Consider the following 56,163-nt stretch of genomic DNA (forward strand, 5'->3'; position numbering starts at 1 on the left):
GGGGATCGTGGGCAACGCCGCCGTTCGGGCGGCTATCGCTGCGTTCTTCGTTTTCGTCTTGCTCGTCGGCATACATGCTCCTCATTGACATGCTATGCCTCACACACAAAATTTCGGACAGGCTCCGATCACGAGGGCGTCGGCACCCTGGAGCGCGGCGTCGGCACTGTCGGCGTAGCGCAGCCGGGCGAGCCATTGCGGCCGGCCGGCCAGATCGCGCGCGAATGCATGGCGGGCTTCGTCGAGCGCCACCGGATCCCAGGCGGCCACGGTGGCCCCGCGGCGCAGCAGCTCCCGCACGATCTCGCGGCTGGGCGCGTCGCGCATGTCGTCGGTGTTGGGCTTGAACGCCAGGCCCCACAGCGCGAAGCGCAGGCCCGACAGGTCCTCCCCCAGGCGCTGGACGATCTTGCGCGTGAGCACCGTCTTCTGCCGTGCGTTGGCTTCCTCCACTGCAGCGATCACGCCGAGCGTCACGCCGTGGCGGCGGCCGGTCTCGCACAGTGCCCGGATGTCCTTCGGAAAGCAGGAGCCGCCGTAGCCGGTGCCGGCATAGAGAAAGTCGTAGCCGATGCGGCTGTCCGAGCCGATGCCCTGGCGCACCGATTCGATGTCGGCACCGACCGCGTCCGCGAGATTGGCCAGCTCGTTCATGAAGCTGATGCGCGTGGCCAGCATGGCATTGGCCGCATACTTGGTCAGTTCTGCAGAGCGCACGTCCATGTAGAGCGTGCGGTGGTGATTGCGGGTGAGCGGGGCGTAGAGGTCGTCGAGCAGTGCGCGGGCACGCACGCCGTCCTCGCCCGGCGGCAGGCCCAGCACCACGCGGTCCGGCCGCATGAAGTCGCCGATGGCCGCACCTTCCTTGAGGAATTCGGGGTTGGAGACGACCGCGAAGCCGTGGTCCGCACCGCGCGCCGCGAGTTCCCCGCGCAGCGCCTCGGCCACGCGGTCGGCCGTGCCCACGGGCACGGTGCTCTTGTCGACCACGACGGTGAAGCCGTCGATCGCGCGGCCGATGGCGCGCGCGGCGTCGAGCACGTGGCCGAGGTCGGCCGAACCGTCCTCGGCCGAGGGCGTTCCCACGGCGATGAAGACGATGCTGCGCCCGGCCACCGCGCTGTCCAGGTCGGTGGTGAAGGCCAGTCGTTCGTTGGCCACCGCCTGCTCGATCAGGCTGTCGAGGCCGGGTTCGTAGATCGGCACTTCGCCGGCGCGCAGGCGCCGCACCTTGTCCTCGTCGTGGTCCACGCAGACGACGTCCACGCCGAGGTCCGCGAAACAGGCGCCAGTCACGAGGCCCACGTAGCCCGAGCCGATCACTGCGATCTTCATGCCTTCTCCTCAGGAGTCCAACCAAAGTGTGAGCAGGTCCAACAAAGCCTCTCGCAATGCAAGGGCCTTGATACACTGCGCCGCAGTTTAGATGCTGACGCTTACTTCGGCCCCATGACATTCCGTTCTGCCGCGCGGCATGCCGCAGCGGCGGTTGCCGTCCTCCTCGTTTTCCTGGCGTGCCTGCTCGCCATGCCGGCTGCGCGCGCCCAGGTGCCCACCGACCCGGCGCGCACCGGCGCGTTGCTGCCGGCGGCGCTCGGCGTCCTTTCCACCCAGGCGCTGCCAAGTTCGACCGTCACCGATGCGCGTATCGGCCCCGGCGATGTGCTGCGCATTACCGTTCTCGGCCAGCCCGACCTGTCGGCCGAGGTCGGCGTGAACGACCGCGGCAGCGTCGCCGTGGCGCTGGTCGGCAGCGTGCCGGTGGCCGGCCTGACTCCTGCCGAGGCGGCGGCGCGCAGCGCCGAGCTGCTGCGCAGCGGCGGCTACCTCGTGCGGCCCGAGGTGTCGGTCGACACGGTCCAGGTGCGAAGCCAGCTCGTTTCGGTGCTCGGCGAGGTGCGCCAGCCCGGGCGCTATCCGATCCCGGGCCGGCTCACGGTGCTGGAGCTGCTGGCCACGGCCGGCGGCCTGACCGAGCAGGCCGACACGGTCGTCACGCTGCTGCGCCGGCCCGACGGCGGCACCAGCCCTGATCCCGCCCCGGCGGCCGCCGGCGGCGCGCGCATTCCGGGCCGTCTCGGCGACGGCAGCGGCGAGCCCAGCCGCGCGCCGCTGGACGTGGAGCTGCGCAGCGGCGACGTGGTCTATGTGGAGCGCAAGAAGCTCTTCTACATCCACGGTGAGGTCAACCGGCCCGGCGCCTACCCCATGGAGCCCGGCATGAACGTCATGCGCGCCATCGCCCTCGGCGGCGGCATGAACCTGCGCGCATCGTCGCGCCGCATCGACATCAACCGCACGGTGCAGGGGGTGCCGCAGAAGATCCGCTCCGACCTGAATGCGCCGGTGCTGCCCGGAGACACCGTCTTCGTCAACGAAAGCATCTTCTAGACATAAACGCCGTTGTTCCGGCGGCTGCCCCCGAAGGCGGCATCTCCTCGGCCCAGATTGCGGCCATGCTGCTGGCGCGGCGCCGGCTCGTGGTCGCCGTGGCCGCGGCCACCGTGCTGCTGACGGCCGCGGTGCTGGCCGTGGTGCCGCGCACCTGGACGGCCTCCTCGGACATCTACGTGGACTACAAGAACACCGATCCGATCGCCGGGCGGCTGTTCTCCTCGGGGCAGGACGAGAGCTATCTGCAGACGCAGATCGACATCATCACGAGCCAGGCCGTGGCCGAGCGCGTGGTCGACAACCTGGGCCTGCGCCGCACGGCCGCCTACCAGGAATCGGTCGCCAAGGTGGGCGAGGACCGGGCGTATGCGCAGCTGATCCGCGCCATCGGCGAGAACACCCGGGCCGCCAACCGCCGCAACAGCCGCGTGATCGAGGTCGCCTTCGACGCCGGCTCGCCAGCCGACGCGCGCGACTATGCCAACGAGATCGTTCGTTCCTACATGGCGCTGTCGGCGCAGATCGCCTCGAGCGCGGCGCGCTCGCGCAGCGAGCAGTACAACGCCCAGCTCGAGAAGCTGCGCGCCGAGGCCGACCGCATCCAGAACGAACTCACCCGCTACCAGCGCGAGGCCGGGATCGTCAACATCAACGAGCGCGAGGATGTGCTGACCAGCGAGATATCGAGCCTGACCGCCGCGCTCGTGGCGGTGCAGAACCAGCGCCAGGAGGCGCTGGGCCGCCAGCGGGCGACCGATGCGCTGCTGCGCAGCACGCGGCCCGAGGAACTGCCCGAGGTGTCGGGCCAGCCTGCGATCAACGACCTGAAGTCCAAGCTCAGCGACGCCGACCGCCGCCTGTCCGAGGTGACCGGCGTGCTCGGGCCGAACCATCCGCGCGTGCGCTCGCTCGTGGCCGAGCGCGACGCGCTGCGTGCGCGCATCGCCGGCGAGGCGGGTGCCGCGGTGGCCGCGCAGCGGCTCGATCCGGGCCGCCTCGCCGCGCAGGAAGCCGAGCTGCGCCGCGAGATCGGCGAGCGCCAGCGCAGGCTGCTCGCACAGAAGGAGCAGCGCGACCGCATCGCCGCCTACCAGCGCGAGCTCGAGGGCGCCGAGCGGGTCTACAACGCGGCCACGCAGAAGTACGACGAACTGCTGATGGCCGGCAACATCAGCGCGGTCAACCTCACGGTGCTGCGGGCCGCCGAGACGCCGACCGCCGCGACCAAGCCGAAGGTATTGCCGAGCCTCGCGGCCAGCGTCGTGGTCGGCACCGCGCTGGGACTGGTGCTGGCGCTGCTGCTCGAATTCGGCCGGCGGCGCCTGCGCAGCCGCGACGACCTGATGCGCGGCTTCCCGCTGCCGGTGCTGGGGCAGATCGGATGACCGCCAATACCATCCCGGCCGCGGCAGCGGACAAGATCGGCGACCGCTTCGTGCAGGCCGGCCTGCTCACGCCCGCGCAGGTCGAGCGCGTCGTGGAGCGCCAGCTGGCCGACGGTATCCGCTTCGGCGAGGCTGCGGTGCGCCTGGGCCTGCTCGGCGACGCCGATGTGCAGTCGGTGCTGGCCCAGCAGTTCCGCTACGCGGCCGGCCCGGTGGCCGGCGCGGGGCTGGACCGATCGCTCGCGATCGCGCTCGAGCCGTTCGGCCCGGAGGCCGAGGCAGTGCGCCGCATCCGCGCCGAATTGTCGATCCGCCTGGCCGACCTGCCCAAGCTCGCGGTGGCCGTGGTGAGCCCGTCCGAAGGCGAGGGCAAGAGCGACCTGGCCGCGAGCCTCGCCATCGCCTACGCGCAGCTCGGGCGGCGCACGCTGCTCATCAATGCCAACCTGCGCGCCTCGGGCCAGATCGACCTGTTCGGCCTGGGCGTGCGCGGCGACGGCCTGTCGAGCCAGCTCGCCGGCCGCGCCGCGCCGCAGCCGGGCGTGCCGGTGCCGGGGTTCCCGCTGCTGCGCGTGCTCGGACCGGGGCCGCAGCCGCCCAATCCGCTGGAGATCCTGCTGGAGCCGGCGCTCGAACGGCTCATGGCAGCCTTCGCCGAGGAGGTGGATGTGTTCATCGTCGACACGCCGGCGGCGTCGGCGTCGTCGGATGCGCAGGTCATCGCGCGCCAGGTCGGCCAGTGCGTGCTGGTCGGCCGCCAGCACCACACGCTGCTGCAGGACCTGGAGCGCACCCAGGCGCAGATGGCCACGGCCGGCGTGCAGACGGTGGGCATCGTCTACAACACCTTCGATGCCGACGCGCGCCGGGGCGCAGGCGCGGCGGCCGGCCGCCTGCGGCGGCTGTGGCCATGGCCGCGGAGCCGCTGAACCCGGCTGCGTCCGGCCGGCGCCGGCTGCTGGCCGACTCGGTCGCCGCGCTGGCCGACCAGGCGCTGCTGAGCGCGCTCAACCTGGCGCTCGGCCTGCTGCTGATCCGTCTCACGACCAAGGAGAGCTACGGCCTCTATGCCCAGCTCGTGGTGGGCGGGTTGTTCGCCGCGACCGTGCTCGAATCGCTCGTGACCGGGCCGCTGACCAACGTGGCGGCCGGCCTCGATGCGCAACGGCGCGGCGTGGTCGTGGCCCATCTGGCGCGCCACCAGGGGCGGCTGGCGCTCGGGCTGGCGCTGCTCGGCGGTGTGGCCGTGGCGCTTGCCGTGGCCTGGACGGGCACCGACCCCTGGCCAGTATGGCTCGGCACCGCTTTTTCCGTCTACGTCTACACGGGGAGCCTGCGGGAGTATGTGCGCAGCACCGGCTTTCTCGACGGCCGCGCGCGCGATGTGCTGCGGATGGATGCGCTCTATGCCCTGGCCACCGCGGCCGCCGTCGGCCTGCTCGCGGCGGCGGGCAGGCTGGAGTTGCCGGCCGTGGTGCTGGCGCTCGGGCTCGCGAACCTCGCCGCGCTGGCCGTGCGGCGCCTGCCGGCGGCCGACCGCAGCGACCGCAGCGACCGCGCCGGCCATGCCGCGGCCGTGGCGGCCGTCTGGCAGCGCGGGCGCTGGGCGCTGCCCGGCGCCCTCGTGGCCTGGGCGACCAACTACAGCTATCTTTTCCTGGCCGCGCTGTGGCTCGGCGCCGCGGCGTCGGCCGACCTGAACGCCTCGCGGCTGCTGCTGATGCCGATCTCGCTGTGCGTCGTCGCCTGGGCGCGCATCGCACGGCCGCATGCGGCGCGGCTGCTGGCCGAACGGCAGCCGGCGCGGCTCGAGCGCTATGCGCTGGCCTCGGTCGCGGCGCTGGAGCTGCTGACGCTGGCCTACGTGGCCGTGCTCTGGCTCGCGCTGCCGTGGCTGGAAGCGCGGGTGCTCGGCCCCAAGTACGCGGGGCTCGGTACGCTGGTGCTGGCCTGGGGCGCGTATTTCGCGGTCTACACCGTGCGCTGGATCGGCTCGGCGCTGCTGAGCAGCGGCGACCGCTACCGCATGCTGCTCGCCAGCGGCATGTTCTGCCTCGTCGCCATGCTCGCCGCCGCGGCGTGGGCGATCCCGCGCTGGGGCGTATGGGGCGCGGTGGCGGCGCTCGCGCTGGTCGAGGGGCTCGACCTGCTGCTGATCTGGGGCGTGCTGCTGCCGCGCGTCCGGCGGGCCCATGCGGAGACGGCGCGATGACGGTGGAGGTGAGCGTGTGCATCTGCACCTTCCGCCGCCCGGCGCTACTCGATGCGCTGCTCGGCGTGCTGGCCGCACAGCGGCAGGAGGATGCGGCGGTGGAGTTCGTCGTGGTCGACAACGATCCCGCCGGCTCGGCCCGGGCCGTGCTCGACGCCTGGGCGCAGCGACTGCCGCTGCGCAGGGTGCACCTGCCGCGACCGAACATCGCCGCGGCGCGCAACGCGGCCGTGGCGGCGGCGCGCGGCATGTGGATCGCCTTCATCGACGACGACGAGCAGCCCGATCCCGGCTGGCTGGCCGCGCTGCGCCGCTGCCAGCAGGTGCATGCGGCCGATGCGGTGTTCGGGCCGGTGGTGCCGCGCCATGTGCCGGGCACGCCGGCATGGCTGGTCCGCGGCGGCTTCTTCGACAGGCCGCGCCATCCGACCGGCACGCCGATCGGCACCGGCGAGGCCCGCACCGGCAACGTGCTGCTGCGCCGTGCCGACCTGCAGTCGGTGGCGGCCGCGGCCGGCCGGGAGGGGCCATTCGACGAGGCCTTCGGCCGCACCGGCGCCGAGGACACGGTGCTGTTCCATGCGCTCCATGCACGCGGCGCGCGCTTTGTCTGGTGCGACGAAGCCAGCGTGCAGGAGGAGGTGCCGGCCGCACGCGCGAACGTCGGCTGGCTGCTGCGCCGCTCCTACCGGCTTGGCCAGACCTATGTGCTTTCCGAGCTGGTGCGCCGCCGCGGCGCGGCCCGGCTCGCCCGCGGCGCCTGGCTGGCGATGCGCGCGCTGGCCCAGGCCGGCGTGGCGCTGCTGCTGGCGATCGCCTGGCTGCCGCTGTCGCGCATCCGCGCCATGCGCTGGCTGCGTGCGCTTGCTGCGCAGGCCGGCAAGCTCAGCGCGCTGTCGGGCCACCGCTACCATGAGTATGGTGACTGAACCGAAAGCACCCGACGCCGCCCGCCGCTGGGATCTGCGGGTGATGGTTGTCCTCGTGGCCTGCAGCTTCGCGTTTGCGCTGCTGCCGCCCGGTTTCGACTGGAGCCAGATCGAGGCGCAGGGCAGCTATGCCGGCGGCTCGCTGGCGATGCAGCTCGAATTCGGCAGTCTGTTCCTCGCCGGTGCATGGCTGGCATTGCGCAACCTGGAATCGACCCTGGCCAACCTGCGCCGCTCCAATCCCTTCCTGCTCGCCTTCGTGGCCTGGTGTCTGCTGTCGGTGCTGTGGTCGCCGTATCCGGTCGTCACGCTCAAGCGCGTGGTGCAGCTCGCGGGCTTCACGCTGGTTGGCATCGCGGTCGCCGCGCCGCTGGGCGGGCCGCGGCTGCTGCTGCGTGTGCTGCTGGCCGCGCTGACCGCGCTGCTCGTCGCGTCGATGGTCGTGACCATCACCCATCCGCTGCAGGGCGTGGACTACGAACTCGGCGGCGCCTGGCGCGGCATCATGGGGCAGAAGAACACGCTCGGTGCGGCCTCCGGCATCTGCGCGCTGCTGTGGCTGCGCGAACTGCTCGGCGAGCGCCAGCTGCCCTGGCCGATCGCCGCCGGCGGCCTGCTGTTCGCGCTGGCGATGATGGTGCTGGCCAAGAGCAGCACGGCGCTGCTCGTCACCGGCCTGGGCATGGCGGCCTATCTCTCGCTGCGCTGGCGCGGCGTGGCGCTGCGCCGTCCGGCCTGGGTGATGGCGCTCGGCGCGGCGGCCGTGCTGGCCGCCGCTGCCCACTTCTTCTACGTGGTCGCGGGCCGGCTGCCGGCCTGGTCGGACCTGGCGGGCCTCGTGAGCGCGGCCTTCAACAAGAATGCCGACCTGACCGGCCGCACCGACATCTGGGAGCTGGTGCTGATGGAGGTGCAGCGCCATCCGCTGCAGGGCATCGGCTATGGCGCGTTCTGGCTCGGCGAAGGGAGCCGTTCGCAGTACGTGATCGACATGCTCGGCTGGATCCCGCTGCAGTCCCACAACGGCTACCTCGACATCCTCAACGAGGTCGGCGTGGTCGGGCTCGTGCTCGCGGCCGGCGCGCTGGTCTGGCATGCGGTGGCCGTGGCGCGGCTGCTGCGCGCCGAGCGGGAACTCGGCGCCCTCTATGCGGCGCTGCTGCTGATGATGCTGGTGAGCAACACGACGGAAAGCGAGATGTTCCGCGGCGTGCTGTTCTACAACGTGCTGCTCTTTCTTTTGGCCGCCGGCGTCGCGGCCTCGCTGCGCCTGCACGGCGGGGCCGGCGAGCGGCGGAGGGCCGTCGCGTGAGAGGGGCCCGACTGTACCGCGCCGTGCTGGCCGCGGCACTGCTGCCGCTCGGCGCGGCGGCCCAGGCGCCGTCCGAGTTCGTCGCCGACGGCGCGGGCGTCGCCTTCTACCGCTTCGCCGTGGCCGAGGATGCGCTCGCCGGCGCACCCGACCGTTCGGCGCTCACCGCGCGTGCGTTCGGACCCGCGGACCGCATCGCCGCGCGCGGGAGCCACTTCTGGCGCGTGGGCGCCGACGGCCAGGCCGGCACGGCCGACGACGAGCGGGTGCGGCTCTATGGCGTCAACCTGAGTTTCGCGGCCAATTTCCCGAAGCCGGCCGATGCGCCGCGGCTGGCCCGGCGGCTGCGGCGCCTGGGCTTCAACGCGGTGCGCCTGCACCATATGGACACGTCGCCCGACACGCGCAGCGACCCACCGCGCAGCCTGCTCACGCCGGGGCGGTATCCGAGCTTCAACCCGGCCGCGGTGGAGCGCCTGCGCGGGCTGATCGCCGCGCTGGCCCGCGAAGGCATCTACGTGGACCTCAACCTGCGCGTGGGCTACCGCTTCCGCCCGGCGGTCGACGGCGTGCCGCCGCTCGATGGCGGGGCTGCGGCTGCGCCCTTGACCTCCCCGGTGTATATCTATACACCGCGCATGCAGGATGCGCTTGAGAGCTATACCCGCCAGACTATTCGCGCGCTGGGCCTGCGTGGCAGCCCGTCGCTGGCGCTCGTGGAGATCAGCAACGAGGCCTCGCTGCTGGCGGCCTGGCAGCGCCGCGAATGGCAGGCCGCCGTGCCCGCGGCCTATGCGCCCGAGCTGCGCCGCCAGTGGCAGGAATGGGCCGTGCAGCGCCACGGCAGCGCGGCCGCGGCCTGCCGCGCCTGGGGCACCTGTGCCACCGCCGACGGTCCGATCGACCTGCTCGCGCCGCGCGACGCCGACGCCTCGGCCACGCCGCTGGACCAACTGCGCCAGCGCATCGAGAACCGGCTGCGCGCCGCATCGCGCAACCTGTTCGGCGAGCCGGCGATCGACGCGGCCGAGCCGGTGCGGGGCGCCGCGCTGCGCACCGCCGACTTCCTGCGCTTCCTCGCCGAGACCGACCGCCGCTTCTTCGAGCGCCTGCGCCGTGTGGTGCACGAGGAAACCGACCCGCTCGTGCCGGTCACCGGCACCCAGATGGGCTATGGCGGCGTGCTCAACTACGACTCGCATGTCCAGCAGGACTACATCGACGAGCACTTCTACGTCGACCATCCGGACTTCCCCGGCAGCGACTGGGACCGCAACGACTGGCGCATCCGCGATCTGTCGCTGGCCGGCAGCGAACTCGACAGGCTGCTCGGCCTGGCGCTGCTGCGCGACGGCCGGCGCCCCTTCGTCGTGAGCGAATACAGCCAGCCGTTTCCGAACCGCCAGGGCGCCGAGATGGCGCCGCTGCTGGCCGCGCTGGGCGCGCAGCAGGACTGGGACGGCCTGTTCCTCTTCGACTACCACGACGGCGACACCTGGAACGATGCGCCCACCAGCTTCACGCTCGCGGGCGACTGGGGCAAGTACGCGCTCGTCGGCGCGGCGGCGCGGATCTTCCGCAGCCCGCTCGTCGCGCCGCTGTCCAAGGCCGTCACCGTGCCGCTGCCGCCGGCGGCGCGCCTGGCCGTCGCGGCCACCGGCGATCCGCGCGCGCTGCAGACCTGGCTGCAGGCGCGCTGGGGCGTGGCCGCGCCGCTGGCGCTGCAGCGGCGCATCGGCCTGGACCTCGCCGACGGCGCGCCGGCCCTGGCCGCCCGGCAGGATGCGCCCGCGCCGGTCGACGGCGGCGGCGCGCTGTCGGCCGACCGCGGGCGGGGCACGGTGGTGCTGCGGACGCCGCAGGCGGCCGGCTTCTTCGGCGCGGCCGGCACCCGCGTGCGGCTCGGCGACGACGCTGCCGCGCTGGAGCGGGCCCCGGAGTCGCGCGGCTATGCCAGCGTGCTCGCCGAAAGCCTCGACGGCCGGCCGCTGGCCGCATCGGGCCGGCTGCTGGTATCGGTCGGCAGCGCGGTGCGCGGCACCCAGCCGGGCTCGCGCCCGCCGCGGCCGACCGACCTGGTGCGCTACCGCGGCGCGCGCGACTGGTGGACCTTCGAGCCCGACCCCCAGGCGCCGGACAAGCCATCGGGTGCGCGCGACACCGCCGCGCCGGTCTGGATCGAGCGCGTGCCGGCCACGCTGCGCCTGGCCACGCGCGGCCGCACCGCGGCCGCCTGGCCGCTCGATGGCGCGGGCCGGCGGCTCGCGCCGCTGCCGGCGTCGCGGGTGCAGGTCGATCGCGGCATGCTCTTCCTGCAGCTCCAGGCCACGCCGGCCGAATCCAGCCCCTGGTACGAGGTGGTGGTGGAATGAGGCGGCCGCGGCCCTGGCGCTGCGCGGCGGGCCCGGCCTGCGTCCTGGCCGTGCTCGTGCTTGTGGCGCCGGCAGCGGCCGCCGCGCCCGAATACGCGCTGGAAATCGGACAGAGCATCTACCGCATTGACAACCCGTTCCTCTTCCCCGCCGCGAGCGCCGATCCGCTGCACCGCAGCGACACGGCGCGCAGCACCGACCTCGGCGCTGCGCTGCGCCTGCCGCTGCCCTCGGACCGCAGCTTCCTCCTGCTCGCGGGCACCGCCTCGCGCTTCGACTACGACGCGCTCGGCCTGCTCGACCACACGCAGGGGCAGTGGCTCGCGCGCTACCAGTGGGAAACGCACCTGCTGCGCGGCCGCCTTCAGCACCGCTACGACCAGCGGCTCTACAACTACTACGGCGGCCAGCTCGCCCAGCGCGAGGTGCCGCGAAACACCGAGGACCTGGCCGAGGTCGCGCTGCGCATCACGCCTGCGCTGGAGCTGCCGGTGACCGCCAGCCGCAAGACGCTGCGCTACGAAGACGCCACGCTGGCGCAGCGCTACGACCTCGACGACCGCACGCTCGAACTCCGCTTCAGCTACATGGCCGGCACCAAGTCCACCGCGGCCGTCGGTGTGCGCGAGACGCAGGTGGACTTCCTGCGCCGCACGCCCGAGCAGATCGCCGCGATCGACAGCCGCTACACCGACCGCGAGCTGTTCGCCGACGTGGCCTGGCGGGCCACCGAGGACACCATCCTGCTGGCCCGCGTGGGCACGCTGCAGCGGCGCTTCGAGCACCTGCCGGCGCGCAATACGCAGCTCGTGTCGACCCAGCTCGGCATGGACTGGCACTACTCGCCCAAGACGACTGTCTTGCTGCGCGCCTGGAACCAGCCCCAGCCCAACGACGAGGCCGACACCCGGCTCTATGGCATCACGCGCGGTGCCCAGGCGCGGGTAGTGTGGGATGCGACCGCCAAGATCCGCATCGCGCTGGCCGGTTCGGTCGAGCGGCAGAAGTACCAGAGCATCGACGACGCCAGCGGTGCGGGCGCCATCGGCCACGACCGCGTGGTGCGCTGGTCGGTGCGTGCGGACTACGCAGCCACGCCGCGGCTCGTGTTCACCGCCGAAGGCCTGCGCGAGCGCTACACGCCCGATGCCGCGCTGTCCAGCGGCTCGCTGTACGAGCGCAGCATGCTGCGCCTGGGCATCAGCTATTCGTTCGAGAACATGACCGGCGCCAACCGCGCCCGCCGGCAGCTCGACGACCTGCGCTTCGAAAGGATCCGATGACCGCTGCCCCTTCCTCCCGCGAACCGGCAGCGCCCGGCGGCCTGGGCCTGCGCGCGAGCCGCTGGCTCGCCCGCCGTGCGGTGCGCCGGCGCCTGCCGCTGCGCGGCGGCGTGGGCGTGGTCAGCTTCACCTTCGACGATGCGCTGCTGTCGGCCTGCACCGAAGGCGCCGCCGTGCTCGAGCGCCGCGGCGTGCGCGGTACCTACTATGTGGCCGGCGGCCTGACCGGCGCGCAGGAACTCGGCCGCGCCTGCCACACGGCGGCCGCGCTGCGCGACCTGCTGGCCGCCGGCCACGAACTCGGCGGCCACAGCTTCGCGCACGTGCGCTGCGACCGGCTGCCGGCGGCGCGGCTGCGCGAGGAGTTCGACCGCAGCGACGACTTCCTGCGCGGCCTCGGGCTGCCGCCCGGCCCGTTGGACTTCGCCTATCCGTTCGGCGCCTATGCCTGGCAGGTCAAGCGGCTGTGCGGCGAGCGCTTCCGCTCCAGCCGGGCCACCGGCGGCGGCACCCAGGTGGGCTGGGCCGATCTGGACGCGCTGCGGACCCACCGCCTCTACCTGGCCGAGCCCGACGGGGTGGGCTATGCGCAGCGCGTGCGCGAGGCCGCGCGCGCCGGCGGCTGGCTCGTGGTGAACACGCACGAGGTCGAGGACGGCGCCGGCCCCTACGGCTGCACGCCGGCCGCGCTCGACGCCGCCGTGGCGCTGGCACAGGACCTGGGCTGCCGCGTGCTGCCGGTGGCGGCCGCGCTGGAGCATTGGACACGCCAGGCCTGACATGGCGGCAGCAGAATCAGCAGCAGCGGGCGACGGCGCGACGGCCTACAAACCCTACCTCGACGGCGTGCGGGCGCTGTCGATCCTGGTCGTGGCCGTGGCCCACGGCGGGCTCGGCGACCGCGTGCCCGGCGGGCTCGGCGTCACGGTCTTCTTTTTCGTGAGCGGCTACCTCATCACCGGGCTGCTGCTGCGCGAACGGCAGCGGCATGGCCGCATCGACCTGCCGGCGTTCTACTGGCGGCGCTTCTGGCGGCTGGTGCCGGCGCTTGCGGTCTATATCGCCGCCGCCGTGGCGGCCACCTGGGCGCTCGGCGCGCCGGTGCGCCCGGCCGAGCCCCTGTCGGCGCTGTTCTATCTCACCAACTACTTCGGCCAGTTCGTAGGCTACGGCGATGCCGGCACCGGCCATTCGCCCTACAGCGTGCTCTGGAGCCTGGCGGTGGAAGAGCATTTCTACCTGCTGTTCGCGCCGCTGCTCGCGCTGCTGCCCGGGCGCACGGCGTCGCGCGCGGCGATCGGTGCGCTGCTGGTGCTGCCGCTGCTGGTGCGCGCCGCGGTGACCCACTGGGCGGAGCCGGCCTTCGCGGCCGACTACACCTACCACTGCACCGACACGCGCATCGATTCCATCGCCTGGGGCTGCCTGCTCGCGGCCTGGCGGCCGCTGGCGCCCGGTGCTGCGCGTGCGCGGGCGGCCTTCGCCGCGGGGCTGGCAGGGCTGCTGCTGTCGCTGCTGCTGCGCGACGCGTACTTCCGCCAGGTGCTGCGCTACAGCCTGCAGGGTGCCAGCCTCTACCGCGTGTTCCTCGGGCTGATCCACGGGGCCGGGCTCGACGGCGTGCGCCGGCTGCTGTCGGCGCGGCCGGCGGTGTTCGTCGGGCGGATCAGCTATTCGCTCTATCTCTACCACTGGCTCGCCATCGTGCTGCTGATGAACCTGGCCGGGCCGATCGCGCTGCAGCCGCTGTGGCAGGCCGCCTACTGGACGCTGGCATTCGCCGGCGCCTGCGCCTCCTACTTCCTCGTGGAGCGGCCGACGCTGCGGCTGCGCGTGCGCCACGGATCGGTGGCGCGCTAGCCGCCGCGCCCCAGCAGCCCCCGCAGGCGCCTCACCGCCGCGCGCAGCGCCGGCACCTCGCGCGCCTGCGTGCGCAGGCCGGCTGCGGCCAGCGCCAGCCGGCCCGCGGGCCTCGGCCAGCGCGTGCAGCGGCAGATGTTCGTCGGCCCAGTCGCGCTTGTAGGCTTCGTCGCCGACGGTCAGGTCGAACACTGCGAGCCCGTCGTCGATGGCCTGGCGCAGCACGGCCTCCATGAGCAGGCGGCCCGGCGAGAAGCGGGCCCAGGCGGCGTCGTAGGTGGGCAGTATCCAGTAGTAGCGGCTGGCGCTGCGCAGGCCCCAGTGGGTGGCGATCGGCCGCTCGCCGAGCCAGAGCGCCGAGACCATGGCCTCGATGCCGCCCTGCAGTCGGCCCCGGGCCGCCAGCCGTTCGTAGAACGCGAGGTAGCCGGGCCGCGCGAACAGGTCAATGCTGCCGGTGTCGCGCCAGCGGTGCGATTTCTGCGCGGCCAGCGCGGCCATCACGGCCGGCAGTTCGGCTGCAGGCACGCGCAGCGCGGTGCGCACCGGGCCCTGCTCGGCCAGCCGGCGCCACTGCCGCCGGGTGTCGGCGAAGAGCCGCGCAGGCCGGGCGGCGCAGAAGTCGGCGAAGGTGGCCGGCAGCCGGGCCGCGTGGGCCTGCTCGGCCGCGCGGGCGCCGGGCAGCAGCGCGAACGGGTTGGCGATGCCGGCGAGCGCGGCCGGCATGCGCCGCAGCCGCACCAGATCCACGGCCGGCAGCACCGGGCGCAGCGACTGCCACAGCCGCAGCGCGGCCGCCGCATCGAGCGTGGCGGCGAAATCCGCATCGACCAGCGGCGCGCGGTAGTCGGTCAGCTCGCCGCCGAGGAAGGAGAGCACGCGCAGGCCGCGTTCGCGCCGCCAGCCCAGCGGTGCGACCAGCTGGACGCGGCCGCCGGCCTCGCGCAGCTCGGCCACGCAGGCCCGCCAGCCTTCGCGCGCGCCGACCGCATCGAACCAGGCGGCGAACCAGTCCCACGACTGGAAGGCGTCGCCGGCAGCGCGCGGCCACAGGTCCTCCCAGGCGGCGCGCGCGGCGGCCAGGTCGGCATGGATGCGCCAGTCGGGGCTTTGGGGCATGGGGTATGTGGCTGTAGCGCTTGTTCTATAAGCGCTCTGGAATAGTAGGGTAGGGGGTATTCAATACGCGTTCTTGTCACGCACCACGAGCAGGATGGTCATGAGGATGATCCGGAAGTCCAGCATCAGCGACCAGTTGCGGATGTAGTACAGGTCGTACTCCACGCGCTTTTTCATGCGGTCGAGCGTGGCCGTCTCGCCGCGCAGGCCGTTGACCTGCGCCCAGCCGGTGATGCCGGGCTTGACCTGGTGGCGCAGCATGTAGCCGCGCACGCGGCGGCGGTAGAACTCGTTGTGCTGCACCGCGTGCGGGCGCGGCCCCACGATGCTCATCGAGCCGCCGAGCACGTTGAGGAACTGCGGCAGCTCGTCGATCGAGGTGCGCCGCAGGAAGCGGCCGAACGGCGTGACCCGCGGATCGTCCTGGGTGGCCTGGCGCACGGTGCCGTCGGGCGGCGGCGGCTCCACGCGCATCGAGCGGAATTTGTAGACCGAGATCTCGGTGCCGCCGGCGCCGTAGCGCTTCTGCTTGAACAGGATCGGCCCTGGCGAACTCAGCCGCACGCCGACGGCCGCCACGAGCATGAGCGGGCTGGCGAGCAGCAGCAGCACCGAGGCCATGACCAGGTCGCTCGCGCGCTTGGCCACGCGCGCGAGGCCGAGGAAGGGCGTGTCGTAGGCCACGAGCAGCGGCGTGCCGGCGATCTCGGCGGGCTGCAGGTTGCGCACGCCGAACAGGGCGAAGTCGGGCAGGAAGTAGACCGAGGCCACCGAGTCGAGCAGCGCCTCCACCAGCGGCGCCATGCCGTCGGTGTGGCTCCAGCGCACGCCGATGAAGACCATGTCCACCGGATGCGCCGCGATCCACGCCTGCGCCTCGGCCACGCTGCCCAGCCGCGGCAGCACTGTGTCCTGGCCGGGGCGCGGCGCGAGCCGGTTGTCGACATAGCCCACGGCCCTGACCCCGAGCACCGGCGCGCGCTGGAAGTTCTCGGCGAGATGGCGGCCTTCGTCGGTGAGAAAGACGAACACCGCGCGGCGGCGGCGCTGCGGCGCGCTGTAGAGCCGCACCGCGAAACGGCGGCCAAGCACCAGCGCGGCGGCCAGCAGCGGCGGCGTGAGCAGAAGCCAGGCGACCATCACGAGGCGCGAGACTTCCCGGCCGTACTGGCCCAGATAGATCGCGAACACGGTCAGGAAGAACACGATGCCCCAGCGCTGCACGACCAGCCACAGCAGCCGCAGCCAGTGCACGCGCACGCCGAGGAGGAAGCGGCCGATGTCGCCGAAGGCCACGGCGCTCGCGCCCATGCCGAGCAGCAGGATCAGGTCGAAGGTGGCGAACTCCGCATGGCGGTAGGCCGCCACGCACAGCAGCAGCGACAGGCCGACGGCGGCCGCGCAGCCGAGGCTCACGGCCGTATGGAACAGCGCGGCATGGCGGCTCGGCGGGGCGGACGAAAAGCGCTCGGGCACCGGCCGGATCCTTCAGCGGCGGCGCGCGGCGCGCTGGGCCGCACGCTCGCGCCACACCAGGGGCACGAAGCGCAGCCCTTGCACCAGATAGCGGCGCCACAGGCGCCGCGGCTCGCTGGCGAGGCGCCATGCCCATTCGAGCCCTGCATTGCGCATCCAGTGCGGCGCGCGCCGCTTGATGCCGAGCGCGAATTCCATCGCCGCGCCCACGCAGAGGATGGCGGCCGCGTCGATGCGCTCGCGGTGGCCGAGCGCCCAGCGTTCCTGCTTCGGACTGCCGAGGCAGGTGAACACGAAGGCCGGCCGGGCCGCGTTGACGCGGCGCACGGCTTCCTCGGCCTCGGCGCCGAGCGGGTCGAACTGCATCGACGGCGCATGGATGTCCACGCGCAGGCCGGGATAGACGCGGGCGAACGACGCGGCCAGCGCGGCTTCCTGGCCGGGCTGCCCGCCGAGCACGAAGATGCCGAGCCCTTGCGCAGCCGCACCGCGGGCCAGTTCGACGAACAGGTCGGCGCCCGTCACGCGCCCCGGCAGCGGCTGGCCGAGAAGCCGGCTGGCCCAGACCACGGGCATGCCGTCGGCGAAGACCAGGTCGGCCTGCGCATAGGCTTGGCGGAAGGCCGGGTCGGCATCGAGCCGCACCAGATGGTCGACGTTCGGCGTCACCACCACCCAGGCCGGCCGCTGGCGGCGCGCGCCGGCTTCGAGCAGCCAGGCCGTGGTTTCGGACAGGGTGACGGCGCGCAGGGTGAGGCCGAAAAGCCGGCGTGCGGGCAGCGGGTCGGAAGAAGGGTGCGTGTCCCTGGCCGGGTCCGGGGGCGGTCGGGAATCCATGGGCGGATCGTAGCCCAAAGGACGTGACAATCGGAAACGTTGGCCTCATCGGTTTTTACACAATTTGGCAACCCGCCGCTTATGTCTGCCCGACCGCTCACCTCCGAAGACCTCGCTCCCGTGGTATCGCCGCCCGCGGAGCATCCGCGCATCGTGCCGCTGGTCATCATCTCGCCCGTGCGCGACGAGGCGAAGTACCTGCGCCTCACGCTCGATGCGATCGTGGCGCAGACGGTGCGCCCGGTCGAATGGATCGTCGTGGACGACGGCTCGCGCGACGAGACGCCCGGGATCGTGCGCGAATACGCGGCCCGCCATCCGTTCATCCGGCTCGTGCCGCGCGGCGACCGGGGCTTCCGCAAGCTCGGCGGCGGCGTCATCGCGGCCTTCGATTTCGGCCGGGAGAACATCGTCCACACGGACTGGCAGTGGATCGCCAAGCTCGACGGCGACATGTCGTGCGGCCCGCGCTACATCGAGCGCATGCTCGAGAAGTTCGAAGAGAACCCGCGGCTCGCCGCCGTCTCGGGCAAGGTCTACCGCTCCGAGGGCGGGCGATTCGTCGAGGAGCACACGGTGCGCGAGCAGGTCGCTGGCCAGTTCAAGCGCTACCGGCGCGCCGCCTTCGAGGACATCGGCGGCTTCGTCCAGCACCTGGCCTGGGACGGCATCGACGTGCACACCGCCGCCATGAAGGGCTGGCAGACGCTGAGCTTCTACGACCGCGAGGCCTGGCTCTGGCACCACCGCATCATGGGCTCGTCCGACCGCAGCATCTACACCGGCCGGCTGCGCTGGGGCCGCGGCAACTGGTACCTGGGCTACCACCCGCTCTATGCGATCGCCGCGGGCGTGCGCCGCATGCGCGAGAGGCCTTATGTGATCGGCGGGCTGCTGATGATCGCCGGCTACTTCGGCGCGGCGCTGCGCCGGCTGCCGCGCTACGACAATCCCGAATTCCGCCGCTACCTGCGCGGCTGGCAGAACCGCCGCCTCAAGGACGCGCTGCTGCTGCGCGGCGAGCGGGACGCGCCGTGATCGTCGATGCGGCCACGCTGCCGGCGGGCACGCTGCTGGAGGCCGACCTCTGCATCGCCGGCGCCGGCGCCGCAGGCATCGCGCTGGCCCTGGCGCTGGCCGACAGCGGCCTGGACGTGATCCTGCTCGAAGCCGGCGGCGAGCACGAGAGCGCCGCCGCGCAGGACTTCTATGCCGGCACCGTCGCCGACGAGCGCCTGCACAGCCCGACGCACCGCTACCGCCAGCGGCGCTTCGGCGGCAGCACCACGATCTGGGGCGGGCGCTGCATGCCGCTCGATCCGATCGACTTCGCCCGGCGCGACTGGATACCCGACAGCGGCTGGCCGATCGGCCCGCGGGACCTCGCCGCCTGGTACCCGCCGGCCAACCGGCTCTGCGAGGCCGGCGACTTCGCCTACACCATCGACGAGGCTTTCGGCGAGGGGGCCCCGCTGCGCCGCCCGCTCGTCGAAGGCTTCGCGAGCGACGCCTTCCGCACCGACACGCTCGAGCGTTTCAGCGTGCCGACCGACTTCGCGCGGCGCTGGCGCCGGCCGCTCGCGCGCGCCGAGCGGCTGCGCGTCGTGCTCGGCGCGAGCGCCGCCGGCCTCGGGCTCGGCGGCAGCGGCCGCCGGCTTGAGACGCTCGACGTGCGCGGGCCCGGCGGCCGTGCGTTCGCGGTGCGCGCGCGCCGCTACGTGCTGGCCGCCGGCGGCCTGGAGACGCCGCGGCTGCTGCTGGCCAGCCCCGGCGCCAGCGGCCGCGGCGTCGGCAATGCCCACGACGTCGTGGGCCGCTACTACATGTGCCACCTGGCCGGCACGATCGGCACCATCGAGATCGCACCCGGCCACCGGGCGTGGCACGGCTACGACGTGGCCGACGACGGCGTCTACTGCCGCCGCCGCTTCGCGCTCACGGCCGAGGCGCAGCGGCGGCTCGGCACCGTCAACTTCATCGCGCGGCTGCACCATCCGCGCATCACCGACCCGCGCCACCGCACCGGCATCCTGTCGCTGCTCTACCTGGCCAAGTCGGTCATCCCCTACGAATACGGCAAGCGGCTGCACGGCGACGAGCGCGCCGGCCCCGCCGGCTGGCTGGCCCACGTGCGCAATGTCGTGGCCGATGCGCCGGGCACCGCGCGCTTTCTCGCGCATTGGGTTCGCCACCGCACGCTGGCCGAGCGCAAGTTCCCCTCGGTCATCGTGCATCCGCGCAGCCCGCGCTACAGCCTGGATTTCCATGCCGAGCAGGTGCCGCTGCGCGACAGCCGCGTCACGCTCGGCAGCGGCCGCGATGCCCACGGCATGCCGCGGCTGCATGTGGACTGGCGCTATGCGCGCCAGGATGTGGAGACGGTGCAGCGCGCCCTCGGCCGGCTCGCAGCCGACCTGGCGGCCAGCGGCGCCGGCCGCTTCGACTATGACCCGCAGACCGTGGAGCACGAGATGACCCGCTACGGCGCCTACGGCGGCCACCACATCGGCACCGCGCGCATGGGCACCGACCCGCGCACCAGCGTCGTCGATGCGGACTGCCGGCTGCACGAGGTGGACAACCTCTACCTGGCCGGCGCGGCCGTGTTCCCGACCTCCAGCCAGGCCAATCCCACGCTCACGATCGTGGCGCTCGCGCTGCGGCTGGCCGACCACCTGCGGCGCACGCCGGAGGATGTCCGATGAGCGCCGCCCGGCCGCCCGAAGGCGCGCGCGCCGCAGTGCGCAGCACGAAGGACAGTCCGGTGGGCGCCGAGCGGCAACGGCTCCTGGTGCTGGGCGCCGGCGGCTTCATCGGCCGCCATGTGGTCGCCGCGCTGCAGGCGAGCGACTGGGCGCGGCCGGTGGCCGCGAGCCGGTCGGGCCGACTCGCGCCGGGCACGCCGCCGGTCGAGGTGCTGCGCCTCGACGCGCGCGACCCGGATGCGCTGCGCCGGGCCGCCGCGCAGGCCGCAGGCGTGGTGGACTGCACGGCCGCCGGGCCGGCCGGCATCGTCGCGGGCGCGCAGGCGCTGCAGGCGGCCTGGCAGCACGAGGCCGCGCCGCCGCGGCTCGTCTACCTGAGCTCGATGGCGGTCTACGGCGATGCCGAGGGCCGCGTGGACGAGACCGCAGCGCGGGTGGCGGCGGAGCCGGCCAGCTACGGCGGCGCGAAGGCCGCGGCCGAGGCGCTGCTGGCCCGGCGCGCCGGAGAGACCGTGGTGCTGCGCCCGGGCTGCGTCTATGGTGCCGACAGCCCGCAGTGGAGCCTGCGCATCGCCCGGCTGCTGCGCAGCCGCCGCATCGGCGATCTCGGCGCGGGCGGCGACGGCCTGTGCAACGCGGTCCATGCCGACGACCTCGCACAAGCCGTGCTGGCCGCGCTGCGCGTGCCCGAGGCGGCGGGCCAGGCCTTTAACCTGTCGCTGCCCGATCCGCCGACCTGGAACGGCTACTTCCTCGCGTTCGCCCGCGCGCTCGGCGCGGTCCCGCTTGCGCGCATCGGCGCGCGCCGCATGGCGTTCGAGACGCAGGTCGCGGCGCTGCCGCTCAGGCTCGCCGAGCGCGCGGCGCAGCTGCTGCGCCTGCCGGCCGACCGGCTGCCGCCGGCCATCCCGCCGTCGCTCGCGCGGCTCTGGCGGCAGGAGATCCGGCTGGATGTCTCGCGCGCCGGGCAGGTGCTCGGGCTGCGCTGGACGCCGCTCGCGCAGGGCCTGCGCGAGACGGCCGAGGGCATGGCCGGCGGCCCGCCGTGATCTGCGCCGTCGGCACGCCGCGACCTGCCCCGCGCGCGCCCACGTGCCGCTGCCCGCGCGCCCGTGAGCCGTTCGACCTGGCGGGAATCCAGAGGAGGTATATGCCCCTGACCCGCGAAAGGCATGCACAGTGGCCTTGTCACCCGGGGAGTATGGTCAGGGAGAGGCCTGGCCCTCGGTCAGCGTGTCGAGCTGGAAGCGGCCGCTGCTGTCCCACAGCCAGGTATCGACGTAGGTGACCGGTCCCAGGCGGGTGGCGACGGGGTAGGGCGCGGCCGCGCGCACCGTGCGCTCAATCTCGGCCACCACTTCGGGCGCATGGCGCGGCGCGCGCAGCCAGTGCAGACGCGAGACGCGGCCGGCGCGGTCGATGTCCACCTCCAGCGTCCCGATGGCATAGAGCATCGGCGGCAGCACGCCCTTGTAGATGCGGCCGGCGTTCAGGCCGTAGAGATGGGCGGCGGCGTCCTGGCGGTAGGCGCGCGGCGTGGCCGCGGCCGACTCGCGGGCCGAGCCGCGGCTGGCCGGCGCCAGGCCCGCAACCCGGTCCGCGCCGGGCGCCGCCGCCGCGGAGGGAGGTGCAGGCGCGGTGCAGCCGGCGCAGAACAGGGCGGCGGCCAGCGCCAGGAGGTGTGCAGCGGTCTTCGTCGTGGTCGTCGTCATGGTTCTTGCGTCTTGCCGGCATGGCCGGGAGCGATCCGTCATCGCCATGCCCGGCCGGATTCCTCGGCCGACAGCCTGCCACAGCGGCGGCTGCGGCAGGCGCCGGCGGTGCGCGTGGAGTCTACCGAAGGGGCGGCACCGCGCTGGTTGCAATGACCTGACCCATTGTGTACATGGGTCGCAACTAATAGGGCAACTACCGGGGTGCGATGGTTGCACCTCGTGGGATATTCCTGCCCGAGCCTGGCAGTCATGCATCGGTAAAGGTACGAGTCACTGTGGCAACGACGACATTGGGTTTGAAGGTGGACGAGGGCTTCCGGGAGCGCCTGAAGGCGGCGGCCGACACGGTCGGACGCACGCCGCACTGGTTCATCAAGCAGGCGGTGCTGTCGTGGGTCGAGCGCGTGGAGCGTGGCGCGATCCCGCCAGAGGCCCTGGGCGCACCGGCGGACGATGGCGAGCACCAGGGCGGTGCGCTGGTGGCCGAAGTTGGTGCAACCCGAGTGCAACCCTTCCTGGAGTTCGCCCAGTCGGTCGCGCCGCAATCGGTGCTGCGCGCGGCCATCACCGCCGCCTGCCGCCGCGACGAGACCGAATGCCTGCCTGTGCTGCTCCACCAGGCCCGCCTCGCGCCCGCCCTGGCCGAGCAGACCGGAGAACTGGCCCGTCGCCTGGTGGGCGCCCTGCGCGCACGGCGCGCCAGCGGCGGCGTGGAAGGCCTGCTGCAGGAGTTCTCGCTCTCCAGCCAGGAAGGCGTGGCGCTGATGTGCCTGGCCGAGGCGCTGCTGCGCATCCCGGACCGTGCGACGCGCGACGCGCTCATCCGCGACAAGATCAGCCACGGCGACTGGAACGCCCACCTGGGCCAGTCGCCTTCGATGTTCGTCAATGCCACCACCTGGGGCCTGATGCTCACCGGCAGGCTGGTCGGCACGACCAGCGAGAAGTCGCTGACCTCGGCGCTGACCCGCATGATCGGCAAGGGCGGCGAGCCGCTGATCCGCAAGGGAGTGGACATGGCCATGCGCCTGATGGGCGAGCAGTTCGTCACCGGCGAGACGATCTCCGAGGCGCTGGCCAACAGCCGCAGGTTCGAGAGCCGGGGCTTTCGCTACAGCTATGACATGCTCGGCGAGGCGGCCACCACGGCAGCCGACGCGCAGCGCTACTACGACCTCTACGAGCAGGCCATCCACGCCATCGGCAAGGCCAGCGCCGGGCGCGGCATCTACGAAGGCCCGGGTATCTCGGTCAAGCTCTCGGCCCTGCACCCGCGCTACGGCCGCCAGCAGCAGGAGCGCGTCATGGGCGAACTGCTGCCGCGCATGCGCACGCTGGCCCGGCTGGCGCGCAGCTACGACATCGGCCTGAACATTGATGCGGAGGAGGCCGACCGGCTGGAGATCTCGCTCGACCTGCTGGAAGCCCTCTGCTTCGATCCGGGCCTGAAAGGCTGGAACGGCATCGGCTTCGTGGTCCAGGCCTACCAGAAGCGCGCGCCCTCCGTGATCGACTACGTGGTCGACCTGGCCCGCCGCAGCCGCCACCGCATCATGGTGCGGCTGGTCAAGGGCGCCTACTGGGACAGCGAGATCAAGCGCGCCCAGGTCGACGGCCTGGAGGGCTACCCGGTCTACACCCGCAAGGTGCACACCGACGTGTCCTACCTCGCCTGCGCCCGCCGGCTGCTGGCCGCGCCGCAGGCGGTCTACCCGCAGTTCGCCACGCACAACGCGCACACGCTCGCGGCCATCTACCACTTGGCCGGGCAGAACTACTACCCCGGCCAGTACGAGTTCCAGTGCCTGCACGGCATGGGCGAGCCGCTGTACGAGCAGGTCACCGGCGCCGTGGCCGACGGCCGGCTCAACCGTCCGTGCCGCATCTACGCCCCGGTCGGCACGCACGAGACGCTGCTGGCCTACCTCGTGCGCCGGCTGCTGGAGAACGGGGCCAACACCTCGTTCGTGAACCGGATCGCCGACCCGAAGGTGGACATCGCCGCCCTGGTCGCCGACCCGGTGGCCGAGGCCGAGCGGATCGTGCCGGTGGGCGCGCCGCACCCGCGCATCCCGCTGCCGGTGGACCTGTACCGCGACGAATCCGGCCGGGGCCGCGCCAACTCGGCCGGGCTGGATCTCTCCAGCGAGCAGCGCCTGGCCTCCCTCTCGGCCGCGCTGCTGGGCAGCACGGCGTCGTCGTGGCAGGCCGCGCCGCTGATCGACGGCGCGCCGGTGGCCGATGCCGCATCGCGCGCCGAGCCGGTGCGCAACCCGGCCGACCGCCGCGACATCGTGGGCCACGTGGTGCCGGCCACCGCCGCCGAAGTGCAGCAGGCCCTGGCCCAGGCCGTGGCCGCCGCGCCGATCTGGCAGGCCACGCCGGCGGCGGAGCGCGCCGCCTGCCTGCAGCGCGCCGCCGATGCGCTCGAAGCGCAGATGCAGCTGCTGCTGGGCCTGATCGTGCGCGAGGCCGGCAAGACGCTGGCCAATGCGATCGCCGAGGTGCGCGAGGCCGTGGACTTCCTGCGCTACTACGGCGCCCAGGCGGCCGCCGAGCTGTCGAACGACACCCACCGCCCGCTGGGCCCGGTGGTCTGCATCAGCCCCTGGAACTTCCCGCTCGCGATCTTCACCGGCCAGGTGGCCGCGGCGCTGGCCGCCGGCAACACCGTGCTGGCCAAGCCGGCCGAGCAGACGCCGCTGATCGCCGCCGTGGCCGTGCGCATCCTGCACGCCGCCGGCGTCCCGGCCGGCGCGCTGCAGCTGCTGCCGGGCGACGGCGGCACGGTGGGCGCGGCGCTGGCGGCCGATGCCCGGGTGCGCGGCGTGATGTTCACCGGCTCGACCGACGTGGCCCGCGGCATCGCCCGCACCCTGGCCGACCGGCTGGACGACCGCGGACACACCATCCCGCTGGTGGCCGAGACCGGCGGCCAGAACGCCATGGTCGTGGACTCGTCCGCCCTGCCCGAGCAGGTGGTCATGGACGTGCTGAACTCGGCCTTCGACTCCGCCGGCCAGCGCTGCTCCGCGCTGCGCGTGCTGTGCCTGCAGGAAGAGATCGCCGACCGCGTGCTCGGCATGCTGCGCGGCGCGCTGCACGAACTCTCGGTCGGCAGCCCGGACCTGTTTTCGGTGGACGTCGGCCCGGTCATCGACGCCGAGGCGCGCGACGCCGTCGAACGCCACGTGGCCGCCTTCGCAGCCGCCGGCCGGCGCGTGGAGCGGCTGGCGCTGCCGCCCGCGGCCGCCCACGGCACCTTCGTGGCGCCGGCCATCATCGAGATCGACGACGTGGCCGAACTCCAGCGCGAGGTGTTCGGCCCGGTGCTGCACGTGGTGCGCTACCGGCGCGAGGACATCGACGTGCTGATCGACGCGATCAACGCCACCGGCTACGGCCTGACCTTCGGCCTGCACACCCGCATCGACGAGACCATCGCCCGCGTGGTGCCGCGCATCCGTGCCGGCAACGTCTACGTCAACCGCAACATCGTCGGCGCCGTGGTCGGCGTGCAGCCCTTCGGCGGCGAGGGCCTGTCGGGCACCGGCCCCAAGGCCGGCGGCCCGCTGTACCTGCACCGCCTGCTGGCCACCGGCCCGGCGCCCGGGCAGACGCAGCTGCTGCCCGGCCCGACCGGCGAACGCAATGCCTACACGGTGCGCCCGCGCGGCACGGTGCTCTGCATCGCCGCCACGCCCGCCGGCGCCGCGGCGCAGTGGGATGCCGTGCAGGCCGCCGGCGCCAGCGCGCTGTGGGCCGACACGCCCGCCGCCCGCGCCCTGGTGGCCGCATTGCCGGCGGGGCCGCGCGCGGCGCATGCCTTCGTCCCGGCAGAATCGGCGCCCGACGCCGAGATCGCGGCCGTCCTCTTCGAAGGCGACGGCGATGCACTGCGCCAGTTGAACCAGCGCCTGGCGCGCCGCGACGGGCCGATCCTGCAGGCGCAGGGCCTGTCGCCGCACGACATCGCCGCCGGGCGCGTGCGCTATGCCGCCGAACGCCTGGTGCTGGAGTCTTCCGTCAGCACCAATACCGCAGCCGCAGGCGGCAACGCCTCCCTGATGACCATCGGCTGAAATTTTTTTCCACCAACGAGGAGTCCGCAAAAAATGACGATCGCCAAACGCCACCTGCTGGCCTGCGCGCTGGCCGCCGCCACCGCCTGCGCCGCCCTGCCCGCGGCCGCGCAGACGGTGGACATCAAGCTCGGCTTCGCCGCGCCGCTGACCGGCCCGCAGTCGCACTACGGCGAGGAGATGCAGAACGGCATCCAGCTCGCACTGTCCGAGGCCAACGCGAAGAAGAGCAAGGTCGGCGGCAAGACGGCCAACTTCGTGCTCGTCTCGCGCGACGACCAGGCCGACCCGCGCACCGCCGTGCAGGTGGCGCAGCAGCTGGTGGACGCCGGCGTCGCCGGCATCCTGGGCCACTTCAACTCCGGCACCTCGATCCCCGCGTCGCGCATCTACAACGATGCCGGCCTGCCCCAGGTCTCGATGGCCACGGCGCCCGAGTTCACCCGGCAGGGCTACAACACGGCCTTTCGCATGATGACCAGCGACACCCAGCAGGGCGCGGCCGTCGGCGGCTTCATCGTCAGGAAGCTCGGCGCGAAGAAGGTCGCGATCATCGACGACCGCACGGCCTACGGCCAGGGCCTGGCCGACGAGCTGGAGAAGAGCGTCAAGGCCGCCGGCGGAACCATCGTGCGGCGCGAGTACACGACCGACAAGTCCACCGACTTCGCCTCGATCCTGACCAACATCCGCAACGCCGCGCCCGACGCGATCTTCTTCGGCGGCACCGACGCGCAGTCCGGCCCGCTCAAGCGCCAGCTCCAGCAGCTGGGCATCAAGGCGCCGCTGCTGTCGGGCGAGATGACCCGCAGCGACACCTTCCTGCGCCTGGCCGGCGCGGCGGCCGAGGGCACCTATGCGTCGCTCGCCGGCGTGCCGCTCGAATCGCTGCCGGGCGGCAAGGCGTTCGAGGCCAGCTACAGAGCGCGCTTCAAGAAGGACATCGGCGTGTACTCGCCCTATGCCTACGACGGCGCCTGGAACCTGGTCACCGCCATCGCGCAGGCCGGCTCGGCCGAGCCCGACAAGTACCTGCCCAAGCTCGCCGCGCTGCAGCGCAAGGGCCTGACCAGCAACGCCATCGCCTACGACGCCCGGGGCGACCTCAAGGAAGTTGCCGTGACCATCTACCAGGTCAAGGGCGGCAAGTGGACGCAGGTCGAAACCGTGGTCGGCCAGGCAGCCAAGTAACAGGCGGGGGTATATGTCTATAGCGATTGCCAGTCGTGCGCTATGGGCATATACCCCGTGTTTTTCCTGTCCTCCCCGCGCGGTGAGGGCCGGCCCCCCAAGGGACAACGATGGACATCTTCTTCCAACAGCTGGTCAACGGCGTCACGCTGGGCAGCGTCTATGCGCTGGTCGCGCTGGGCTACACGATGGTGTACGGCATCATCGGCCTGATCAACTTCGCCCACGGCGAGGTGGTGATGATCGGCGCGCTCGTGGCCACCGTCGCCGCCACCGCGCTGGCCGGCGCCGCGCCGGGGCTGGCGCCGCCGCTCGTCCTCGGCGCCGCGCTGCTGCTGGCCATCCCGGTCTGCATGGCCGTGGGCTGGACGGCCGAGCGCGTGGCCTACCGGCCGCTGCGCCGCGCGCCGCGGCTGGCCACGCTCCTCACCGCGATAGGCGTGTCCATCATCCTGCAGAACGCCGCCATGATGATCTGGGGGCGCAACTACCTGAACTTCCCGCCGCTGCTCGAACCGGCGGTGCTGGCGCTGGGCGGCGTGCGCGTGACCACGCTGCAGATCGCCATCGTCGCCATCGCCGCGGCGATCATGGGCGGCCTGCTGCTGCTGGTGCACCGCACGCGCCTCGGCGTGGCCATGCGCGCCACGGCGCAGAACCGCGAGGTCGCCGGGCTCATGGGCATCGACATCGACACGGTGATCTCGCTGGCCTTCCTGGTCGGCTCGGCGCTGGCGGCCGTCGCCGGGCTGATGATCAGCGTGTACTACGGCGTGGCCCACTACTACATGGGCTTCATGCTGGGGCTCAAGGCCTTCACCGCGGCCGTGCTCGGCGGCGTGGGCAACATGGCCGGCGCCATGCTCGGCGGCGTGCTGCTCGGCGTGATCGAGGCCCTGGGCTCGGGCTACATCGGCGACCTGACCGGCGGCTTCCTCGGCAGCCACTACCAGGACGTGTTCGCCTTCGTGGTGCTGGTGCTCGTGCTGCTCTTCCGTCCCGCCGGCCTGCTCGGCCAACGCTCGGGAGACCTCGCATGACGACCTCCGCTCCTTCCCGGCACCACCATGCCGGGACCATCGCCAGGCCCTCGTGGCTGCGCGGCCGCGCAGCCAGCGTCGCGGCGCTGGCCGTGGTGGGCGCGCTGCTGGTCCTGCTGCCCTCGGTGCTGGCCGCCGGCGGCCAGACCTGGGTGCGGCTGGCCAACTTCACGCTGCTCTACGTGATGCTGGCCCTGGGCCTGAACATCGTCGTCGGCTTCGCCGGCCTGCTCGACCTGGGCTACATCGCCTTCTATGCCGTGGGCGCCTATGCCTACGCGCTGCTGGCCTCGCCGCACTTCGGCCTGCACCTGCCGTTCTGGGTGATCCTGCCGATCGGCGTGGCGCTGGCCTGCCTGTTCGGCGTGCTGCTCGGCGCACCCACGCTCAAGCTGCGCGGCGACTACCTCGCGATCGTGACGCTGGGTTTCGGCGAGATCATCCGGATCTTCCTGAACAACCTCAACGCGCCGGTCAACATCACCAACGGACCGCAGGGCATCAACCGTATCGACCCGCTGAAGGTCGGCGCCTTCGCCTTCTCGCGCACCGAGACGATCCTGGGCCTGCGTTTCACCGGCGCCGAGAAGTACTACTACCTGCTGGTGGTGCTGGTGATCGTCATCATGGCGCTGTGCATCCGGCTGCAGGGCTCGCGCATCGGCCGGGCCTGGGAGGCGATCCGCGAGGACGAGACCGCCGCCGGCGCCATGGGCATCAACACCCGCAACGTCAAGCTGCTGGCCTTCGCCATGGGCGCGTCGTTCGGGGGCGTGGCCGGCGGGCTGTTCGCCGCGATGCAGGGCTTCGTCAGCCCCGAGAGCTTCAGCCTGCTGGAGTCGATCTCGGTGCTGTGCATGGTGGTGCTCGGCGGCATGGGCCATGTGCCCGGCGTGATCCTCGGCGCCATCCTGCTGGCCGTGCTGCCCGAGCTGCTGCGCCAGGTCATCGTGCCGGCGCAGGAGGCCGTGTTCGGCGCCGTGCTGCTCGACCCCGAGGCCATCCGCATGATGCTGTTCGGCGTGGCGATGGTGGCCGTCATGCTGCTGCGGCCCGCCGGGCTGTGGCCGTCGCCGGTGCGCCGGCGCGCGGTGCAGCGCGAAGCAGGAGCCGCGCGATGAGCGGGGGCGACCGCGCACCGCTGCTCCAAGCCCGCGGCATCGGCAAGCGCTTCGGCGGCCTGCAGGCGCTGTCGGACGTGGGCTTGACCATCCGCCGCGGCGACATCTACGGCCTGATCGGCCCCAACGGCGCCGGCAAGACCACGCTGTTCAATGTGCTGACCGGCCTGTACCCGCCCGACGCCGGGGAGTACACCCTGGACGGCCGCAGCCTGCGGGGGCTCAAGCCCTATCAGGTGGCAAGCAGGGGATTGGCCCGCACCTTCCAGAACATCCGCCTGTTCGGCAGCATGACCGCGCTGGAGAACGTGATGGTCGGCCGCCACGTGCGCTCGTCCTCGGGCGTCTTCGGCTGCATGCTGGGCACGCGCGGCTCCCGCGCCGAGGAGCGCGCCATCGAGGCCAGGGCCTTCGCGCTGCTCGACTACGTGGGCATCGGCCACCGGGCCAACGACCCGGCGGGTGCGCTGGCGTACGGCGACCAGCGCCGCCTGGAGATCGCCCGTGCGCTGGCCACCGAGCCGGCGCTGCTGGCGCTCGACGAGCCTGCGGCCGGCATGAACGCCACCGAAACGCTGGCCCTGCGCCGACTCATCGAAACCATCCGGGGCGACGGCGTCACGGTGCTGCTGATCGAACACGACATGAAACTGGTGATGGGCCTGTGCGACCGGGTGCTGGTGCTGGAATACGGCAAGGCGATCGCCGAAGGCGTGCCGGCCGAGGTGCAGCGCGACCCGCGCGTGATCGAGGCCTACCTGGGCGCCGGCGCGGCGGAGGAGGCGGCGCCATGAGCGCCACCCGGCCGCCCGAAGGCGCCCGCACCGCGGCGCGTGAGCGCGGAGGTATTCCAATGAATGCCATTCCCGCGACATCCGCTGCCGCCGCCGCGCCGCTGCTGGAGCTGCGCGACCTGCACGTCTCCTACGGCGGCATCCAGGCCGTGCGCGGCGCGAGCCTCGCGGTGGGCGACGGCGAGCGCGTCTGCCTGATCGGCGCCAACGGCGCGGGCAAGAGCACGCTGCTGCGCGCGATCTGCGGCCTGGTGCCGGACGCCGGCGGTGACATCGTCTATGCCGGCCGCTCCATCCTCGGCAGCAAGTCCTTCGAACTCGTGCGCGGCGGGCTCGTCATGGTGCCCGAGGGCCGAGGCATCTTCGGCCAGCTCACGATCGAGGAGAACCTGGCCGTGGGCGCCTACACCCGCCGCGACAGGGCCGCCGTCGCCCGGGACCTGGACCGCATCTTCACGCTGTTCCCGCGCCTGGCCGAGCGCCGCCGCCAGCTGGCCGGCACGCTGTCGGGCGGCGAGCAGCAGCTCGTCGCCATGGGCCGCGCGATGCTCTCGCGCCCGCGCCTGCTGCTGCTCGATGAGCCGTCGATGGGGCTGGCGCCACTGATGGTCGAGGCGGTGTTCGACGTGGTGCGCACCATCGCCAGCGAGGGCGTGACCGTCCTGCTGATCGAGCAGAACGCCCGCCTGGCGCTGGAGGTGACCGGGCGCGGCTACGTGATGGAGTCCGGCCGCATCATCCTCCAAGGGCCCTCGCGCGACCTGCTGCACGACCCGAAGGTGCGTGCAGCCTACCTCGGCGAAGCCTGATGCGGTGCAGCGGGGCCGGCGCTACGCCACGGCGCGCAGCGGCTCCTCGCGCACGAACAGCCCCGCGCCGCCGAGCTTGGCGTCGTGCTTGGCCAGCGCGGCGGCGTTGGCCACTTCCTCGGCCCGGCGGAATTCGCCGCGGCGGATGCGCACCGCGCCGATCGACAGCGTGGTGCATGGAAAGAAGCGCAGCACGCCGTGGCGGTCCTCGGCCTCGATGCCGCCGGCGGCGCGCGCCTCGGGGTCGAACAGTGACAGCGCCTGCTGGGCGAACTCCTGCACGATGGCCTCGCAGCGGCGCTGCCAGTCGCTGCTCTGGAACAGGATCATGAAGTCGTCGCCGCCCACGTGGCCGACGAAGTCGCGGCGCGCGTCGCAGTGCGCCACCGCGAGCCGCGCGACCAGCCGGATCATCTCGTCGCCGCGCCAGTAGCCGTACTGGTCGTTGAAGGGCTTGAAGTTGTTGAGGTCCGCGTAGCAGGCGGCGAACTCGGCGCCGCCGGCCAGCAGCCGGTCGATGTGCATGCTGATCGGGATGTTGCCCGGCAGGAAAGTCAGCGGGTTGGCATGGCGCGCGGCTTCGATGCGCGCCTCGGTGACCGAGCGCACCAGCTGTTCGCCGGTGCCCAGACCGGCATAGCGGCCGTTGTCGGTCACGACGAAGCCGTCGCTCAGGTAGCGCTGGTCCTGCGAGGTCAGGATGGTGACCAGCTCGTCCACGTCGTCGTCCAACTCCACCACGCGCGGCGCCTGGTTCGCATAGGCGATGCAGGGCTTGCGCCCGTGCACCTCGCGGAAGTACAGCGTGGCGTAGTGGTTCATGAACTGCTGGCGGTTGACCAGCGCGACCGGGCGGTCGCCGTCGACGATGGCGATGGCATGCAGGTCCGGCCGCTCCTGGAACAGCGCGGCCAGGTCGTTGTTGCTGGTGGCCAGCGTGGCGGTCGGCGCCTGGAGGATCGGCAGGCCGCGCAGGATGCCGGGCCGTGCGCTGTGCTGCTGCTGCGGCATCACGGCCACGCGGCGGTCGTGCACCACCTCCAGCGCGCGTTCGTCGATGGCGGTGCGCGGTGCCTCCTGCGGGCGGCCGATCAGCCAGCCCTGGCCATAGGGCAGGCCCAGATCGCGCAGCACGCGCAGGTCGTCGCGCGTCTCGATGCCTTCGGCCACCAGCGTGGTGCCGAACATGTCGGCGATGCGCTGGATGGCCTGCACCATCTGCAGGTTCTCGCTGTGCTCGCTGATGGCGTGGATGAAGTACTTGTCGATCTTGACGAAGCTGGGCTTGACCTCGGCCCACAGCCGCAGGCTGGAGTGCCCGTCGCCGAAGTCGTCGAGCGCCAGCGTGGCGCCCGAGGCGTGCACCGCGGCGACCGTCTGGCGCAGCTGCGCCATGTCGCCCACCCGCTCGTGCTCGGTGATCTCCAGCACCAGCATGCGCGGGTCCACGCCGAACGAGGACACCAGCGCGCCGAAGCCCTCGGCCGGGCAGCGCAGCACGCACTGCACCAGCGCGTCGGCGCTGACGTTGACGAAGAGCCGGCCAGCCTCGCCGCGCATGCCCCACTGCAGTAGCGCGGTGGCGATGCAGAACAGCTCGAAGTCGGCCAGCATGCCCTCGCGCCGGGCCAGGGCCAGCAGCCTGTCGGGGGTGTGGAACTCGGTGCCCTGCGGGCCGCGGATCAGGGCCTCGTGCGCATAGACCTTGCCTTCGCGCAGGTCGGCCAGCGGCTGCCACACGCAGTGGAGCGCGCGCTCGCGCATCAACCGCGCCAGCGGTCCGGCCTTCTGCGCAAGTCCAGGGCACAGAACGGTGGCGAGCGCCTCCCAGTCCAGCGGTGCGGGGTTGCTCATGCGAATGCCACCTGTCGATTCCGGAAAATGCGCGATCCTGGCAAGGCAATGTGACGCGGCTTTGACAGAGGGCAGGCCGCCGGCATGCGCATCGCCCGCTGGGCCGGGGAGGATATCTGTGTAACGGCTTTATATCAGGCGCTTTGGGCCAATAGACCCGACTGTATATGAAGCCTGTCGGCCTGCCCGGACTGCGCGAGGGGGCGGTGTCCCGGCTTTGTCTGGCACGGCTGTGCGAATCCGTCCGCGCCGGCCGCGCGCCGCGGTGCCGTATCGTGCACGGCATCGCAACGGGTGCCGCATGCACCGCAAGGACATCGCCATGGTCTTCAGCATCGGTCCGGTCGTCTCCCTCATCGCCGGCATCCTCATCCTGCTCGTGCCGCGCCTGCTCAACTACATCGTGGCGCTGTACCTGATCATCATCGGCATCCTGGGGCTGGTGGGCACGCGCTGAGCGCGGCTGCTGGGTCTCGGCGCACACAACGACGAGGGGCGCCGTGGCGCCCCTCGTCGTTGCGGCTGCGAAAGGCGCTCAGCGGCGCTGCTGCAGCGCCGCCGCGTCGGTGGAGGCGGACTGTCCGAGCGTGGAGCGCACCTGTGCGACCTGGCCCGGCGTGACGGCACCGGCCCGGTTGCCCCAGCTGCTGCGCACGAAGGTCAGCAGATCGGCCACGTTGCGGTCGGTCAGCCGCCAGCCGAAGCCCGGCATGCCGAGCTCGGACGGCGCCTGCGCCGTGTACGGCATGGACGAGCCCTGCAGCACGATGCGGATCAGCGACGTCGGGTCCTGCGCGGCGACGGCGCTGTTGCGCGCGAGCGTGGGGAAGGTGCGCGATGCGCCCTGGCCGTCGGAGCGGTGGCAGGCCGCGCAGTTGTTGACGTAGACCAGCGCGCCGGGCCGGTCCGTCCTGCCGCTGCGCCGTGCCAGCGCGGTCGGGTCGGTGGGCGGCTGCGACGGCTTGCTTTGCGGAGCGGGCGCCGGCGGCTGCAGCGCGGCGCCGGCAGGGCCGCTGCCGTCGCTGCCGAGCGACTTGAGGTAGGCCGCGACGGCGCCCAGGTCGTCGCGCGACAGGTGCTGCGTGCTGTTGGTGACCACCTGCGCCAGCGGTCCGAAGGCCGCCGTGTGGGCGGTTCGGCCGGTCTTCAGGTACTCGACGAGCTCCTGCGTGCTCCAGCCCGCGAGTCCGGGCGCTGCGGTGTTGCGCAGCGGCTGGGCGTACCAGCCGTCGATCACGGCACCGGAGAGGAACAGGCCGCCGTCCCGCTCGGTCGATGCCTTCTCCGCACCGGCGAAGCCGCGCGGCGTGTGGCAGGCGCTGCAGTGGCCCAGGCCCTGCACCAGGTAGGCGCCGCGGTTCCATTCGGCGGTCTGCTTGGTATCGGGCTGGTAGGGCCGGCCCGGCAGATACAGCAGGTTCCAGCCGGCCATCAGCCAGCGCATGCGGTAGGGCCACTTGAGGTCGGTGCGCGGGTTGTCCTGCGCGGCCGGCTTCACGCCTTTCATGAAGTAGGCATACAGTGCCGCGAGGTCGTCGTCCGACAGCCGGGCGAAGTTGGCATACGGCATGGCCGGGTACAGGTAATGGCCGTCGCGGGCGCGGCCCTTGCGCAGCGCGCGGGCGAAGTCCTCCTGCGTGTACTCGCCGATGCCGTGCTGCCGGTCGGGCGTGATGTTGGTCGAGACGATGGTGCCGAAGGGCGTGGCCATCGGCAGCCCGCCGGCGAAGGGCGCGCCCTGGGCCCGGGTATGACAGCTGATGCAGTCGCCGGCGCGCGCCAGGTATTCGCCGCGGATGACTTGCGCGTCCGGCGCGTCCGGCGCTGCCGCCGGCACGGCGCCGTCGCGGGCCTGTACGGCGGGGGGCATCAGCGCGGCGCCGAAGGCGGCCAGGCCGATGGCGGCGGCCACGCCGAAGGCGAGGGAAGAGGAGCGTTTCATCGGTGCTGCTCCTTCAGGCCAGACTGCCCGGGTTCTTCAGGTAGCGCTCGCGGATGGCCTTAGCCGCCCAGTAGGCCAGCGCACCGACCACGCCGGTCGGGTTGTAGCCGAAGTTCTGCGGGAAGGCGCTGGCGCCCATCACGAAGACGTTGGGCACGTCCCACGACTGCAGGTAGCGGTTGACCGCGCTGGTCGACGGGTCGGTGCCCATCACCGCGCCGCCGGTATTGTGGGTGGACTGGTAGACGCGCAGGTCGTAGTGGTCGCCGGGCTTGCGCACGTTGACCTGGTAGCTGCGCGGGCCCATGGCCCGGGCGATGCCTTCGATCTTGGTGGCGATGAACTGGGTCATCGCGATGTCGTTGGCCTTCCAGTCGAAGGTCATGCGCAGCAGCGGCTGACCATAGACGTCCTTGTAGGTCGGATCCAGGTCCAGGTAGTTGTCGCGGTAGGACATGACCGAGCCCTGGCTGCCGACGCTGGCGGTGTAGAGGTAGTTGTCCTTGATCGCGCGCTTCCAGCCGGCGCCCCAGGTGGGCGTGCCGGCCGGCACGGCCATCTGCTGGATCGGCCGCCCGCCGGTGGTGATGCTGTTGATGGTGGCGCCGCCGACGAAGCCGAGCGGGCCGTGGTCGAAGTTGTCGCCGTCGAAGTCGTCGATCACGCTGCCGGCCGCGCCGGCGCCGACGAACGGGTTCATCGGCTTGCTCTGGTCGAAGAACAGCGTGGCGCCGGCGTTGAGCTGGTAGGCGTAGTTGCGGCCGACCACGCCGCGGCCGGTGGCCGGGTCGTACTTCTGGCCGATGTTGGACAGCAGCATCAACCGCACGTTGTGGAACTGGTAGGCGCAGAGCACGACCAGGTCGGCCGGCTGCTCGACCTCGTTGCCCTGCGCGTCGATGTAGGTCACGCCGGTGGCGCGCTTGCCGTCGGCTGCGAGGTTGACGCGCACGACGTGCGAGCGCGTGCGCAGCTCGAAGTTGGCGCGCTTCATCAGCACCGGCAGCAGGGTGGTCTGCGGCGACGACTTGGCATACATGTAGCAGCCGAAGCGCTCGCAGAATCCGCAGAAGTTGCAGGGCCCGAGCTGGACGCCATGCGGGTTGGTGTAGGCCTGCGACACGTTGGCCGCGGCCTGCGGGAACGGGTGGTAGCCCAGTTCGCGCACCGCCTTCTCGAACAGCACGGCGCTGTTCACGCTGGCCAGCGGCGGCGTCGGGAACTCGTTGCTGCGCGGTCCTTCGAACGGATTGCCGCCCGGCTGGATCTGGCCGCGCAGGTTGCCGGCCCGGCCGGAGGTGCCACAGATCTTCTCGAACTGGTCGAAATGCGGTTCCAGTTCGTCGTAGGTCACGCCCCAATCCTGCAGCTGCATGCCGGCCGGGATGAACTTCTTTCCGTAGTGCTCCTCGTGGCGGCTGCGGATGCGCAGGTCGTCGGGCAGCGGGCGCCAGTGGTGGCCGTTCCAGTGCACGCCGGCGCCGCCCACGCCATCGCCCGGCAGGAAGGAGCCGAGCTGGCGGTACGGCACGGCGGTGTCGGCCAGGCTGTGGCGCACCGTGACCGTCTCCTTGGCCAGGTTCTGGAACAGCTTGCCGCGGATGCCGTACGAGAGCTCGTCGGTGATGCGCGGGTAGGCGAAGTCGGGCAGGGTGTCGCGCATTTCGCCGCGCTCCAGCGCCAGCACCTGGAGGCCGGCGGCGGTGAGCTCCATGCCCATGATCGCGCCGGTCCAGCCGAAGCCGACCAGCACCGCGTCGACGGCGGGTTTCTTCTGCGTTGCCATCGTCGCGCTCCTTCAGCCCTGCGGGCCGGCGATGGACACGGGCGGCAGCGGATAGCGCTCGCCGGGGCGGCCGACCCAGTCGGCGAAGTCGGCGCGCGCACCGGGAAAGCCGATCATCTTCCACGCGCCGGCGTTCCTGTTGCCGCCGTGGATCGGGTCGCTCAGGTAGCCTTCCTTGGTGTTTTGCAGCAGGAAGGCGAAGAAGGTCTTGGCGGCCACGTCCGCCAGCGCGATCTTGCCGGATTCGAGTCCGCGCAGCACCTCGTCCTGCTGGTCCGCGTCCAGCTGTGCAAAGCGCTTGCCGCCGAACTGCTGGCGGCACCAGCCATCGGTCGCCGCGATGCCGGCGCGGTAGACGTCGCGCGGCGGCAGCTTGCCCTGGTAGCCGAACTCCGGCGGCGAGTCGACGAACGGGCCCTGCATGTACCAGATGGCCGCGTGGCCGAAGGCCGCGTCCATCTGCCGGTCGATGAATTCGGGCACGCCGGTTTCGACGCCGCCGGGGCCGGTGTCGTCCGCCGGTATGAGCCGGGCGACCGCCGCGTTCACGAAGGCGTATTCGTCGGGATGAAAAAACGCCGGCTGGTAGGGGCCGGCGTGGGTGGGAGCGACTGCCGCGGGGGCGTGGGGCGCGGTGCTGGTGGCGGGGGGCTGCGAATGGCCTGCGGCGGCCAGGGCCGTGGCAGGGACGATCGCGATCGATGAGCGCAGGAATCCGCGCCGGGCGTTGTCGGGGGGCATGGTGTCCTTCTTGTGTGGCAGCCACGGCCGCCTGTTGTGATTTGGAAAGAGACGGGCAGGATGGTGGGCCCCGTACGGTCGAGCGTCTGTGCGGAATTGCCGACGCGAGCTGTCAGCATCCGCCGTCACCGCGGACGGCTGCACAATCGCAGGCCATGACCACCGAACGAGACCACTCCCCGCCGGCGCCCGCGCACGATCCGCGGGCCTTCCTCCAGCATCTGCTGCGCACCGCGGTGGAGCGCGCGCTGCCGCTGCACGCGACCGCCGCGCACCTGCCGGCGCCGCCGCGCGGGCGCACCGTGGTGGTCGGCGCCGGCAAGGCCGGCGGCGCGATGGCCCAGGCGGTCGAGGCGCTGTGGCCGGCCGATGCGCCGCTGTCGGGCCTCGTCGTCACGCGCTACCACCACGTGCCGCCGCGCCCCGCGGGCCTGCCGGCGCGCATCGAGGTGGTCGAGGCCGCGCACCCGGTGCCCGATGCGGCCGGCCTCGCCGCGGCGCAGCGCATCCTGCAGCTGGTGCAGGGGCTCACGGCCGATGACCTGGTGCTGTGCCTGATCTCGGGCGGCGGCTCCTCGCTGCTCACGCTGCCCGGCGACGGGCTGGCGCTGGCCGACAAGCAGCGCATCAACCGCGCGCTGCTCGAAAGCGGCGCAGCCATCGACGAGATGAACTGCGTGCGCAAGCACCTCTCGCGCATCAAGGGCGGCCGTCTCGCGGCGGCCTGCGCGCCGGCGCGCGTGGTGACGCTGGCCATCAGCGACGTGCCGGGCGACGACGTGTCGGTCATCGCCAGCGGCCCGACGGTGCCCGACGCGACCACCAGCGCCGATGCGCTGGCCATCCTGCGCCGCTACCGCATCGCGGTGCCCGACGCCGTGCGCGAGCGGCTCGCGCGCGGCGAGTGGGAGACGCCCAAGCCCGGCGACCCGGCGTTCGACGGCCACGAAGTCCACCTGATCGCCACGCCGCGCCAGGCGCTGGCCGCCGCGGCCCAGGCCGCGCGCGCCGCCGGCATCGCGGCCCATGTGCTGGGCGACGAGATCGAGGGCGAGTCGCGCGAGGTCGGCCGCGTGCACGCGGCGCTGGCCCGCGCGGTGGCCGCCCACGGCGAGCCCTTCGCCACGCCCTGCGTGATCCTCTCGGGCGGCGAGACCACAGTCACGGTCCGCGCGCGCGCCGAGGGCGCCGGGCGTGGCCGCGGCGGGCGGGCTGGCGAGTTCTGCCTGGGCGTGGTCCAGGCGCTGCGAGGACGGGCAGGGGTGTGGGCCCTGGCCGCCGACACCGACGGCATCGACGGCGTGGAGGACAACGCCGGCGCCTTCGTCGCGCCCGACACGCTGGCCCGCGCGGCCGCGAAGGGCCTGAAGGTGGCGGACCACCTCGACCGCAACGATGCCTACGGATTCTTCGATGCGCTCGGCGACCTCGTCGTGACCGGCCCGACGTTCACGAACGTGAACGACTTCCGGGCGCTGCTGGTCCTGCCGGGCGCATAGCCCTGCAGCGCGCCGGGCATGCGCGCTGTCATGCCCAGACCAGCAGCGCCACCACCAGCGCGACCAGCAGCACCTTCGTGGCCCGGTAGACCGTGGGATTCCACGCCTTGAAGCGGCGCCGGTACTGGCCCATGACCCAGGAGACATGGAAGAAGCGGTTGATCGCGCCGGTCTGGTCCGACTGCTCGTTGGGCGAACTGGCGGCCGTCATCACGTTGCGCGCGAACCAGCGGTTGAAGGCGCCGGCCCAGCGGTAGCGCATGGGGCGTTCCACGTCGCAGAACAGGATGATGCGGCCCTGGGCGGTGGTGTTCTCCACGCGGTGGATGAAGGTCTCGTCGAACAGCACGCTCTCGCCGTCGCGCCAGGAATAGCGCTGGCCGTCGACCTCGATGTAGCAGCGGTCGTCGTTGGGCGTGACCAGGCCCAGGTGGTAGCGGATGGAGCCGGCATAGGGGTCGCGGTGGGGGTTGAGCTTGCCGCCGGCCGGCAGCACGGCGAACAGGGCCGCCTTCACTTCCGGAATGCGCTTGAGCAGCGCGACGGTCTGCGGGCACAGGGCCTGCGCCGACGGATGGTGTGCCTCGTACCACTTCAGGTAGAAACGGGTCCAGCCTTCCTTGAAGAAGGAGTTGAAGCCGGCGTCGTCGTTGCGCTCCGCGGCCCGGATCCGCTGGGCCGCGGCCAGCGCCAGCGCTTCGGCGCGGATGGTTTCCCAGTGTGCATCGAGCAGCCGCAGGCCCGGAAAGGCGGAATGGTCCAGATAGGGCCTGGCCGGCACCCGCGAGAAGGCGTAGAGCAGGCAGTTGACCGGCGCGAGCAGCGTGGAATGGTTGATGAGCTGGCGCCAGAAGCTCGTGCGCACCCTGCCCCGGAAGTGGACGTAGGCCGCCGAACCCGCGAACAGCGCGACGATGCCCCATTTGATGATGTCCATGTGAAATCCTGCTTTTGCGCGGCAACGCGAAAAAACCCGGTAGGTGCCGCGCAAACCCGCTGCGCCTGCGGCGGGAAGGGATCGTTCCCTGGTGCGTTCGTGCCGCGGCGCAGCGCGGCCGCGGCATGGCCGGCGCCGGCGGGGCTGGCGCGACGGCCGACGGGCCGGATCCGGGATTATTGCCGCAAGACGGAAAAGCTGCAGGCAGGGCCGGGCTCTTCGCGCCGCAGGGCACCGCGTCAGAACCGATGCCGGACGCCGAAGCCCACGCTGTTGCCGTTGGTCTGCGCGGTGATGCGGTCGTTCATGTAGACCGCATACACGTCGGTGCGCCTGGACAGGAAATGGTCGTAGCCCAGCGAGAAGGTCCTGCGGTCCACGCGGGTGCGCGTCAGCTCGGTCCTCGCATAGTCGGCCAGCATCGTGCCGGCGCCCAGCGGCACCGTGGCGCCGAGCTGGCTGGTCCTGGCCTTGTCGTCGCTGTTGTCGGCCTTCGATTCGCCGTGGCTCAGGAAGGGCTTGACCACGCCGAAGTCGTAGGCGCCGTGCAGGGCCCAGTCCTTCCTGGTCGTGCCCAGGTAGGCGCCCTGGCCGGGATTGCCGATCTGGTCGCGCTCGTAGAAGCCGGTCAGCGTCAGCGGGCCGCCGAAGTAGAGGAAGTTGGCGCCGGCGTTCTTCTTGCCGTTGTCGTTGGGCTGCTCGCCGAACTGGTACTGGAGGTTGGCCTGCAGGCCGCCGAACTGGGGCGTGCTATAGACCACCTGGTTGGACCAGCCGGTGTCCGCCGGCGTGGTCGCGCCCCAGCCGGTGCCGTTGTACAGCGGCACGTTCATGTGCAGGATCAGCGGCGAGAAGGTGAACGAATCGCCGAATGGGTTGCCGATGATCGAGGGCAGGAAGTGGGGCGCCAGCCAGCGGCCCAGCAGCACCGAGCCGAAGCTGCCCGACAGGCTGATGTTGGCGTCGCGCGAGAAGAAGCTGTCGCCGGTGAAGCGGCCTTGCTCGCCGGTGTCGGTCCTGAGGAACGAGGTCAGCTGGAACTTGGCCGAGAGGCCGCCGCCGAGGTCCTCGGTTCCGGTCACGCCGAACCACGAAGTCGTCAGGCCGCCGCTGTCCACGACGGACTTGCGGCTTGTGTCCCCGGCGGTCTTGAGCGAGCCCGCGAAGGTGTCGACCAGGCCAGAGAATTGGACGGAGCTTTGGGCATGCGCGGCACCGGCGGCGGCGCACAGCGCGGCGGAGCACAGCGCGGTCAGTCTGTTGTTCATGGGTTGTTTTGACTCCTGGGTGAGATGCCGTCCGGGGAGCGGCCTGGGCAAGATGACGCGGCCCCGCACGGTCGCGCCCACACACGCAAAACCCATGCCGCCGTCGGGGATCCGCATGAAAGTGTCACGGAATGTGTATAGCCCGCCATTCTGGTGCGTCCGCACCACGCCTGGAGCCGAAAGCGGCGTTTTTGATCCTCCTCAAGGCCGGACTGTCGCTTGCGCGGCACAGTCGGCCCCATGCTGCCGTCCACCTCCTTCGTTCCGCCGCCCGAGCGCCAGACCGTCGTGCCGGGCGATCCGGTCGTGGAGCGCGGCAGCCAGCCGCTGTTCGTCACCTACCTGGAGAGCGGCCGCATCGCGCTGGGCCTGGGGCGCGGGGCCGAGGGCGGCGACGCCGGCGAGGCCCGGCTGCGCCACCGCCTGGGCACGGCCGAGGGGCCGCTGTGGCTCGACAGCGCCGCGGCCATCCTGGGCCTGCCGGCCTTCGTCGACGCCGTGGCCGAGACGCCGGCCGTGCTGCGCCGCATGCCGCTGGAGGAGTTCCGCCGCGCCTACGCGGCGCTGCCGGGGCCGGTGCGGGTGCTGATGCACGACCTGGCCGCCGGCCAGCGCCAGCAGTGCGAGCTGGCCGTCAGCCGCCTGGCGCAGGACGCCGAGGCGCGCTGCGCCCAGTGGCTGCTGCGCCATGCCGAGCGGCTGGACGAGGGCCGCTGGCGCGTCACCCTGCGCCAGCGCAAGCGGATGATCGCGGCGCAGCTGGGCATCGCGCCGGAGACGCTCTCGCGCGTGCTGCGGCACCTGCGCGAGATGGGGCTGGTGGCCGGTTCGGGCACGGTGCTCGAATTGCCGCACCCGGGCGCGCTGCAGGCCGTCGCAGGGCGGTAGGCGCCGTCGGCGCCCCGCGGGTTTGCCCGGGGGCGGCGGGTTGTACCCAATGCGGCTCCGCGGGCCGCCTGCCATAGTGCCGCTGCGGCCGGGCCCCGGCCGCCGTGCTCCGCGCGTCCGCCTTCCGTCCATGCCCCTGCCTTTCATGCGACCCTCCACGGCCCCCGTGCCGCCGCAGCCGTCCGTTTCGGCCGCCTTGCGCCCCGCGGCCGTGGGGCCGGGCCTGGGACTGCGCAGCGTGCTGACCGCCGTGGCCTTCGTGCTGGCATCGGCCGGCATCTCGACCTGGCTCGTGCTGCGCGAGGCCTGCGCCGACGCCGAGCGCCGGCTGCTCGCACAGGAGGCCGATGGCGCCGAGATGGTGGCCGGCCTGCTGGCCGGCCGCATCGACCAGGGCCAGAAGGTGCTGCGCGCGGTCGCGGCGGGCATCATCCCGGCGATGTCGGCGCCCGGCGGCGCCGCCGCGCCACAGCTGCTGCACGGCGTGCCGGTGCCGGTCGACTACTTCGAATCGCTGCACGTGGTCGGCGCCGGCGGCGACGTGCCGCTCAACCTGCTGCGCGGGCGGGCCCAGCAGGCGTCGGCTCTGTCGCCGCTGGAGCGCGAATACCTGCTGCGCGCGCTGATCGAGCGCAAGCCGGCCGTCTCCGGCCCCATTGCGGGCGGCGGGGGCGCGCCGCGCGTGATGTTCACCATGCCCATGCTGCACGGCGACGGCCGCTTCCTCGGCGTGGTCGGCGGCAGCCTGCGGCTGCAGTCGCAGGACCTCCTGCCGGCGTCGATGGGCCTGCCGGGCCACGTGCAGTCGCGGCTGGTCGTGTTCGCGCGCGACGGCACCATCCTGTCGCATCCCGACCCGTCGCGGCTGCTCGGCCGGGCGGCCGACGAGCCCGGCCTCGCCGACGCCTACGCGGCCTGGGCGGCCGAGGACCGCCCCGTCGTGGCCGACGGCCGGGCGCAGCTGCTGCCGCAGGCGGTGGTCGCCCTGGCCGGCATGCCGCTGCCGCAGTGGATGGTGGCGCGCATCACACCGCGGCCGCAGGTCCTGGGCCCGCTGGAAGCCTTGCGGCAGCGGGCATGGGCCGTCACCGCCGCGGCCGCCGGCAGCTGCGCCGTGCTGGCCGGTCTGCTGGTCGCCGGCTGGATGCGCCCGATCGGTGCGCTGCGCCGCAGGATGCAGCAGCTGCACGGGGAGGGCGGCGACGGCGGGGCGCTGCCGCCCCATGCGGACTGGCCGCACGCCGGCGGCGAGGCCGGCGCGCTGGTGGCTGCGGTGCGCGACCTGGCCGTCGCGCACGACCGCGACCGCCAGGCGCTGGCGGTGCTGGCCGACCAGCTCATGGCCATCCTGCACAACGCGCCGGTGGGCATCCTGCACAACGCGCCGGTGGGCATCCTGCACAACGCGCCGGTGGGCATCCTGGTGTCGCGCCGCGGCCGGCTGGAGATGGCGGGCCGCCATGCCTGCCAGCTCTTCGGCTACACGGCGGCCGAGCTGCAGGGCTGGCCCGCGCGCATGCTGTACCCGTCGGACGACGCCTTCGCCGAACTGCGCGAGAAGGTGCGCGAGGACTTCGCGGTGCACGGCTTCTTCGACGGCGAGGTGCTGCTCCTGCGCAAGGACGGCAGCCCGTTCTGGGTCCACCTGGTCGGCCACGAGGTCGAGTCCGCCGGCGGCGGCGACGGCCGCAGGATCTGGATCCTGGAGGACATCACCGCCCAGCGCGACGCGCGCCAGCGCCTGTCGTGGACGGCCACGCACGACGCCCTGACCCAGCTGGTCAACCGGCGCGAGTTCGAGCAGCGCCTGCTGCACTGCCTGGCCCCGCACGGCGTCGGCGCCGGCGGCGAGGCGGCGGTGCTCTACGTGGACCTGGACCGTTTCAAGGACGTCAACGACCATGCCGGCCATGCCGCGGGCGACGACGTGCTCTGCCACCTGGCGCGCCTGATGGAGTCGCAGGTGCGCGGCAGCGACACGGTGGCCCGCATGGGCGGCGACGAGTTCGCGATCCTGCTGGCCGGCTGCACCGTTGCGCGCGCCGCCGTGATCGCCGAGAGCCTGCGCGCGGCCATCGCCGGCTGGCAGCCGCAGTACCTGGGCCGGGTGTTCGCGCTCGGCGTCAGCGTGGGCGTGACCGCCATCGACACCGGCATGACCACGCCGGCCGACGTGCTGCACGCGGCCGGCATGGCCTGCCATGCGGCCAAGCGGGCCGGGCGCAACCAGGTGGTGGTGCACCAGGCGGTGCCGCTGCGGTCCATGGCCTGAGGGGGTATAGCTTCGTAGCGCCCAACTGCCGGACGCTGTACGGTATCAGGTGGGGGAGTATTTCTGTCCGTGGTCCACTCACGCCGCCAGATGTCGGCGCGCTTCCTCGCGCACCCGGTGCAGCACCTGGCGCTTGAGCGGGCCGTAGGCTGGGTCTTCAAGCAGCGCCTCGGCATCGCGCGGATAGCCGAACGGCAGGCGCAGGTCCTCGACGATGCGGCCCGGCCGCGCCGACATGGCCAGCACGCGGGTGCCGAGCAGCAGGGCCTCGTCCACGTCATGGGTGACGAACAGCACGGTGGTGCGGTCGCGGCTCCAGATGTCCAGCAGCAGTTCCTGCATCAGCGCGCGGGTCTGGGCGTCGAGCGCGCCGAAGGGCTCGTCCATCAGCAGCACGGCCGGCCGCATGATCCAGGCGCGCGCCAGGGCCACGCGCTGGCGCATGCCGCCCGACAGCTGCCAGGGGTAGGCGTCTTCCTGCCGGGCCAGGCCGACCAACTGCAGCAGCTCGCGTGCCTGCCGCAGGTAGTCCGCCTGCGGCCGGCCGTTCATGCGCGGGCCGAAGGTCACGTTCTCCAGCACCGTGAGCCAGGGGTAGAGCAGCGGCTGCTGGAAGACCACGCCGCGCGACGGATCCGGCCCGGCCACCGGCTGGCCGCCGGCCAGCACGCGCCCGGTGCGCGGCCGCTCGAAGCCGGCCACCAGGTTCAGGATGGTCGATTTGCCGCAGCCCGAAGGCCCAAGCAGCACGGCGAATTCGCCATCGGCGATCTGGAGCGACACGTCCTCCAGCACGCCAGGGCCGGTGCGCGGCTTTCCGGGCGGGGTGAAGTCGAAACCGACGCGGTCGAGGGTGATGCTGGCCATCTTTTCAGTTATTCCTTGCCGGCCCAGGGGACGAGCTTTCTCTGTGCACTCACGATCAGCAGATCGAGCAACCACCCGAGCACGCCCAGGATCAGGATGCCGAGGATGACCACGTCGGTGCGCAGGTAGGAGCCCGCGTTGACGATCATCCAGCCCACGCCCGAGGTCGATGCGACCATCTCGGCCGCGACCAGCGAGGTCCAGCCGATGCCGACCGCCAGCCGCACCGTGGTGAACAGCTCCGGCCGGCAGGCCGGCAGCACCACGTGCCAGAAGATCTGCCGGCGCGTGAGGCCCAGCGTCTGCGCCACGCGGATGCGCCCGGCCGGCACCTGCAGCACGGCGGCCGCGGCGCCGACCACCACGTTGAGGAAGGTGGAGATGAAGATCAGGAAGAACTTCGACGACTCGCCGATGCCCAGCCACACGATGGCCAGCGGGATCAGCGCGATCTTCGGCAGCGGCCGCAGGAACTGCACGTACGGATCCAGCAGCGCCGACAGCACGGCGCTGCGGCCCATCAGCAGGCCCAGCGGCACGCCGATGGCAATGGCGACCACGAAGGCCGCCAGCGCCCGCGCCACGCTGATGCCCACGTGGGTGAGCAGCGGTATCTGCCCGTAGCCGTTGCGCCAGAGGTCGCGCGCCGTCTCGGCGATGTCCGAGGGCGGCGGCAGGAAGAGGGCGTCGACCCAGCCGCGCCGGCCGGCGACCTGCCAGAGCGCGAGCACGGCCAGCACCGAGGCGGCGCTGACCGCCGCGCGCCACCTCATCGGCCGGCCGTCGCCGACGTCTTCTGCAACTGCTCGGCCAGGCCCAGGTACTTCGGGTTGATCGAGCCGGCGAACGAGGCCGGGATGTCCTGACGGCGCACCTGGTCGATGCTGCCGAGGAAGTCGGCCGTCTTGCGCACGGCGCCGGCCACGGTGGTCTGGTCGACGTGGGTGCCGTTGCCGAACCAGGCGCTGGTGCGCTGGTCGGCGATCGACGGATAGGCGTTGCCGGCCAGCGAATCGGCCACGGCCGCCTCGGTCGCGCCCAGCTCCTTGGCGATGGCGGCAATCACGGCCTGGGGGTCGCGGCGGTAGTTGGCGATCTGCTGCTCCTGCACCAGCAGCAGCCTGGCGACCAGCTCGGGGTACTTCTCGCCGAAGGACTTGGCGGTGGAGAAGCCGTTGAAGATCAGGTAGCCGTCCTTCTTCAGATCCTTGGTGAAGAAGATCGGATGGCCGCCGGCCGATTCGAGCGCCGAGTTGAACGGGGCCCAGACATAGCCCGCATCCACGTCGCCGCGGCGCCAGGCGGCGACCAGCTCGTCGGGCTTGAGCGGCACGAACCTGATCTTGCTGCGGTCGATATGGTTGACCTTGATGGCGGTGTCGAGCGCGTACTGCGCGGTCGAGTTCGGCGGGTAGCCCACCGTCTTGCCTTCGAGGTCCTTCAACGTCTTGATGCCGTCCCTGGCGACCAGGCGCTCGTAGGTGGCGATGTCGGCCGACACGCCGACCAGCTCGATCGGCAGCTTGCGCACGATGGCCGAGACGGTCGGGCTGGAGCCGAAGTTGGCCAGGTCGATGCTGCCCGAGGCGAACAGGTTGAGCACGTCGGCGCCGGTGCCGAACTGCACCCACTTGACCGGCACGCCCAGGGCCCTGGCGAGCGAGCCGTCGACCTTGGCGTTGACGATGAGCTGGGCGCCGCCGCTGTAGGCGATGCGCACTTCGGAGGGCAGCGGCTCGGCGGCGGAGGCGGCGACCGAGAACAGGGCGGCGATGCCGGCGGCGAGCCAGGCGCGCAAGGGCTTTTTCATGGTGGCGGTGCGAGGGTTGGCGACAGGGGCCACGCACCGTAGGGATGCCGGCGGCACCGGGGAACGAACGATTCCGCCTATGGATATCCGGCGTCCGGCTGCTGTGCCATATGCTGGCCTGCGCGGCCGCCGTGGCCGGGGCCAGCCTCGACGCGATCGGTAACGTTTGATACTCCGCAGGGTAAGTCCCCAATGGCAGCGTGTATTAGGCGGATGAAGGGCTATCCTCTGAGGGGTATATGGGCCGTCTCCGAGGAAAGCCGTCGCATTGGCCTGACGGCCTTCCGATACCAACGACAATCGCCCGCATGCCCCCACCCGCCTACCCGAACGCGCCGCGGCCCGAAGCCGGCGGCGCGCCGCCCTGCGTGCCGCGCCTGCGGCTCGACGGCATCACCAAGCGCTACCCGGCCGTGGTCGCCAACAGCGGCGTCTCGCTCGCCGTGCAGCCCGGCGAGATCCATGCCGTGCTCGGCGAGAACGGCGCCGGCAAGTCCACGCTGATGAAGATCATCTACGGCGCCGTCCAGCCCGACGAAGGCACCGTCGAATTCAACGGCCGGCCCGTGCACGTCAGGAACCCGCAGGAGGCGCGCGCGCTGGGCATCGCCATGGTGTTCCAGCACTTCAGCCTGTTCGACACGCTGACCGTGGCCGAGAACGTCTGGCTCGGCCTGGACCGCGGCACCGCGCTGGCCGAGGTGACCCGCCGCATCGAGGCCAAGGCGGCCGAGTACGGCCTGGACGTCGATCCCGCGCGCCCGGTGCACACGCTGAGCGTGGGCGAGATGCAGCGCGTGGAGATCATCCGCGCGCTGCTGGCCGGGCCGCAGCTGCTGATCCTGGACGAGCCGACCTCGGTGCTCACGCCGCAGGCGGTCGACAAGCTCTTCGTCGTGCTGCGCAAGCTCGCGTCCGAGGGCTGCAGCATCCTCTATATCAGCCACAAGCTGCACGAGATCCGCGCGCTGTGCAGCGCCTGCACGGTGCTGCGCGGCGGCCGGGTGACGGGCGCCTGCGCTCCGCGGGCCGAGTCCAACGCATCGCTGTCGCGGCTGATGATCGGCAACGAGCCGCCGGCCCTGGCCCATCGGCCGGTGCAGGCCGGCGCGGCCGTGCTGCGCGTGCGGGGCCTGACGCTGCCGCGCGCCGAGCCCTTCGGCGTGGACCTGGAGGACATCGCCTTCGACGTGCGCGCGGGCGAGGTGGTCGGCATCGCCGGCGTCTCGGGCAACGGCCAGCGCGAGCTGCTCTATGCGCTGTCGGGCGAGGACGTGCGGGCCGCGCCGGCCGCCATCGAGGTCGCGGGCCGGCCGGCCGGCCGGCTCAACCCCACGCGCCGGCGCGCGCTCGGCCTGCACTTCGTGCCGGAAGAGCGCCTGGGCCGCGGCGCCGTGCCCACCATGGGTCTGGCGCACAACCTGCTGCTCACGCGCGGCGACGCGGTCGGCCCGTTCGGCTGGCTCGGGCTCGGGCGGCTCGGCGCGCAGGCGGCCGACATCATCGGGCGCTTCCACGTCAAGACCGGCGGCGCCAACGCTACAGCGGGGTCGCTGTCGGGCGGCAACCTGCAGAAGTTCATCGTCGGCCGCGAGATCGACGCACGGCCCAGGCTGCTGATCGTGTCGCAGCCGACCTGGGGCGTGGACGTGGGCGCGGCCGCCCAGATCCACGCCGAGATCCTGGCGCTGCGCGACGCGGGCTGCGCCGTGCTGGTGCTCAGCGAGGAACTGGACGAGCTGTTCGAGCTGAGCGACCGGCTGCACGTGATCGCCAAGGGCCGGCTGTCGCCGCCGGTGGCGCGGGCCGAGGCGACGGTGGAGCAGATCGGGGCGTGGATGAGCGGGTTGTGGCAGGCGGATGTGCAGGCGCACCCGGGGCAGCTGGAGCGCACGGAGGCCGCGCAGTGAGCATCCTCCGCCTCGAACCCCGACCCCGGCCCTCCCGCCTCTGGAGCTACGCCTCCCCCCTGCTCGCGCTCGCCCTCACCGTCGCCATCGGCGTGGCCCTGTTCGCCGCGCTTGGCAAGGATCCGGTGCGCGGCCTGCTGGTCTTCTTCTGGGAGCCGGTCAAGTCGCAGTACGCCATCGGCGAGCTGCTGGTGAAGGCCACGCCGCTGCTGCTGATCGCGCTCGGCCTGGCCGTGTGCTTCCGCTCCAACGTCTGGAACACCGGCGCCGAGGGCCAGTTCGTCATCGGCGCGGTCGCGGCCAGCGGCGTGGCGCTGCTGGCCGACGCCGGCACCGGCCCGTGGATCGTGCCGGCGGTGCTCGCGGCCGGCGTGGCCGGCGGCATGCTCTGGGCCGCGCTGGTCGCGCTGCTGCGCGACCGTTTCAACGCGAGCGAGATCCTGGTGAGCCTGATGCTGGTCTACGTGGCCACGCTGGTGCTGGGCTACCTGGTCTACGGGCCGTGGAAGGACCCGGCGGGCTACAACTTCCCGCAGACGCGCGCGTTCGCCGCGGTCACGCAGATCCCGCGGCTGATGGCCGGATCGCGGGTCAATCTGGGCTTCGTCATCGCGCTGGTGGGTGTGGTTGCCTTGTGGATCTTCCTGTTCCGCACCCGCGCCGGCTTCGCCCAGCAGGTCGGCGGGCTGGCGCCGGCGGCGGCGCGCTACGCGGGCTTCTCGTCGCGCCGCGCGCTGTGGACGGCGCTGCTGATCTCGGGCGGCGCGGCCGGCCTCGCGGGCGCGCTCGAAGTGGCCGGCCCGCTCGGCCAGCTCACGCCCTACGTGCCGGCCGGCTACGGCTTTGCGGCCATCATCGTCGCCTTCGTCGGGCGGCTGCACCCGGTGGGCATGGTGTTCTCGGCCGTGCTCATGAGCATGTTCTACATCGGCGGCGAACTCGCCCAGTCGCGCCTGGGTCTGCCCAAGTCGCTGACCGGCGTGTTCCAGGGCCTGCTGCTGTTCACGCTGCTGGCCTGCGACACCCTCATTGCCTACCGCATCCGTACCGGAAAGGGAGTCCGCTGATGGAGTCCTACGCACTGCTCATCGCGGCCACGCTCAATGCGGGCACGGTGCTGGCGCTCGCCGCGCTCGGCCTGCTGATCAACGAGCGCGCCGGCATCGTCAACCTGGGCGCCGAGGGTCTGATGCTCTGCGCGGCCATCGCCGGTTTCGCCACGGTGGTGCACACCGGCAGCGACGTGCTCGGCTTCGCAGCCGGCGCCGGCGCCGGCGCGCTGCTGGCCGCGGCCTTCGGGCTGCTGGTGGTCTGGCTCGGCACCAACCAGTACGCCACGGGCCTGGCGCTGTCGCTGTTCGGCGTGGGCTTCTCGGCCTTCGTCGGCATCGGCTACGTGCAGGCGCGGCTGCCGGAGCGCCCGCGCTTCGCCATTCCCGTGCTCGGCGACATCCCGTTCGTCGGCCCGGCGCTGTTCCGCCAGCATCCGCTGGTCTACGGTGCGATCCTGTTCGCGGCGGCGCTCGTGTGGTTCCTCTACCGCACGCGCGCCGGGCTGGTGCTGCGCTCGGTGGGCGAGTCGCCCGAGTCGGCCCATGCGCTGGGCTATCCGGTGCGGCGCATCCGCCTGGGCGCGGTGGTCGCGGGCGGCGCGCTCTGCGGCCTCGCGGGCGCCTATGTGTCGATCGCCTACACGCCGCTCTGGGTCGAGGGCATGGTCGCCGGCCGCGGCTGGATCGCGCTGGCGCTCACCACCTTCGCCACTTGGCGGCCGGCACGGGTGTTGCTTGGCGCCTACCTGTTCGGCGGCGTGACGATGCTGCAGTTCCACCTGCAAGGGCAGGGCGTGGACGTGCCCAGCCAGATCCTCAGCATGCTGCCGTACGTGGCCACCATCGTGGTGCTGGCCCTGATCTCGCGCAACCCGGCCTGGATCCGCGTGAACATGCCCGCATCGCTCGGAAAGCCGTTCCACCCCGGCTCATAATCCGCCGGTTCCACCGACACAGAACAAGCAACAAGCACCATGACCGACCTGATGACCAAACGCTCGCTGCTGCAGGCCGCCGCCATCTGCACCGTGGCCGCCGCCGCGCTCGCCGCCTGCGGCAAGAAGGAGGCGCCGGCGCCCGCTCCGGCCGCCAGCGCCACGCCGCCCAAGTCCGAGCCGTTGAAGATCGCCTTTGCCTACGTCGGCCCGGTGGGCGACGGCGGCTGGAGCTATGCGCACGACCAGGCCCGCAAGGCGCTGGAGAAGGAATTCGGCGACAGGATCCAGACCAAATATGTCGAGAGCGTGCCCGAGGGCGCCGACGCCGAACGCGTGCTGCGCGACCTGGCCTCCGAAGGCAACAAGCTGGTCTTCGGCACCACCTTCGGCTACCAGGAGCCGATCCAGAAGCTCGCGCCCGACTGCAAGGACGTGAAGTTCGAGCATGCCACCGGCTACAAGACCGCCGAGAACGTGCGCACCTACGACAGCCGCACCTACGAGGGCGCTTATCTCGCGGGCATCATCACCGGGTCGGTCACCCAGACCGGCACGCTTGGCGTCGTCGGCTCGGTGCCGATCCCCGAAGTGGTCCGCAACATCAACAGCTTCACGCTCGGCGCCCAGTCGGTCAATCCGAAGATCCGGACCAGGGTGGTCTGGGTCAACGAATGGTTCAGCCCGCCGAAGGAGACCGAGGCTGCCACCGCGCTGATCAACGGCGGCGCCGACGTGCTGTTCCAGAACACCGATTCGCCGGCCGTGCTCAAGACCGCCGAGGAGAAGGGCAAGCGCGCCTTCGGCTGGGACAGCGACATGACGGCCTACGGACCCAAGGCCCACCTGGCCTCGGCCGTCATCAACTGGACGCCGTACTACACCAAGGCCGTCAAGGACGTGCTCGAAGGCACCTGGACCACCGGCCAGGCCTGGTGGGGCGTGAAGGAGGGCGCGATCGACCTCGTCTCGATCGCCGCCGACGTGCCGGCCGAGGCCCGGGCCAGGGTCGAGCAGGCCAAGGCCGGCCTGAGGGACGGCACGCTCACGATCTGGAAGGGCCCGATCGCCGACAACGCCGGCAAGGAAGTGCTGGCGGCCGGCGCCGTGGCCGACGACAGGTTCCTCACCGGCATCGCCTTCTACGTCAAGGGCGTCGAAGGCAGGGTGCCGGGCGGCGACAGGAAGTAGGCCCCGCGCTGGCCGGGTGGGGCCGCCGCGAGGCGGCCTGTGCATCGGCGGCAGGTCGCCCGCGTCCAGCGCCGGCGGGCGCAGCAGGTCGCGGTCCAGGCCCATGGCCTCGCTGGCGCGCTCGACCGCCTGCCACAGCGCAGCCGGCATCCGCAGGATCTGTTCGGGGGAGTCGGATCGGGCGATCCATGCGCTGATCTGGGCATGCTGCGCGCGCGTCAGCAGTTCGAGGTGCAGCATTTCGTCGATGGTCTTCATGGCGGTCCCACGGTGGTTCTTCCCCGTTCGCAGCCGCCGGAGGACGCCACGGGCGGCTTGCGCCGGGCCGTGCTCCGCTGCGACGCGGGTCGTGCAGCCATCCTAGCGCGGTGGCCGCCGCGGGTCCGGCGGCGCGGCTCCGGACGACAGCGCGCATCTCGTGCGGCTGACGACGGCGCAGGGCCCGGCGCGGGACAGTGGGCACGTCATCCAAGCCCTGCGCACCATGTCCGCCGATCCCTCCTCCACCATTTCCACCATCCGGCCCGGCCGCCGCGCGCGCGCCGACGTGCGTCCACCGTCCTCCCGGGACCGGCGCTGCACCGCGCTGCTGCGCGAGGTCTTCGGCCTGCATGCCTTGCGGCCCGGCCAGCGGGAGGTGATCGACCGCGTGCTGCGCGGCGAATCCACGCTGGCCATCATGCCCACGGGGGCGGGCAAGTCGCTGTGCTACCAGTTGCCGGCGCTGGTCCTGCCCGGCCTGACGGTCGTGGTCTCGCCCCTCATCGCGCTGATGCAGGACCAGTGCGATGCCCTGCGCGACCGCGGCGTGCGGGCGGTGCAGTACAACAGCGCGCTGCCGGCCGCCGAAGCGCGCGCCGTGCGCGAAGCCATCGCGGCCGGTGACGCGCCGATCGTCCTCACCACGCCGGAGCAGCTGGCCGGCGCTGCGTTCCAGGAGCTGCTGCTGGCCAGCGGCAAGCCGGTGTCGCTGCTGGTGGTGGACGAGGCGCACTGCATCTCGCAGTGGGGCCATGACTTCCGCCCTGCGTTCCTGGAGATCGCCGCGGCCCGGCGCGCGCTGGGCGACCCGCCGGTGCTGGCATTGACCGCCACCGCCGCCGGCGCCGTGGCGCGGGACATCCGCCAACAGCTGTCCATCGCGGCCGCCGGCACGGTGAACACCGGCAGCTACCGGCCCAACCTCGACTACCGGGTCGAGGCATGGACGAAGGAGAAGGACAAGCGCGAGCGCGTCGTCGCCCTGGTGCGGCAGAGCGAGGGCGCCGGGCTGGTCTACTGCGCCACGGTGCGCGCCGCCGAGGCGGTGCGCGACGCGCTCGCGGCGGCCGACGTGCCGGGCGTCGGCCTCTACCACGGGCGCCTGCCCCCGGCGCAGCGCCAGCAGGTGCAGCAGGACTTCATGGATGGCCGGCTGCGCGTGGTTGTTGCCACCAACGCCTTCGGCCTGGGCATCGACCGGCAGGACATCCGCTTCGTCGTGCACTACCAGATGCCCGGCGGCCTGGATGCGTACTACCAGGAGTCCGGCCGCGCCGGGCGCGACGGCGGGCCCGCCGCCTGCACGCTGCTGTTCCTGCGCAGCGACCGGGCGGTGCAGCAGTTCTTCCTTGCCGGGCGCTATCCGTCGGCAGACGACCTGCAGGCGCTCTACCACGCGCTGCAGACGCCCGCGCCGACGCAGGACGGCTGGACGCCCGCGGCGCTCGCCGGGCAGCTGCACCGCCCGCTGCCCAAACTGGAGGCGGCTGCCGGCCTGCTGCGCCGCCATCGCATCGCCGCGCGGTCCGCAGGGGGCGGACTGCGCCTGCGGCGCACCGACCTGGGCGACGAGCGGCTGGCATCGATGTTGCAGGCCTATACCGACAAGCGCGCGCAGGACCGGGCCGCGCTCGAAGCCATGGTGCACTACGCGCAGACCGGCGCCTGCCGCTGGCAGGTGCTGCTGCAGGCGGTCGGCCACGGCGGCCAGGACGAGGTGGCAGCCTGCGGGCACTGCGACAACTGCCGGCGCATCGCTGCGGCATCGGCCGAGGCGGCGGTGTCCGAGGCGGACCGTGCCGCGCTCCAGCTGCCGGCCGCGGCAGCGGACGCGCGCGGCGCCGCCACGCTCTCGCGCCGGAAGCGGGCCGGCCCGTTCCAGCCGGGCGAGGCGGTGCGCGTGCGGCGCTACGGGGCCGGGACGGTCACCGCAGCCGATGCCTCGGGCGTGACCGTGGACTTCGCGGACGGCTCGCAGCGCATCTTCCAGCCGGACTTCGTGCGCCGCGCCGCCCCGGCGAAGACGCCGGCTACGGGTTGACGTTCTCCTGCCGGTCCTGGTCGCCGGCCTGCCGGCGCTTCTGGATCTCGCCGACCTCGTTGCGGTCGGGATCGGCGTCTTCCTCGAGCTTTCCGATATCCCGGGCGTCGTTCTCCTTGTCGGCGTCGGAGTCGGTCTCTGCGTCCTGCGGACCCGGGGTGTTTCTGTTCGCCATGGTGTGCTCCGTGATGGCCAGCCGGCGCCGCCGGGCTCAGGCCGGCAGATCGCCCAGGTTCGCATGCCGGGGCCGGCGCTGTCCGTACAGGCCGTGGTACAGCAGCGCGCCGGCGGCCACGCCCTCGGCCACCGACTGCGCGCGGCAGCTGGAGCGCAGGGCGCAGGCCACCAGGCCCAGGCCGAGCAGCACCGACCAGCAGTTGCCGCTGCGGGCCGGCGGGGTGGTGTCGTTCGCGGAATCGTCGGTTCGGTCGGTGTCGGCCATGGCGGGTCGTCCTTGTTGGTTCGGAGGTGAGCGGGATGCCGCAGCGTGCCGCGGCGACGGGAGCGGCAAGCGTAGGGCGCCGCGCGCAGGCTCCCAAGCGCGTTGCAGCCGCAGCGCCGTGTAGGAGCATGCCGACGCAGTCATCCGTGGCGCGCCGCGGGCGCAGGTCCGCCTGCCCTCCGGCAACGGTTCTGGCGATTGCCCTACGTGGGCCGTAAGGGATTCGCGGAAGACTGTCGGTGCATTGCGGAAACGGCAGTGCACCCGAACTTCGCAACCACCACAGACTGCTCCATGAAAAAATCCGCATCCGCAACCATCGCCGCCGCCCTGGGCCTTGCCGCCTCCCTCGCCGTGGCCCAGGCGCCGAAGCTGCCCGCCGGCGGCGTCACCGCCAATGGCGACAACCGTCCCGCACCGACGATCCTGCTGGTCCCCGTCGAGGTCCAGAACAAGGCGCTCGACGCCGGCTGCTGGGCGCAGTTCTACGACAAGAAGGACTTCAAGGGCGACCTGGTGACCCTGGTCGGCCCGGCCCAGCTCGACGCGCTGGACAAGGGCACGGCCCGGCAGCTGCACCGCGACATCGACAGCCTGGTGACCGGCCCCCATACCAAGCTGGTGGTCTACGAGCACCGCCTGTTCAAGGACCGCGCGGTCGAGTTCGGCGCGAATGCGCGCGAGGGCAGCCTTCGCAAGAAGCTGGGCTTCGGCGGCCGCATCGAATCGATCCAGGTGAACTGCTCCTGACGGCTGCCGGCCGGATCAGGCCGGCGAGACCTCGGCGGCGCAGCCGCGCCGCGCCGTAACATCCTGCCTTGGGAGTATATGGCTGAGGTGGGGTCAGGCCGGCCGGAACGAAGCTATATATAGGGGGGTATGTCTGAGCGGTGCCGGACGGCCGTGGCGTGCAGCGCCCGATACACCACCAGCGCCGCGTAGCCGTCGTTGGCCGCGTAGCGCAGCTGCGCCGCGGTGAGCTGCGGGCGCGACCAGTCCGAGGTGCCGGTCTTCTTCGATTTGGCCAGCCGCCGGCCCAGCAGCAGGGCGACGGCGGTCTTCACGCCGACCGAGCGGCGAAAGCCGCGCTGGCGCAGCACACCGTCCAGGTCGAGCAGGCTGTGGAGCGGACCGCCGAGCGTGCGCATGAGCTGGCTGCGGTCGTTGCCCAGGCCGAAGCCGGCCTTGACGATGCCGTGCGCGGCCAGCAGCGCGGCCACCGCCTGCCGGCAGCCGGGCGTGCGCAGCTGGAACAGCCAGGCGCCCTCGGTCGTGGCGAACTGCACCAGGTGCGGGCCGTCGGACACTTGGTCGCGCACGAAGGTCGGGCGCGATTCCGTGTCGAAGCCCAGCACCGTGGCCTGCGACAGCACGGCCAGCGCCGCGGCCGCCTGCGCGTCGGTCGCCACCAGATGGATGCGGTCGGCCGGCAGCGCTTCGAACGGCGGCAGCAGCGCGATCTCTTCCTTGGTGGGCAGCGGCGCAGCGGTCATGGGACGAAGGGCGAAACCGCGAGCATAGCGGCTGGCTGCCGCCCGCGCCGGCCGGCATCCGCCAGAGCGGACCCGGTTGCCAAGCCCGGTCGGTTGGACCGCCGGCAAGGCAAGCCGCACGGATGCGCGGGCCCCGCCGCCGCGACGCATAGAATGGCGAGGTTTACGTTCACGTCAATCAGCAATATTCATCCTGGAGCAGCAATGAGCCTGAAGATCCTGGTTCCCGTCAAGCGAGTGGTCGACAAAGACATCAAGGTGCGCGTCAAGAGCGACGGCAGCGGCGTGGAGACGGCCAACGTCAAGCACAGCCTCAACCCGTTCGACGAAATCGCGAT

44 protein-coding genes and 4 pseudogenes are annotated in these 56,163 nt (G+C 72.3%); 30 read left to right on the top strand and 18 right to left on the bottom strand.

Annotated features, from left to right (window positions below; translation table 11 throughout):
- Positions 1 to 126 precede the first annotated feature (126 nt).
- Positions 127 to 1,335: pseudogene (locus GAK38_RS13585) on the bottom strand (UDP-glucose dehydrogenase family protein); the annotation flags it as partial.
- A 114-nt stretch (positions 1,336 to 1,449) separates the two neighbouring features.
- Between GAK38_RS13585 and GAK38_RS13590 the strand changes: the two are divergent.
- The 10 genes from GAK38_RS13590 to GAK38_RS13635 all read left to right on the top strand — a co-directional run bounded on the left by GAK38_RS13590 (position 1,450) and on the right by GAK38_RS13635 (position 13,747).
- On the top strand, positions 1,450 to 2,391 hold the full coding sequence (locus tag GAK38_RS13590; protein ID WP_325344952.1) for an SLBB domain-containing protein: 942 nt from the start codon (positions 1,450 to 1,452) through the stop codon (positions 2,389 to 2,391).
- A gap of 65 nt (positions 2,392 to 2,456) precedes the next feature.
- A complete protein-coding gene (locus tag GAK38_RS13595; protein ID WP_325344954.1) occupies positions 2,457 to 3,779 on the top strand; it encodes a Wzz/FepE/Etk N-terminal domain-containing protein in 1,323 nt (440 codons plus the stop codon).
- Positions 3,776 to 4,708, top strand: a complete 933-nt coding sequence (locus GAK38_RS13600) for a polysaccharide biosynthesis tyrosine autokinase (protein ID WP_325344956.1) — start codon at positions 3,776 to 3,778, stop codon at positions 4,706 to 4,708. The genes GAK38_RS13595 and GAK38_RS13600 overlap by 4 nt, the downstream gene beginning before the upstream one ends.
- Complete coding sequence (locus GAK38_RS13605) at positions 4,690 to 5,991, top strand: lipopolysaccharide biosynthesis protein (protein WP_325344958.1); 1,302 nt, start codon at positions 4,690 to 4,692, stop codon at positions 5,989 to 5,991. Before GAK38_RS13600 ends, GAK38_RS13605 begins: the two co-directional genes overlap by 19 nt.
- Positions 5,988 to 6,920, top strand: a complete 933-nt coding sequence (locus tag GAK38_RS13610; RefSeq protein WP_325344960.1) for a glycosyltransferase family 2 protein — start codon at positions 5,988 to 5,990, stop codon at positions 6,918 to 6,920. Before GAK38_RS13605 ends, GAK38_RS13610 begins: the two co-directional genes overlap by 4 nt.
- Entirely contained in the window at positions 6,913 to 8,232 is a 1,320-nt protein-coding gene (locus tag GAK38_RS13615) for an O-antigen ligase family protein (RefSeq protein WP_325344962.1), read from the top strand. The genes GAK38_RS13610 and GAK38_RS13615 overlap by 8 nt, the downstream gene beginning before the upstream one ends.
- Entirely contained in the window at positions 8,229 to 10,604 is a 2,376-nt protein-coding gene (locus GAK38_RS13620; RefSeq protein ID WP_325344964.1) for a capsular biosynthesis protein, read from the top strand. The genes GAK38_RS13615 and GAK38_RS13620 overlap by 4 nt, the downstream gene beginning before the upstream one ends.
- Before the next feature lie 50 nt (positions 10,605 to 10,654).
- Positions 10,655 to 11,887: a hypothetical protein gene (locus tag GAK38_RS13625; RefSeq protein ID WP_325344966.1), complete on the top strand. Its 1,233-nt coding sequence runs from the start codon at positions 10,655 to 10,657 to the stop codon at positions 11,885 to 11,887.
- Complete coding sequence (locus tag GAK38_RS13630; RefSeq protein ID WP_325344968.1) at positions 11,884 to 12,666, top strand: polysaccharide deacetylase family protein; 783 nt, start codon at positions 11,884 to 11,886, stop codon at positions 12,664 to 12,666. The genes GAK38_RS13625 and GAK38_RS13630 overlap by 4 nt, the downstream gene beginning before the upstream one ends.
- Position 12,667: 1 nt before the next feature.
- Positions 12,668 to 13,747, top strand: coding sequence for an acyltransferase family protein (locus GAK38_RS13635; protein ID WP_325344970.1), 1,080 nt, complete (start codon positions 12,668 to 12,670; stop codon positions 13,745 to 13,747).
- Positions 13,748 to 13,960: 213 nt separating this feature from the next.
- On the opposite strand, the pseudogene GAK38_RS23945 reads toward GAK38_RS13635, so the two are convergent.
- The 3 genes and pseudogenes from GAK38_RS23945 to GAK38_RS13650 form a co-directional block, all read right to left on the bottom strand.
- Positions 13,961 to 14,866: pseudogene (locus GAK38_RS23945) on the bottom strand (GNAT family N-acetyltransferase); the annotation flags it as partial.
- A 60-nt stretch (positions 14,867 to 14,926) separates the two neighbouring features.
- Complete coding sequence (locus GAK38_RS13645) at positions 14,927 to 16,342, bottom strand: undecaprenyl-phosphate glucose phosphotransferase (protein WP_325344973.1); 1,416 nt, start codon at positions 16,340 to 16,342, stop codon at positions 14,927 to 14,929.
- Positions 16,343 to 16,354: 12 nt separating this feature from the next.
- A complete protein-coding gene (locus GAK38_RS13650) occupies positions 16,355 to 17,179 on the bottom strand; it encodes a WecB/TagA/CpsF family glycosyltransferase (protein ID WP_325344975.1) in 825 nt (274 codons plus the stop codon).
- A 120-nt stretch (positions 17,180 to 17,299) separates the two neighbouring features.
- Between GAK38_RS13650 and GAK38_RS13655 the strand changes: the two genes are divergently transcribed.
- Genes GAK38_RS13655 through GAK38_RS13665 form a run of 3 tightly spaced genes read left to right on the top strand, consistent with a single transcriptional unit; the run spans position 17,300 to position 20,933 of the window.
- On the top strand, positions 17,300 to 18,217 hold the full coding sequence (locus GAK38_RS13655; RefSeq protein WP_325344977.1) for a glycosyltransferase family 2 protein: 918 nt from the start codon (positions 17,300 to 17,302) through the stop codon (positions 18,215 to 18,217).
- Positions 18,214 to 19,884, top strand: a complete 1,671-nt coding sequence (locus GAK38_RS13660; protein WP_325344979.1) for a GMC oxidoreductase — start codon at positions 18,214 to 18,216, stop codon at positions 19,882 to 19,884. Before GAK38_RS13655 ends, GAK38_RS13660 begins: the two co-directional genes overlap by 4 nt.
- Positions 19,881 to 20,933: an NAD-dependent epimerase/dehydratase family protein gene (locus tag GAK38_RS13665; protein WP_325344981.1), complete on the top strand. Its 1,053-nt coding sequence runs from the start codon at positions 19,881 to 19,883 to the stop codon at positions 20,931 to 20,933. The genes GAK38_RS13660 and GAK38_RS13665 overlap by 4 nt, the downstream gene beginning before the upstream one ends.
- Before the next feature lie 156 nt (positions 20,934 to 21,089).
- Here the strand turns inward: GAK38_RS13665 and GAK38_RS13670 are convergent, their stop codons facing one another.
- Complete coding sequence (locus GAK38_RS13670; RefSeq protein ID WP_325344983.1) at positions 21,090 to 21,596, bottom strand: hypothetical protein; 507 nt, start codon at positions 21,594 to 21,596, stop codon at positions 21,090 to 21,092.
- Between the two features lie 278 nt (positions 21,597 to 21,874).
- Here GAK38_RS13670 and putA point away from each other — a divergent pair, with 278 nt between their 5' ends.
- The 6 genes from putA to GAK38_RS13700 all read left to right on the top strand — a co-directional run bounded on the left by putA (position 21,875) and on the right by GAK38_RS13700 (position 30,636).
- Entirely contained in the window at positions 21,875 to 25,681 is a 3,807-nt protein-coding gene (putA, locus tag GAK38_RS13675; RefSeq protein ID WP_325344985.1) for a trifunctional transcriptional regulator/proline dehydrogenase/L-glutamate gamma-semialdehyde dehydrogenase, read from the top strand.
- A 33-nt stretch (positions 25,682 to 25,714) separates the two neighbouring features.
- Positions 25,715 to 26,872, top strand: a complete 1,158-nt coding sequence (locus GAK38_RS13680) for a branched-chain amino acid ABC transporter substrate-binding protein (protein WP_325344987.1) — start codon at positions 25,715 to 25,717, stop codon at positions 26,870 to 26,872.
- Positions 26,873 to 26,982: 110 nt separating this feature from the next.
- The gene (locus GAK38_RS13685; RefSeq protein WP_325344989.1) at positions 26,983 to 27,912 is read left to right on the top strand and encodes a branched-chain amino acid ABC transporter permease; all 930 of its coding nucleotides are present in this window, start codon (positions 26,983 to 26,985) and stop codon (positions 27,910 to 27,912) included.
- A complete protein-coding gene (locus GAK38_RS13690; protein WP_325344991.1) occupies positions 27,909 to 29,033 on the top strand; it encodes an ABC transporter permease subunit in 1,125 nt (374 codons plus the stop codon). The genes GAK38_RS13685 and GAK38_RS13690 overlap by 4 nt, the downstream gene beginning before the upstream one ends.
- Complete coding sequence (locus GAK38_RS13695; RefSeq protein WP_325344993.1) at positions 29,030 to 29,827, top strand: ABC transporter ATP-binding protein; 798 nt, start codon at positions 29,030 to 29,032, stop codon at positions 29,825 to 29,827. The genes GAK38_RS13690 and GAK38_RS13695 overlap by 4 nt, the downstream gene beginning before the upstream one ends.
- 59 nt (positions 29,828 to 29,886) lie before the next feature.
- Complete coding sequence (locus GAK38_RS13700; protein WP_325344995.1) at positions 29,887 to 30,636, top strand: ABC transporter ATP-binding protein; 750 nt, start codon at positions 29,887 to 29,889, stop codon at positions 30,634 to 30,636.
- A gap of 21 nt (positions 30,637 to 30,657) precedes the next feature.
- On the opposite strand, the gene GAK38_RS13705 is transcribed toward GAK38_RS13700, so the two are convergent.
- Positions 30,658 to 32,490, bottom strand: coding sequence for an EAL domain-containing protein (locus tag GAK38_RS13705; protein ID WP_443089217.1), 1,833 nt, complete (start codon positions 32,488 to 32,490; stop codon positions 30,658 to 30,660).
- Positions 32,491 to 32,791: 301 nt separating this feature from the next.
- On the opposite strand from GAK38_RS13705, the gene GAK38_RS13710 reads away from it, so the two are divergent.
- Positions 32,792 to 32,947 carry a DUF3096 domain-containing protein gene (locus GAK38_RS13710; protein WP_443089218.1) on the top strand — a complete coding sequence of 52 codons (156 nt, stop codon included), beginning with the start codon at positions 32,792 to 32,794 and terminating at the stop codon, positions 32,945 to 32,947.
- Positions 32,948 to 33,025: 78 nt separating this feature from the next.
- Here GAK38_RS13710 and GAK38_RS13715 read toward each other — a convergent pair whose 3' ends face one another.
- Genes GAK38_RS13715 through GAK38_RS13725 form a run of 3 tightly spaced genes read right to left on the bottom strand, consistent with a single transcriptional unit; the run spans position 33,026 to position 36,959 of the window.
- Complete coding sequence (locus tag GAK38_RS13715) at positions 33,026 to 34,432, bottom strand: c-type cytochrome (RefSeq protein ID WP_325344996.1); 1,407 nt, start codon at positions 34,430 to 34,432, stop codon at positions 33,026 to 33,028.
- Positions 34,433 to 34,445: 13 nt separating this feature from the next.
- Entirely contained in the window at positions 34,446 to 36,218 is a 1,773-nt protein-coding gene (locus tag GAK38_RS13720) for a GMC family oxidoreductase (protein WP_325344999.1), read from the bottom strand.
- Positions 36,219 to 36,230: 12 nt separating this feature from the next.
- Positions 36,231 to 36,959, bottom strand: a complete 729-nt coding sequence (locus tag GAK38_RS13725) for a gluconate 2-dehydrogenase subunit 3 family protein (RefSeq protein WP_325345000.1) — start codon at positions 36,957 to 36,959, stop codon at positions 36,231 to 36,233.
- Positions 36,960 to 37,114: 155 nt separating this feature from the next.
- Between GAK38_RS13725 and GAK38_RS13730 the strand changes: the two genes are divergently transcribed.
- Positions 37,115 to 38,458: a glycerate kinase type-2 family protein gene (locus GAK38_RS13730; RefSeq protein WP_325345002.1), complete on the top strand. Its 1,344-nt coding sequence runs from the start codon at positions 37,115 to 37,117 to the stop codon at positions 38,456 to 38,458.
- A gap of 28 nt (positions 38,459 to 38,486) precedes the next feature.
- Here GAK38_RS13730 and GAK38_RS13735 read toward each other — a convergent pair whose 3' ends face one another.
- Together GAK38_RS13735 and GAK38_RS13740 are read right to left on the bottom strand one after the other, a co-directional pair.
- The gene (locus tag GAK38_RS13735) at positions 38,487 to 39,389 is read right to left on the bottom strand and encodes an aspartyl/asparaginyl beta-hydroxylase domain-containing protein (RefSeq protein WP_325345032.1); all 903 of its coding nucleotides are present in this window, start codon (positions 39,387 to 39,389) and stop codon (positions 38,487 to 38,489) included.
- A 245-nt stretch (positions 39,390 to 39,634) separates the two neighbouring features.
- Positions 39,635 to 40,663, bottom strand: a complete 1,029-nt coding sequence (locus tag GAK38_RS13740) for a porin (RefSeq protein WP_325345004.1) — start codon at positions 40,661 to 40,663, stop codon at positions 39,635 to 39,637.
- 240 nt (positions 40,664 to 40,903) lie between these two features.
- Here GAK38_RS13740 and GAK38_RS13745 point away from each other — a divergent pair, with 240 nt between their 5' ends.
- Together GAK38_RS13745 and GAK38_RS13750 are read left to right on the top strand one after the other, a co-directional pair.
- Positions 40,904 to 41,551 carry a Crp/Fnr family transcriptional regulator gene (locus GAK38_RS13745; RefSeq protein WP_325345006.1) on the top strand — a complete coding sequence of 216 codons (648 nt, stop codon included), beginning with the start codon at positions 40,904 to 40,906 and terminating at the stop codon, positions 41,549 to 41,551.
- A 130-nt stretch (positions 41,552 to 41,681) separates the two neighbouring features.
- Positions 41,682 to 43,823 carry a diguanylate cyclase gene (locus GAK38_RS13750; protein WP_325345007.1) on the top strand — a complete coding sequence of 714 codons (2,142 nt, stop codon included), beginning with the start codon at positions 41,682 to 41,684 and terminating at the stop codon, positions 43,821 to 43,823.
- 78 nt (positions 43,824 to 43,901) lie between these two features.
- On the opposite strand, the gene GAK38_RS13755 is transcribed toward GAK38_RS13750, so the two are convergent.
- Genes GAK38_RS13755 through GAK38_RS13765 form a run of 3 tightly spaced genes read right to left on the bottom strand, consistent with a single transcriptional unit; the run spans position 43,902 to position 46,500 of the window.
- On the bottom strand, positions 43,902 to 44,690 hold the full coding sequence (locus GAK38_RS13755) for an ABC transporter ATP-binding protein (protein ID WP_325345008.1): 789 nt from the start codon (positions 44,688 to 44,690) through the stop codon (positions 43,902 to 43,904).
- Positions 44,691 to 44,698: 8 nt separating this feature from the next.
- Entirely contained in the window at positions 44,699 to 45,463 is a 765-nt protein-coding gene (locus GAK38_RS13760) for an ABC transporter permease (RefSeq protein ID WP_325345010.1), read from the bottom strand.
- Positions 45,460 to 46,500, bottom strand: a complete 1,041-nt coding sequence (locus GAK38_RS13765; protein WP_325345012.1) for a taurine ABC transporter substrate-binding protein — start codon at positions 46,498 to 46,500, stop codon at positions 45,460 to 45,462. Before GAK38_RS13765 ends, GAK38_RS13760 begins: the two co-directional genes overlap by 4 nt.
- A gap of 308 nt (positions 46,501 to 46,808) precedes the next feature.
- On the opposite strand from GAK38_RS13765, the gene GAK38_RS13770 reads away from it, so the two are divergent.
- Genes GAK38_RS13770 through GAK38_RS13785 form a run of 4 tightly spaced genes read left to right on the top strand, consistent with a single transcriptional unit; the run spans position 46,809 to position 51,588 of the window.
- The gene (locus tag GAK38_RS13770; RefSeq protein ID WP_325345013.1) at positions 46,809 to 48,410 is read left to right on the top strand and encodes an ABC transporter ATP-binding protein; all 1,602 of its coding nucleotides are present in this window, start codon (positions 46,809 to 46,811) and stop codon (positions 48,408 to 48,410) included.
- A gap of 2 nt (positions 48,411 to 48,412) precedes the next feature.
- Complete coding sequence (locus GAK38_RS13775; RefSeq protein WP_325345033.1) at positions 48,413 to 49,477, top strand: ABC transporter permease; 1,065 nt, start codon at positions 48,413 to 48,415, stop codon at positions 49,475 to 49,477.
- Complete coding sequence (locus GAK38_RS13780) at positions 49,477 to 50,397, top strand: ABC transporter permease (RefSeq protein WP_325345014.1); 921 nt, start codon at positions 49,477 to 49,479, stop codon at positions 50,395 to 50,397. The genes GAK38_RS13775 and GAK38_RS13780 overlap by 1 nt, the downstream gene beginning before the upstream one ends.
- A 39-nt stretch (positions 50,398 to 50,436) precedes the next feature.
- Positions 50,437 to 51,588, top strand: a complete 1,152-nt coding sequence (locus GAK38_RS13785; protein WP_325345016.1) for a BMP family ABC transporter substrate-binding protein — start codon at positions 50,437 to 50,439, stop codon at positions 51,586 to 51,588.
- A 57-nt stretch (positions 51,589 to 51,645) separates the two neighbouring features.
- Here GAK38_RS13785 and GAK38_RS13790 read toward each other — a convergent pair.
- Positions 51,646 to 51,846: pseudogene (locus GAK38_RS13790) on the bottom strand (hypothetical protein); the annotation flags it as partial.
- Positions 51,847 to 52,072: 226 nt separating this feature from the next.
- Between GAK38_RS13790 and GAK38_RS13795 the strand changes: the two are divergent.
- Positions 52,073 to 53,890: a RecQ family ATP-dependent DNA helicase gene (locus GAK38_RS13795; RefSeq protein WP_325345018.1), complete on the top strand. Its 1,818-nt coding sequence runs from the start codon at positions 52,073 to 52,075 to the stop codon at positions 53,888 to 53,890.
- Here the strand turns inward: GAK38_RS13795 and GAK38_RS13800 are convergent.
- Together GAK38_RS13800 and GAK38_RS13805 are read right to left on the bottom strand one after the other, a co-directional pair.
- Positions 53,880 to 54,065 carry a hypothetical protein gene (locus GAK38_RS13800; protein ID WP_325345020.1) on the bottom strand — a complete coding sequence of 62 codons (186 nt, stop codon included), beginning with the start codon at positions 54,063 to 54,065 and terminating at the stop codon, positions 53,880 to 53,882. The two genes, GAK38_RS13795 and GAK38_RS13800, sit on opposite strands and share 11 nt — an antisense overlap.
- Before the next feature lie 36 nt (positions 54,066 to 54,101).
- On the bottom strand, positions 54,102 to 54,332 hold the full coding sequence (locus tag GAK38_RS13805) for a hypothetical protein (RefSeq protein ID WP_325345022.1): 231 nt from the start codon (positions 54,330 to 54,332) through the stop codon (positions 54,102 to 54,104).
- 294 nt (positions 54,333 to 54,626) lie between these two features.
- Here GAK38_RS13805 and GAK38_RS13810 point away from each other — a divergent pair, with 294 nt between their 5' ends.
- Entirely contained in the window at positions 54,627 to 55,082 is a 456-nt protein-coding gene (locus GAK38_RS13810; RefSeq protein WP_325345024.1) for a hypothetical protein, read from the top strand.
- A gap of 113 nt (positions 55,083 to 55,195) precedes the next feature.
- Here GAK38_RS13810 and GAK38_RS13815 read toward each other — a convergent pair whose 3' ends face one another.
- The gene (locus GAK38_RS13815) at positions 55,196 to 55,825 is read right to left on the bottom strand and encodes a 3'-5' exonuclease (protein ID WP_325345026.1); all 630 of its coding nucleotides are present in this window, start codon (positions 55,823 to 55,825) and stop codon (positions 55,196 to 55,198) included.
- A 210-nt stretch (positions 55,826 to 56,035) separates the two neighbouring features.
- On the opposite strand from GAK38_RS13815, the pseudogene GAK38_RS13820 reads away from it, so the two are divergent.
- Positions 56,036 to 56,163, top strand: a pseudogene (locus GAK38_RS13820) (electron transfer flavoprotein subunit beta/FixA family protein); the annotation flags it as partial.

This window comes from Xylophilus sp. (genome assembly GCA_009914555.1).
Taxonomy (GTDB): Bacteria; Pseudomonadota; Gammaproteobacteria; order Burkholderiales; family Burkholderiaceae_C; genus WNDY01.

What these genes read in the sequence shown, in the direction of transcription:
- GAK38_RS13785 (WP_325345016.1), top strand. Translation starts at nt 50,437, where the DNA reads ATGACCGACCTGATGACCAAACGCTCGCTGCTGCAGGCCGCCGCCATC.
- GAK38_RS13665 (WP_325344981.1), top strand. Translation starts at nt 19,881, where the DNA reads ATGAGCGCCGCCCGGCCGCCCGAAGGCGCGCGCGCCGCAGTGCGCAGC.
- GAK38_RS13600 (WP_325344956.1), top strand. Translation starts at nt 3,776, where the DNA reads ATGACCGCCAATACCATCCCGGCCGCGGCAGCGGACAAGATCGGCGAC.
- GAK38_RS13710 (WP_443089218.1), top strand. Translation starts at nt 32,792, where the DNA reads ATGCACCGCAAGGACATCGCCATGGTCTTCAGCATCGGTCCGGTCGTC.
- GAK38_RS13680 (WP_325344987.1), top strand. Translation starts at nt 25,715, where the DNA reads ATGACGATCGCCAAACGCCACCTGCTGGCCTGCGCGCTGGCCGCCGCC.
- GAK38_RS13760 (WP_325345010.1), bottom strand. Translation starts at nt 45,463, where the DNA reads ATGAGGTGGCGCGCGGCGGTCAGCGCCGCCTCGGTGCTGGCCGTGCTC.
- GAK38_RS13720 (WP_325344999.1), bottom strand. Translation starts at nt 36,218, where the DNA reads ATGGCAACGCAGAAGAAACCCGCCGTCGACGCGGTGCTGGTCGGCTTC.
- GAK38_RS13605 (WP_325344958.1), top strand. Translation starts at nt 4,690, where the DNA reads ATGGCCGCGGAGCCGCTGAACCCGGCTGCGTCCGGCCGGCGCCGGCTG.
- GAK38_RS13745 (WP_325345006.1), top strand. Translation starts at nt 40,904, where the DNA reads ATGCTGCCGTCCACCTCCTTCGTTCCGCCGCCCGAGCGCCAGACCGTC.
- GAK38_RS13770 (WP_325345013.1), top strand. Translation starts at nt 46,809, where the DNA reads ATGCCCCCACCCGCCTACCCGAACGCGCCGCGGCCCGAAGCCGGCGGC.
- GAK38_RS13700 (WP_325344995.1), top strand. Translation starts at nt 29,887, where the DNA reads ATGAATGCCATTCCCGCGACATCCGCTGCCGCCGCCGCGCCGCTGCTG.
- GAK38_RS13635 (WP_325344970.1), top strand. Translation starts at nt 12,668, where the DNA reads ATGGCGGCAGCAGAATCAGCAGCAGCGGGCGACGGCGCGACGGCCTAC.
- GAK38_RS13630 (WP_325344968.1), top strand. Translation starts at nt 11,884, where the DNA reads ATGACCGCTGCCCCTTCCTCCCGCGAACCGGCAGCGCCCGGCGGCCTG.
- GAK38_RS13750 (WP_325345007.1), top strand. Translation starts at nt 41,682, where the DNA reads ATGCCCCTGCCTTTCATGCGACCCTCCACGGCCCCCGTGCCGCCGCAG.
- GAK38_RS13795 (WP_325345018.1), top strand. Translation starts at nt 52,073, where the DNA reads ATGTCCGCCGATCCCTCCTCCACCATTTCCACCATCCGGCCCGGCCGC.
- GAK38_RS13695 (WP_325344993.1), top strand. Translation starts at nt 29,030, where the DNA reads ATGAGCGGGGGCGACCGCGCACCGCTGCTCCAAGCCCGCGGCATCGGC.
- GAK38_RS13685 (WP_325344989.1), top strand. Translation starts at nt 26,983, where the DNA reads ATGGACATCTTCTTCCAACAGCTGGTCAACGGCGTCACGCTGGGCAGC.
- GAK38_RS13590 (WP_325344952.1), top strand. Translation starts at nt 1,450, where the DNA reads ATGACATTCCGTTCTGCCGCGCGGCATGCCGCAGCGGCGGTTGCCGTC.
- GAK38_RS13780 (WP_325345014.1), top strand. Translation starts at nt 49,477, where the DNA reads ATGGAGTCCTACGCACTGCTCATCGCGGCCACGCTCAATGCGGGCACG.
- GAK38_RS13765 (WP_325345012.1), bottom strand. Translation starts at nt 46,500, where the DNA reads ATGAAAAAGCCCTTGCGCGCCTGGCTCGCCGCCGGCATCGCCGCCCTG.
- GAK38_RS13650 (WP_325344975.1), bottom strand. Translation starts at nt 17,179, where the DNA reads ATGGATTCCCGACCGCCCCCGGACCCGGCCAGGGACACGCACCCTTCT.
- GAK38_RS13815 (WP_325345026.1), bottom strand. Translation starts at nt 55,825, where the DNA reads ATGACCGCTGCGCCGCTGCCCACCAAGGAAGAGATCGCGCTGCTGCCG.
- GAK38_RS13740 (WP_325345004.1), bottom strand. Translation starts at nt 40,663, where the DNA reads ATGAACAACAGACTGACCGCGCTGTGCTCCGCCGCGCTGTGCGCCGCC.
- GAK38_RS13800 (WP_325345020.1), bottom strand. Translation starts at nt 54,065, where the DNA reads ATGGCGAACAGAAACACCCCGGGTCCGCAGGACGCAGAGACCGACTCC.
- GAK38_RS13810 (WP_325345024.1), top strand. Translation starts at nt 54,627, where the DNA reads ATGAAAAAATCCGCATCCGCAACCATCGCCGCCGCCCTGGGCCTTGCC.
- GAK38_RS13715 (WP_325344996.1), bottom strand. Translation starts at nt 34,432, where the DNA reads ATGAAACGCTCCTCTTCCCTCGCCTTCGGCGTGGCCGCCGCCATCGGC.
- GAK38_RS13705 (WP_443089217.1), bottom strand. Translation starts at nt 32,490, where the DNA reads ATGAGCAACCCCGCACCGCTGGACTGGGAGGCGCTCGCCACCGTTCTG.
- GAK38_RS13805 (WP_325345022.1), bottom strand. Translation starts at nt 54,332, where the DNA reads ATGGCCGACACCGACCGAACCGACGATTCCGCGAACGACACCACCCCG.
- GAK38_RS13670 (WP_325344983.1), bottom strand. Translation starts at nt 21,596, where the DNA reads ATGACGACGACCACGACGAAGACCGCTGCACACCTCCTGGCGCTGGCC.
- GAK38_RS13755 (WP_325345008.1), bottom strand. Translation starts at nt 44,690, where the DNA reads ATGGCCAGCATCACCCTCGACCGCGTCGGTTTCGACTTCACCCCGCCC.
- GAK38_RS13595 (WP_325344954.1), top strand. Translation starts at nt 2,457, where the DNA reads ATGCTGCTGGCGCGGCGCCGGCTCGTGGTCGCCGTGGCCGCGGCCACC.
- GAK38_RS13725 (WP_325345000.1), bottom strand. Translation starts at nt 36,959, where the DNA reads ATGCCCCCCGACAACGCCCGGCGCGGATTCCTGCGCTCATCGATCGCG.
- GAK38_RS13690 (WP_325344991.1), top strand. Translation starts at nt 27,909, where the DNA reads ATGACGACCTCCGCTCCTTCCCGGCACCACCATGCCGGGACCATCGCC.
- GAK38_RS13610 (WP_325344960.1), top strand. Translation starts at nt 5,988, where the DNA reads ATGACGGTGGAGGTGAGCGTGTGCATCTGCACCTTCCGCCGCCCGGCG.
- GAK38_RS13730 (WP_325345002.1), top strand. Translation starts at nt 37,115, where the DNA reads ATGACCACCGAACGAGACCACTCCCCGCCGGCGCCCGCGCACGATCCG.